Source organism: Pedobacter sp. KLB.chiD, assembly GCF_047040275.1.
Lineage (GTDB): Bacteria > Bacteroidota > Bacteroidia > Sphingobacteriales > Sphingobacteriaceae > Pedobacter.
The window spans coordinates 1,383,502-1,441,172 of the sequence record NZ_CP178207.1; the positions used below are offsets into that span (position 1 = coordinate 1,383,502).

Annotated in this window: 33 protein-coding genes (1 of these 33 running past the window's edge); 25 read left to right on the forward strand and 8 right to left on the reverse strand. The window is 39.0% G+C overall.

The window, feature by feature from the left end; translation table 11 throughout:
• The 13 genes from ACK1I8_RS05685 to ACK1I8_RS05745 form a co-directional block, all read left to right on the forward strand.
• Positions 1 to 5,674, forward strand: the 3' portion of a protein-coding gene (locus ACK1I8_RS05685) for a hypothetical protein (protein WP_412468371.1). 704 nt of this gene lie to the left of the window's left edge; 5,674 of the gene's 6,378 nt are visible here — the last part of the coding sequence; the start codon falls outside the window, past its left edge; its stop codon occupies positions 5,672 to 5,674.
• A gap of 48 nt (positions 5,675 to 5,722) precedes the next feature.
• Complete coding sequence (locus tag ACK1I8_RS05690; protein WP_412468372.1) at positions 5,723 to 10,720, forward strand: hypothetical protein; 4,998 nt, start codon at positions 5,723 to 5,725, stop codon at positions 10,718 to 10,720.
• Between the two features lie 19 nt (positions 10,721 to 10,739).
• Complete coding sequence (locus tag ACK1I8_RS05695) at positions 10,740 to 13,904, forward strand: hypothetical protein (RefSeq protein ID WP_412468373.1); 3,165 nt, start codon at positions 10,740 to 10,742, stop codon at positions 13,902 to 13,904.
• Between the two features lie 123 nt (positions 13,905 to 14,027).
• Positions 14,028 to 16,448, forward strand: a complete 2,421-nt coding sequence (locus ACK1I8_RS05700) for a hypothetical protein (RefSeq protein WP_412468374.1) — start codon at positions 14,028 to 14,030, stop codon at positions 16,446 to 16,448.
• Between the two features lie 36 nt (positions 16,449 to 16,484).
• The gene (locus tag ACK1I8_RS05705) at positions 16,485 to 16,766 is read left to right on the forward strand and encodes a SelT/SelW/SelH family protein (protein ID WP_412468375.1); all 282 of its coding nucleotides are present in this window, start codon (positions 16,485 to 16,487) and stop codon (positions 16,764 to 16,766) included.
• A 253-nt stretch (positions 16,767 to 17,019) separates the two neighbouring features.
• Positions 17,020 to 21,015: a two-component regulator propeller domain-containing protein gene (locus tag ACK1I8_RS05710; RefSeq protein ID WP_412468376.1), complete on the forward strand. Its 3,996-nt coding sequence runs from the start codon at positions 17,020 to 17,022 to the stop codon at positions 21,013 to 21,015.
• Between the two features lie 165 nt (positions 21,016 to 21,180).
• A complete protein-coding gene (locus ACK1I8_RS05715; RefSeq protein WP_412468377.1) occupies positions 21,181 to 22,482 on the forward strand; it encodes a BNR repeat-containing protein in 1,302 nt (433 codons plus the stop codon).
• Positions 22,483 to 22,492: 10 nt separating this feature from the next.
• The gene (locus tag ACK1I8_RS05720) at positions 22,493 to 24,661 is read left to right on the forward strand and encodes a family 43 glycosylhydrolase (protein ID WP_412468378.1); all 2,169 of its coding nucleotides are present in this window, start codon (positions 22,493 to 22,495) and stop codon (positions 24,659 to 24,661) included.
• Entirely contained in the window at positions 24,661 to 25,791 is a 1,131-nt protein-coding gene (locus tag ACK1I8_RS05725; protein ID WP_412468379.1) for a glycoside hydrolase family 88 protein, read from the forward strand. Before ACK1I8_RS05720 ends, ACK1I8_RS05725 begins: the two co-directional genes overlap by 1 nt.
• A 19-nt stretch (positions 25,792 to 25,810) precedes the next feature.
• Positions 25,811 to 27,058, forward strand: a complete 1,248-nt coding sequence (locus tag ACK1I8_RS05730; RefSeq protein WP_412468380.1) for a DUF2264 domain-containing protein — start codon at positions 25,811 to 25,813, stop codon at positions 27,056 to 27,058.
• A gap of 71 nt (positions 27,059 to 27,129) precedes the next feature.
• Positions 27,130 to 28,251, forward strand: coding sequence for a glycoside hydrolase family 43 protein (locus ACK1I8_RS05735; RefSeq protein ID WP_412468381.1), 1,122 nt, complete (start codon positions 27,130 to 27,132; stop codon positions 28,249 to 28,251).
• Between the two features lie 108 nt (positions 28,252 to 28,359).
• Entirely contained in the window at positions 28,360 to 30,195 is a 1,836-nt protein-coding gene (locus ACK1I8_RS05740) for a glycoside hydrolase family 35 protein (protein ID WP_412468382.1), read from the forward strand.
• Between the two features lie 198 nt (positions 30,196 to 30,393).
• Positions 30,394 to 31,248: a family 16 glycosylhydrolase gene (locus ACK1I8_RS05745; RefSeq protein WP_412468383.1), complete on the forward strand. Its 855-nt coding sequence runs from the start codon at positions 30,394 to 30,396 to the stop codon at positions 31,246 to 31,248.
• Positions 31,249 to 31,553: 305 nt separating this feature from the next.
• Here ACK1I8_RS05745 and ACK1I8_RS05750 read toward each other — a convergent pair whose 3' ends face one another.
• On the reverse strand, positions 31,554 to 32,084 hold the full coding sequence (locus ACK1I8_RS05750; protein ID WP_412468384.1) for an OmpA family protein: 531 nt from the start codon (positions 32,082 to 32,084) through the stop codon (positions 31,554 to 31,556).
• Positions 32,085 to 32,264: 180 nt separating this feature from the next.
• Between ACK1I8_RS05750 and ACK1I8_RS05755 the strand changes: the two genes are divergently transcribed.
• Entirely contained in the window at positions 32,265 to 33,035 is a 771-nt protein-coding gene (locus tag ACK1I8_RS05755) for an SDR family NAD(P)-dependent oxidoreductase (RefSeq protein WP_412468385.1), read from the forward strand.
• A gap of 1 nt (position 33,036) precedes the next feature.
• Here ACK1I8_RS05755 and ACK1I8_RS05760 read toward each other — a convergent pair whose 3' ends face one another.
• Together ACK1I8_RS05760 and ACK1I8_RS05765 are read right to left on the reverse strand one after the other, a co-directional pair.
• Positions 33,037 to 34,848 (reverse strand): glycoside hydrolase family 15 protein, encoded by a 1,812-nt coding sequence (locus tag ACK1I8_RS05760; RefSeq protein WP_412468386.1) that lies wholly within the window; start codon positions 34,846 to 34,848, stop codon positions 33,037 to 33,039.
• Between the two features lie 91 nt (positions 34,849 to 34,939).
• Positions 34,940 to 35,638, reverse strand: coding sequence for an NUDIX hydrolase (locus ACK1I8_RS05765; protein ID WP_412468387.1), 699 nt, complete (start codon positions 35,636 to 35,638; stop codon positions 34,940 to 34,942).
• Positions 35,639 to 35,799: 161 nt separating this feature from the next.
• Here ACK1I8_RS05765 and ACK1I8_RS05770 point away from each other — a divergent pair, with 161 nt between their 5' ends.
• The 3 genes from ACK1I8_RS05770 to ACK1I8_RS05780 are packed head-to-tail and all read left to right on the forward strand — an operon-like array spanning position 35,800 to position 39,731.
• A complete protein-coding gene (locus tag ACK1I8_RS05770; RefSeq protein ID WP_412468388.1) occupies positions 35,800 to 36,861 on the forward strand; it encodes a UDP-glucose--hexose-1-phosphate uridylyltransferase in 1,062 nt (353 codons plus the stop codon).
• Positions 36,862 to 36,871: 10 nt separating this feature from the next.
• On the forward strand, positions 36,872 to 38,023 hold the full coding sequence (locus ACK1I8_RS05775; RefSeq protein ID WP_412468389.1) for a galactokinase: 1,152 nt from the start codon (positions 36,872 to 36,874) through the stop codon (positions 38,021 to 38,023).
• A 31-nt stretch (positions 38,024 to 38,054) separates the two neighbouring features.
• A complete protein-coding gene (locus ACK1I8_RS05780) occupies positions 38,055 to 39,731 on the forward strand; it encodes a sodium/sugar symporter (RefSeq protein WP_412468390.1) in 1,677 nt (558 codons plus the stop codon).
• 297 nt (positions 39,732 to 40,028) lie between these two features.
• Here the strand turns inward: ACK1I8_RS05780 and ACK1I8_RS05785 are convergent, their stop codons facing one another.
• Positions 40,029 to 41,279, reverse strand: a complete 1,251-nt coding sequence (locus ACK1I8_RS05785; RefSeq protein WP_412468391.1) for a Na+/H+ antiporter — start codon at positions 41,277 to 41,279, stop codon at positions 40,029 to 40,031.
• A 219-nt stretch (positions 41,280 to 41,498) separates the two neighbouring features.
• On the reverse strand, positions 41,499 to 41,819 hold the full coding sequence (locus ACK1I8_RS05790) for an RNA recognition motif domain-containing protein (protein WP_412468392.1): 321 nt from the start codon (positions 41,817 to 41,819) through the stop codon (positions 41,499 to 41,501).
• 217 nt (positions 41,820 to 42,036) lie between these two features.
• On the opposite strand from ACK1I8_RS05790, the gene ACK1I8_RS05795 reads away from it, so the two are divergent.
• The 4 genes from ACK1I8_RS05795 to ACK1I8_RS05810 all read left to right on the forward strand — a co-directional run bounded on the left by ACK1I8_RS05795 (position 42,037) and on the right by ACK1I8_RS05810 (position 48,195).
• Positions 42,037 to 44,019, forward strand: coding sequence for a sialate O-acetylesterase (locus tag ACK1I8_RS05795; protein ID WP_412468393.1), 1,983 nt, complete (start codon positions 42,037 to 42,039; stop codon positions 44,017 to 44,019).
• A 170-nt stretch (positions 44,020 to 44,189) separates the two neighbouring features.
• On the forward strand, positions 44,190 to 46,700 hold the full coding sequence (locus ACK1I8_RS05800) for a beta-L-arabinofuranosidase domain-containing protein (protein ID WP_412468394.1): 2,511 nt from the start codon (positions 44,190 to 44,192) through the stop codon (positions 46,698 to 46,700).
• Between the two features lie 73 nt (positions 46,701 to 46,773).
• Entirely contained in the window at positions 46,774 to 47,637 is an 864-nt protein-coding gene (locus ACK1I8_RS05805) for an OmpA family protein (RefSeq protein WP_412468395.1), read from the forward strand.
• A gap of 330 nt (positions 47,638 to 47,967) precedes the next feature.
• Entirely contained in the window at positions 47,968 to 48,195 is a 228-nt protein-coding gene (locus ACK1I8_RS05810) for a hypothetical protein (RefSeq protein WP_412468396.1), read from the forward strand.
• Between the two features lie 4 nt (positions 48,196 to 48,199).
• Here the strand turns inward: ACK1I8_RS05810 and ACK1I8_RS05815 are convergent, their stop codons facing one another.
• Entirely contained in the window at positions 48,200 to 49,975 is a 1,776-nt protein-coding gene (locus ACK1I8_RS05815) for an ATP-binding protein (protein ID WP_412468397.1), read from the reverse strand.
• An 857-nt stretch (positions 49,976 to 50,832) separates the two neighbouring features.
• On the opposite strand from ACK1I8_RS05815, the gene ACK1I8_RS05820 reads away from it, so the two are divergent.
• From ACK1I8_RS05820 to ACK1I8_RS05835, 4 genes are all read left to right on the forward strand, one after another.
• On the forward strand, positions 50,833 to 51,399 hold the full coding sequence (locus tag ACK1I8_RS05820; RefSeq protein ID WP_412468398.1) for a UbiX family flavin prenyltransferase: 567 nt from the start codon (positions 50,833 to 50,835) through the stop codon (positions 51,397 to 51,399).
• A gap of 151 nt (positions 51,400 to 51,550) precedes the next feature.
• The gene (mtaB, locus tag ACK1I8_RS05825) at positions 51,551 to 52,873 is read left to right on the forward strand and encodes a tRNA (N(6)-L-threonylcarbamoyladenosine(37)-C(2))-methylthiotransferase MtaB (RefSeq protein ID WP_412468399.1); all 1,323 of its coding nucleotides are present in this window, start codon (positions 51,551 to 51,553) and stop codon (positions 52,871 to 52,873) included.
• Positions 52,874 to 53,119: 246 nt separating this feature from the next.
• On the forward strand, positions 53,120 to 54,271 hold the full coding sequence (locus ACK1I8_RS05830; protein WP_412468400.1) for a prolipoprotein diacylglyceryl transferase: 1,152 nt from the start codon (positions 53,120 to 53,122) through the stop codon (positions 54,269 to 54,271).
• A 57-nt stretch (positions 54,272 to 54,328) separates the two neighbouring features.
• Positions 54,329 to 55,117, forward strand: coding sequence for an inositol monophosphatase family protein (locus tag ACK1I8_RS05835; protein WP_412468401.1), 789 nt, complete (start codon positions 54,329 to 54,331; stop codon positions 55,115 to 55,117).
• A gap of 88 nt (positions 55,118 to 55,205) precedes the next feature.
• Here the strand turns inward: ACK1I8_RS05835 and ACK1I8_RS05840 are convergent, their stop codons facing one another.
• On the reverse strand, positions 55,206 to 55,757 hold the full coding sequence (locus ACK1I8_RS05840; protein WP_412468402.1) for a NifU family protein: 552 nt from the start codon (positions 55,755 to 55,757) through the stop codon (positions 55,206 to 55,208).
• An 87-nt stretch (positions 55,758 to 55,844) separates the two neighbouring features.
• The gene (gene purB / locus ACK1I8_RS05845; protein WP_412468403.1) at positions 55,845 to 57,191 is read right to left on the reverse strand and encodes an adenylosuccinate lyase; all 1,347 of its coding nucleotides are present in this window, start codon (positions 57,189 to 57,191) and stop codon (positions 55,845 to 55,847) included.
• Positions 57,192 to 57,671 lie beyond the last annotated feature (480 nt).

The following is a 57,671-nucleotide window of genomic DNA, read 5'->3' on the forward strand; positions in this document are numbered from 1 at the left end:
TATTAAACAGCTGATTACGCCAAAAATTAAAGCTACCTTAAAACTGTCGGCCGGGATAGAGTTTCCTGATACCATGTTAAAACCAGTCGATGCTAATGGTAACATCATTGGTGACGGTCGTAAATCGATGTTTACTTTCGGCGAGGCCACATTTTATGCCGATACCGAAGCTGGCATTGGAGCTGATGTAGAATTTGCAGGTAATCTGGTACCCGAATATGCCCAGATAGGCAATACAAACTTGTTTATCGGGATTAAAAAAGCCAAGCTCGACCTGAGTAGAAAAAGGAATATTGCCGAAGCAGATGCAGCAGGGTACGGTCCGGATTTTACCGGCTTATACATAGAGAGGGCGACCATCGGTTTAAGCCGTTTTGGCAAACAAAGCACCACAAAAACCAGCGTTGCTTTAATTGGTGAAGACATGCTGATCGGTACCGGTGGTGTTTCAGGTAAAATCTCGCTAGAATCTAACGGAGCCCTATACCAGGATTTTGGTTTGTTTGAAGCAGAACTGAACCTGTTTTCGCTCACTTTTAAAAAAGGTGCCATTGTAACGTCCGATATTGCAGGTAAACTTACTATCCCTGGTTTTAAAGACACTATCGGGCAGCAGGCCATCATTGATATCCGTTTACATATTCAGGATAATGGTGATTTTGAACTTACCGCCCAACCACAGCAGGGCTTATTACCGATTACCCTGCCAAATGTATTTGTTTTAAACATCAGAAGTTTTAACCTCGGCAAGGAAGCGCGTGGTTTTTATATTCAGATTGCCGGAACCCTGGATTTTATAGCCGATATACCGGGATTAGGGCAGGTACTGCCTGAAAATATTGAGATTCAGAAATTAAGGATCTGGGATAATGGCGATATTGAATTTGATGGCGGAAGCTTTGTAATACCTAAGGCCTTTAAACTTAAAGTCGGTCCGGTTAATCTGGAGGTGAGCCAGATTGCTTTTGGTGCCTATACCAGACAGTTAAACGGGATAGAAAGGAAATACCGGTTCTTTGGTTTTGATGGGATGATCAATACCGGTAATGCCGGGGTTAATGCCACTGGTAACGGCATAAAATATTACTTTACCGTTGATAATAACGATACCGATAAACCTTTTGATAGTTTTACGAGCATAGATGGCATCGGTATCGACCTGACTATTCCGGGCAATGTAAGCAAAGAAAAAGCTGCTTTTATATTAAACGGCTATCTGAGCATGAGCAACCCCGATCCTGCTATTGCTGGCTCCAATGCCGGATCTGAATATACAGGTTCAGTAAGTTTCGCTATGCCCAAACTCCGTTTAAACGGTTCGGCTGCTATGCGTTTGAAACCCAGTGTGCCATCCTTTATCGTCGACATTGGTATGGAATTGCCAGGCCCTATTCCGCTGGGTGCAACCGGCCTGGGTATATATGGTTTCAGGGGAATTATCGGCAGACATTATATGGCCTCTAAATCGGCCGCTACGCCACCTTTACCCGATACGGCCAGCTGGTGGGAATATTATAAAGCTAAAAGCAATATTACCCACAGGGAAGGGATAGAGTTGGATAAATTTGTGGATAAACCCGGTTATTCAGTTGGGGCAGGGGTTTCTATTGCAACTTCATTTGATAAAGGTTTTACCTTTTCTACCAAGCTTTTCCTGTACTTAGGTTTACCAAACCTTTTTCTGCTGCAAGGCCAGGCAGGGGTATTGCGTTCGCGTATTGGATTAACTAAAGATGTAGATCCACCGTTCAGTGCTTTAATTGCCATAGATGATCAATCCTTTGTATCCAGCTTAGGCGTCAATTACCGCTTACCGGAAGGCGGTGCTTTTGATGGTGCTATATTTAGCCTTGCCGGGAAACTTGAGCTGGCTTTCTTCTTTAACAATGCTTCGGGCTGGTACCTTAACGTAGGTAAAGATCAGCCTGAAACCGAAAGAATCAGGGCCAGGATACTCACGCTTTTCCAGGGATATGCCTACCTTATGATTTCCTCACGCGGTATTAAAGCGGGTGCAGGAGCCAGATTTGATTTTAAAGCCAATTTCGCTATTGTAGAATTTGGTTTTGGTGCTTTTGTTGATCTGGGCGGATCCGTCAGCTTCAAACCGATCCAGATTGGTGGTTACATCAGGATGGGAGGTTATGCCTATATCAGGATCTTGAGATTCAAGTTTAATATTGCAATTACGGTTACATTAGGCTTCGAGGCCCCAAATCCATTTACCATTTATGGTTCATTGGAGCTTGATTTAGGTTTACCATGGCCGGTAAGAAAGCTGGGGCGTATTAAAATAGCACTAAGCTGGAATTTTAATAATAATAAAGGACCACTGCTAGCACCAATACAAGTATTAAACCTGACAGATCCTTCTACGGGCTATATGCCTGCTGCGGCAACCAATATGCTCTCGGGCGAAACCTTCCCGATCAATTATGTAAATTATGAAATTACAGGTGCCTCGGTAAATATTCCCGCACCAGGTGCAGGTGGCTGGCAGTATAATTTCGATGACGAAAATGCGTTAACGCATGTTACCATACCATTAGATAGTTTTATTGATATCGATCTGTTAAAACCCGTAAAGCCAATGGCAGCACTTATTGGTGGGGCCGCTAATCAGTTGCCTGATGGTTATGTAGAAATGCTGCCACCGCAAAAAGGAATCAGCAGTCAGGTCCGTCACGAACTGCAGCTGCTGGCACTGGAAATTTATGCCTGGAATGAAAACGGAAGCTGGCAACCTTATCATATTTACGAAGCTGTTACTGTTATCCGTGCCGATAATACAGGCACAGGAGCGATTGATCTAAGTAAATTGAATAATGCGTACTGGCAATTTAACGAACCAAACCGGTACAACAAAATCAGGGTATTATCGCAGAATATGTTTAGCTATAGTAATGGCATGAGCAATTCGGCAGCAGATCTTGATGCTTTAAACTTTCAGCGGAAAGACCTTTTCTGTTACGAAAATGTATCTAGACAGAATATGGTGAACTGGATTGGTCAGCCATTGGATAAAGTATATCATCAGGACGAAACCTTTTACATAAAAAACGTTGCATTTAAGTTTACAGCTATTGAAGGACGCGTGCAGTACGACGCTGGCTTTAGCAATGCTGTATTACAGGTGGCGCAAAGTGGTGGTTCTTTAAGCCTGATCTTACCTGAACCGGTGACTACACTTTCGCTCGATTTTGGAGCTAATGACAATACCTTACGTGTGGATTATATACAGCATCAATATAGGATTGGTTATGCAAAAACGCTTCTACAATACGGTGCGTTTACGAAGGGCAGGGTGTTAGTGCCAAAAACGGTGAAGTACAATGTGCAGGTATTAACGCAATATCTTAATGATGCCGATAGCAATACCAGTTTAAATTATAATGATATAAGCTTACCCATTAACGAAGTGGTGATTCATTTTGAAAGTAAATACCCGTTGAATTTTGACAGCGATATCGTATTGGGTGGTTACTTCAATTTACCTTCGAGTTATATTTCGGCTACTGCTTTCCCAAATGGGCATGAGTTTGATGCAGATAAATCACTGGTTTACGCAACCCTTTACAATAAGGCATTTACTGCAGCAGAAGTATTAAATAAATCATATAATAATCCGGCCGGTGTTATAGGCCAATGGCCAATGGATAACCGTATACCTGTTTTAGGTAGTCAAAATGCCCTGGTTGCGGGTAATCCGGGTATGATAAATGGTTTTTATGGCAAAACAAGCAGTAACGAATGGCAGTTGCACCAAACGTATAATTATATTGCTAATGATGATGCGCTGCTGATTCCTTTTGAACCCGGATTAAAAGTAGAGGGTGGAAATTTTGCTTTCGAAGTTACCGCTGTTTTTAATCCTTTTGAAGCAGGTGTGAGTACACTTTTCTCCAGGGTTATGCAAGATCCTATAACGGGTAATAAGAAAGGTTACGCCTTGCACCTGTACCAGGATAGCCCTGGCAATCCCGATATTGTTTATGGTACCGGGCAAGCGGTTCCGTCATTCAAAATATGGTTTACGGCTTACCAGGACCTCAGTCACTCCGGAATAGTTGCTTTAGAAAAATATACCCTGAACTGTGATACCGGTAAACTTACCGAAAAACAGTATAAACAAATCCTGATCTCGGTAAACCGCAGTGCCGGAACGATTGACATTTTTATAGATAAAATGCTAAAGGCAAGTAGTGCCATCCCTTCAGAACTGGATTTTGTTGCTCCGGTAGTTAAAATAACCAACCTAAACCAGTTGAGTTATTTAACAGAAGTATTGCAACGCCGCCTGGAAGAAAATAACATTACCCGTACCGGTTTTATTGATGAAGCAGAACTATTGAGCAATAATTTAAATAAAACCATCCAGCCGGTTTGGCGGCCGGATACTACTTATGCCATTGTGGTTAAAACCCGCGATGTAGTAGAAGAAAACGAAGGTGCAGCTGTACAAAAGAACCATATTTATGGTTTTAAAACTGTTGGACCGATCGGTCACTTCCAAAAGAAAAATGCCATTTACAAAGCATTGGAAGGACAGGATAAAGCGGCTGCATTTAAACTGGCCGATTTAAAGTACTATATCGATTACGAGCGTTCTTTCCCTGATGCACAAAGCCGTTACGATTTAAGTAAACCCGTGTTTTGCCATGATCCGAAAGTAAGACTGTTGTTTATTAAAACTTACCTCAATGCCATGTTTTCTGATTGGGACGGCTATTTAGGCCTGCCGACGGTTAAAAGTGCTTTGCAAATGCAGCTATTGGATCCTTACGGCGCAATTTTAAGCCCTGAATTAATCTGGGAACAATTACCTGATGAGGAAATTACCAATAACAACTTCATGAAATTACCGCCCGATCAGCAGATCTTATATTTCATGAATAAAGCTGCGCTCGAAGACTCGTGTAACGTAAACCCGGTAAGCATCAAAAAGCGTAAAAAGCAGGGTGCATACCATTTTCCTGATCTTGAGCCCAACCGTTTGTACACCGCCTTATTTACTGCAATTTACCAGCCGCTTGGTGAGTCAGAGCAGAGGGCAGAAATTCATCGTTTCAACTTCAAAACATCCCGTTTCAGCACTTTTGCAGAACAGGCCGGAAGTTATGTGCTAGATCGTAGTGCCGGCTCCGAAAAATATGCAGTATATCCATTAAACGTAAGTTTTACACAGGCAGAAATTGATGGGAAAATCAAAAATCTAACGGACATTAACCCTGAGAATGATGCTGCTGAAGTTATGAGGTATGCCGCAAAATATGATCGTTTGGTATATGGTGGTTTGGGCATTCAAAATCTCGAACCTATTGATCATACCGTGATTCAATTGATTGTTAATATAGATCCTGTTAATGCAGCCAAACGATTATTAGGAATAATTGTACGCAATCCCGAGCCATTTAACAATCCTAAATTACCTCAGGCTTCGTTAAATGACACTATAGGCTTATCATTAACACCATCAGGACAGGCTACGCTTGCACCAGCATCATTTACCTATATCCATGCACAGGATACATCGGCAGTATTTATCAGCAATAGCGCACTAAATATACCGATCGGAGACCTACAACTACACTTTAAGTATAAAATCTTTAATGGTAACGATTATGAAACAGATTTTGACAGTTATAACGGGCCGGTTATTCCCTTCACACTGTAATAATCTGTAGTTAAAAATTGAACAATAATTAATAAAAATACTTTCGAAATGCTACCTGCGAACAACTTTAATGCTTATTCATCCGATTATACCCGTGTAGTAGATTGTCTTTCTGCTATACAGGCTTTAGAAGCAAACGGAAGCTTAAATAACCATGCAGAATTGCTGCGTTTACTGCGCCTGCTCGAAAAAGATGTTTTAAAAAAGCTATACCTCATCGCAATAAAGGTGTTAAAAATAGCCATTGACCCTAATGGTACGGTTTATATTGGGGGCGATTTTAGCAAAAAGAATTTTTCAGATAGAGATTTCAATGTTGGCACCTTACTGATCAATCAACCGGGCAATCTTGACTACTTTTATGGAGATTTTGATGGTGACGATTTCCTGTTTGATGATTTTTATGTAGGTTACCTCGATACCAGTGGTACGGGTTACAGTTCCATCTTTAAGAGCATTTCAAATATGCTCGAAGAAATCAATAACTACAGCGAAGATACTTTCAGTGAAGAAGACCGTTATGCTTTAAACGAAGCTTTAGAAGCATTACTGGAAGCGTTTAATGCGATAAAAAAATTATTGGCCCAATTGGGTTTGAATCCTTGTGGCCCGGATGATGATACTTACTTGAATAATACCGGTGGCATTTACCTCCAGGCAGCTGGCGCTGATGGAAGCAATGGTATTGCACAAGGCATTCATTTAAGGTGGAGCTTTACGGGTGAACTGGGGGATAACCATTTGCCAAAAGGAGATTATTATAACAGCAGGAGTGGTGAGTTGTCTGGTTTTAACCGTAAGGATGATGATGTCAGGGTATTCCGGACGAAATATATCAATGCGCCAACTATATCTATCGATTTAGAATTCAACCGTCCGGTAATCAACTTTAAAACCCGGCAATGGATTTACACCAGTAATAATACTGTTAACGGGAAAAAAATCACCAACCGTGTAAAACTCAAATTTAATAATGCCAATGCTTACAGGCAACTGGCCAGAACAATTGATCCTTTGTTGGATTATTACCGGTTTTTATCCTCCTACAATGAAACCATTACTTTAGAATTGGAAGATAAAACCAGCTACTCGGTAGGTTTCTATTTTATTAATACCACCAACGAAAAGGCAGTAATTAAGGCGAAAATACTTTCGCAGATGGTTCATGATGCAGATAACTCTACCGAAGTACGTAAAACAATGGTCCTGGATGCTCCTGGTGACAGCTGGGAATTTATAAAAGCAGATAATATTGCCAAAATATCGGTTAAAAAATCGGCAAATGCTGTCCTTAAGAATTTTCATTTCTCAACCTACCACGATTTTCTGATTACCCGTCAAGAAACAGACTGGGTGGAAGTAGGAAGCGGTTTTGGCATTTCTTTAGATGATACTGTTGTTTTCGATCGGTTAGAAAATGAAAGCTATCCTATAGATCAGCTTTGGCCACATTTTAACGATGGTACCACCGTAAAAATAGCCAATTATCGGGATAAATGGTTAATTCCCAGAAACAATAATCCTTCGGTTAAAGCTGCGCTAAGCACTTATCTTCAGTTAAGCGATACCGATCCAAGGGCGGAGGAAATAATCACCAACGTAAATCCTGATCAACCAAACGAGGGTTTTTCGATAAGCTACCTGGATATTATCAATCTGCAGGCACTTGATTACCATTTCGCCAGGATGTTGGGACTAGGACATATCGATACAGAGGTCGATAACGATGCTTTTATTTACCAGGTCCGTTATACGAATAAAAGTAGTTTAAATTCATCTGCTGATTCCATTTATGCCTATACAAGTTTACCCGTTACTAAAACTGATTACCTGCTGCCAGAAAAACCTGAAATGAGGCCTGTAGCTTACCAGTTTTTAGGTGATGATGAAAGCATGAATGATATGCTGGACAGTAATGGTTATGCAAAATTCGATTATGCAAGGGTAGTTAATATCGGCAGGATACCTTTTCCTGACGAACTGGTTGATCATGATTTCTTTTCGGACCTGGATGTTGTCGAAAACCTGAATATTTTCGAACATCCCAAGCCTGTTTTTTATGGATTGGAATACCGTGCGGAAAACCAGCCGGCTTATGTGAAACCCGAGATCACCAGTGGTAGTTTTCCTGATGACTATCAATATTATGCCTACGATAATGCCAATACTCAAGGTGTACTGGAACCTGAGCCCTTAAGGGATGATGTGCTGAGTTTATTTATCCATTTTGAAAAACAACCGGGTAAACATTTTTATGCCATTTATGGTATTAACTGGTTCTCCAGGGCTTCTGTATTAAGCGATGAGGTCAGTACTGATGTAACCGAATTTGAAGCAGTAAATACACTATTGCCACCAAGTGATGTGGCAGTGCAGTATATCCAGAAAGAAGATCCTTTACTGTTTACCACTACTGCAGAGCAAAATTGGCTGGCCGGACGTAAACAAACTTTTGGAGGTCTGGATACTGGTTTTACCCGTGTAACTTTTAACTGGCTTGATATATTGGATGCCACCAGACTGATGAATCAGTCGGCAGCACAACTGAATACCCTCATCAGGGCAGACCATGTTAAAGCTTATTTTAATCCCGAATTACCCCTAACGATAACAGGTCAGATAAAGGATATTATTCACGAACCTGATGAAAAGCTGATCAGGTTAATTATTGGTAGTTATAAACAGATTGACGGTACAGTGATCACACCTTCGGTTGCACCTGGCAATTTTTTTAAGTTCACCAATAGCTTATTAGCTACGCCTGATGGTAAATACCGTGTAGAAAGTATTGTGAACGGGAGTACAGGTACAGAGATTGTGGTGGCACCTATAAATGAGCGCAAAGTAGTTGATGATGAAAATGAACCTGATATTTATTCAACCCAAAAATTTACAGTTTTCCCGGAAATCGGAAGCAGGTTTACTGTTGCTGAAAACTTAAGTAATCCCGCAAACTGGGAGCCGATTACGGAGAATGTTCAGTTAAAAAGTTTTGCGGATGCAGATAACCCCCATATAGAACGTATTACTGATTCTGAAGGTAATGAAACGATTTATTGGGTTGGTGGCATCCATAACCAGGCAACTGTCATACCTTTGTTCGGAGCTGAATACCCTGATGGTTTATTGGGTTATTATAAGATCAAATTTGACAGCAATGGTTTTTTAAATGACCATCCTCAAATTAACATGCCTTTTGATGTCAACGATCCCAATAAAAATTCGCCAGATCAGTTAAGGCAGGCGCATGTAGAATGGTATAAAGGATTGATCAGGATACCTACTGCAAGCGGTGAGCCGGAACCCAAACTTTTGGAAGTAATCAGAATAGAGGAAACACATCCAATAGAACTGTATGTTTACGATCCCGGTTACGCAGACGATCCGATCCAGGTTTCAGGGCCTGCAGCTTTAACCGTTAAGGTAAACTTCCATCCGGGGTATCGGGTTTATTTTTTCCCGGAACCTACGCCTGATCATACCTTCAATGGCACTCATATACTTCCGGCAGGAAATGATAATGACAGGCGTACGATGCTGGGATTACAGACAATAGATAGCAGACCTGAAGGTAATAACAGTGCTTCAGAAGTTTCAGTGCCAGCTATACTGCTTGCGCGTAAAATTGAAGAGCCTGTACAGTTTGAAGCACCGGTTACATTTGGCCTAAAAGTACGCCCGGATGCCACCGGAAAAGCTTCATTTACTTTTGATGTTAAAATTGCACCGACTTTAAACGGTATAAAACGGGTTCCGTTTGGCTTTATGTTTTACCGCACCACCAATGAGGATGTATTGGAGGCATTATACCAACCCAGCACCGTGATCCGGATTTTGAAAGCACTGGCAGATCTTGATGAAGACTTATATTATAATCAAAGGTATTTAGAATTGGTTAATTTAACTTTTGATCCGGCTCTTACGGATTCATTTAAGGTATTTTCTGCAACACCAAATCCTTATGGTTTCCCAAGACCCGATAAGCCAGGCCTCGTGGAGCCAAATGATAGTTTAGAAATTAAGAAGTTGAAATATTTTGCTGCCATACAGGAAACTTTATTGCCTTTAACCGAACAGACCCCAATTTTGGAATTTATTAAACAAGGGCTGCAAACTGAAAATGCATTGCCGGTAATCCGCGATCTGGATGGTAATTTACTTGATGCTACTGATACGGCCTTTAATCCTTTCCCCATGATCAGGCAGTATAGTAAACCATCGCAGCCAAACACGACCTATATCCGCTTTACTGATTATTTTTTAAGCGGTGCTTCGCGAAAGTTATATTTCTTTGCCGGGGTAGAGGTAACCAATCAGTTAGAGCCAGGCTTATTAAGTCCTTTTGCCGGGCCCGTAACTATTTTGCAAACATTACCTTCGGCAGCCCCATTGCTGACCAGCTTCGCCATTAATCTCGATTCTTTTTCTACGGAAAGCGGTGCATCCGTAGTTTTCAATATTGCGCCAATCTCGCCTGAAGACCGGATTTCAAAAATCAGAATTTTCCGTTCAAAAGATATAGACAAGACCGTTACCCTTCAGGGGATGGAATATCATGTAGACCGTGATATCGTAGCTGAAGATAGTAAAGGTTATGAAATTACCGACGATTTTAGCGATTTAACAGCTGCACCACTCGGCGATACTATTTATTATCGCCTGGCCGGTATCCGAACCATTATCAATGAAAAAGAACAGCAAGAGGAGGTCTTGTCGTTAGGTACAGATGTAATACCCATTACCTTGCCTGATTATATTAATCCAGGTGCACCTGAATTGACCTATCATAAGGCGGGAAACAAGATAACCTGGAGTGCTACAGCAAATAAAGCCAATTACCATGTATATAAACAAAATAACCGCGGTAACTGGGAGAAAGTATATACGGTTGATGCGCGAAATTCATCAGCTCAAATGGAATATCTGCTCCCGGCCCCGTTATTAGCCGTTGATGAAGATGGCGATAAGCTTTATCATCGTTTTAAAGTGCAAGTACAAAACACTGCCGGGTTATTGAACCTTACTGATAAAGAATTAACTATTTAACCAATCAAGAAACATATTTATGCCACAGACACCGCCAATTACCGATGCTTATATAGATGAAATCATTAAAGCACCAGATGCTTACAATCCTACCCTCAATAAAACTCAGGGGGTAAAACTGAGGGAATTAATTAAATTGATAAGAGATAGGTCTGGGGAAAATGATTATTCCGGAATTTGGGAAAATAATATTTGGAGACCTTATCAATCGGTTGCAGAAGCCCTGGCTAACTTACCAGTAGAGATGCGGTTTTTGGGTATGACTATTTTTGTATTAGATAATGGCAACCTGAAGGAATTTTGGTTTAATAATGGTGTTACCAATGCTCATTTGGTAGAGAAATCGTTAGTTGATCCTGTTTCGGCTTATGATGTGCAGAAAACGTATCAGAAAGATGATCTGGTGTGGGTAGAAGAAAATGGAACCAGGGTATTGTACCAATCTAATATCAGTAATAATCTTAATAATCCCTTGAAACCGGAAGAAAGCGTTATGGTGAGCAGTGGTTTGTTAGATGCATCAGCACCTGCTTCCACCTATTGGCAACAAGGATGGTACTTTGATAGCGGAAATAATTGGACTCCCGATCATACAGCTGATTTTAGTTGGTATACCTTTGGGCCTTGGCAAACCAGAGTACTTCAGATTGATTCACCTCCACTACCTGCCGATTTTTCAGCTGGAGTGGGTAAAAACTCTACTAAGTATATTGCTTCCTATCAGACGGGTAACCCATCAGACTATCACTTTGTGGGTGATATGCCAGCTGATCAAGATGTTACACTTGATATAAAGGTGTTTGATGAAAACGGAATATTGTTGTTTCATTGTAAACCGCAAAAAATGTTTTATTACCTGGCTTTTAAAATTGTGGTTAAACTCGGAGATCAGATCTATGCAGTTTCTATTCCACCAACTTCAACTGATTTTACAGTTTACCCTTTGAAATGGAAAAAAATTGGCTACGATAAAATTGACACCGATTTGTTTTTAGATATTACATTAAAAAGCCAAACCAAAGCCGGTGATTTAACTATAACCGGAACTGGGCAATTTGAACATCAAACGAATTCGAAAAGACTACGTGTTTTATATGAAGTTGAGCCAAGGAGTATACGTGATACACAAAATGGTTATATAGAAGAGAGTACATTTCTGGTGCCCATGATCAACGAAGGGAAACTTAACGATTATAGGATATTGGGTTACTTTTATTCAGAAGGTTATTTTGATAACAGTTTGGATATCGTATTAACTTCTTATACTGGCCTGACCCGAAAATATGTTTTATTCAATAGTGAAGGTAGGGGCGAAGGTGCAGGAAGTGGTTTTTTGGGAACACCATCTACCTGGTTCAGGTTACTGCCCGATATTGATGGCGGGAATTATGGCGGAGCAGATATTCAGCTAGAAGCATTATGGCATTATCCCCATGGCTGGTATATAAGAGCTAAGGTAGTATCAGTAACTGATGCTGAAAATGGTGGCGGAGATGGTGGAGTATATGGCTTTGCGATGTATGTTAAAACCTATCAGGGAACTTTTATCAGAACATTTTCCAATGCTGATGATGATATTGTAATGACTCCGCCCGGAATTCCAAACAAAGGTAATGATCCCGAACCCACTACCTTATCTTTTGGTACGGCCAAGTTTGCACAAAGCCTGAAAGTATATAAAACACCGACTGATGAATTTGATGTGGTGAGGCTTAAGGATCTGAATGGTAACGGCGGCAGCCCAGCTAACGGAGCTTATATTCAGGCATCACCTGCTGAACCGCAAAATGCGAATATTAATATTACGGGTGACTTAAAGGTCGGTCAGAGTTTCACTGTAGGTCAGGCAACCTTTAAAGATGGACCTTCGGTACTATCTACCATCAGCGATGCTAATGGCTACACGGGTTTGTCTTTTGAAGCAAAGGATGGTCCGCAGGTACAGCTCCGCTATCAGCCTAATGCATTAGGTCATGGTTTGGTGATATATAATCCAGGGAACCCTAATAATACCGGCCTAGGTAATTCTGATTGGCGACGGATATTGGTAGAGGGCGATGCCATTAAAGTTAACCCTTCATCATCCCAGAATGCCAATATTGATATCAATGGCAGTATTGTTTCTGGTAATTTAAAAACAGGACAGATCTTATCTGAAGGGAGTAACGGGTCGGAATCTACCTTGTCGGGTAATGAGTGGAAATTGCCTGGCGGTGCTGAGGGATATATCAGGTTGGATGATTCTGATGTTGTTTTTGGAACAGGATCAGTTGAAGGGTTCCGATTTAATCAAAATAGTGGAAATATTACCAGACACTCAGACAACAAAAATGTAGTTTTCGGAGGAGATGATATTGATACTGATATGGTGACTGCAAGACGATTCAGAATTGTGAGTGATAGTGATCCATCAGATGAATCTTTTATTGCAAATCCACATTTGGGTGGTACGGTGAAAATAGGCAGAATTTCAACCTTTGGCTACTCTACACAGTCGGGAATTGCCGGTTTAAAGTTTTCTCCAGAAGACGGTGTTGAGGTTCAATTAAGAAGGCAACCTGGCCTTGGACATGGATTATTCATTTATGACCCGGAAAGTCCGTTAAATACTGATCCTAATGTTGAGGAGTTTCACCGAATTTTGGTCGATGGTGATGCCATTAAGGTAAATCCGCCTACCCCACAAAATGCTGATATATTGATTAATGGAATAGTTAGCGTACAGGATTCAGAAGGTAATACTGGTACTTTGACTTCTACCAATCTAAATGTTTCAGGCATCCGCACTAGCAATATTGATGCACAGTTGGAGATTTCCACCTCTTCGCTAAAAAACAGTTATACCGGAACATTGAATATCTATTCTGAATCTGGTGCAATAAACATCAGATCGGCAAACATTCTACGACTAGATGGTACTGGGATGAATATTAACAACTCGTTAAGGCCCTCTACAAGCATAAATTTCGAGTTTTTAATCAGAAACATAGAATCTAGCCCCGATAATTATTTTCATGATGTACAAACTTTACAAATGGCGGATCTGCCTTTCGTAAAGCTATCAGGTACATCTGATGTGGAAATTACTGATCCGACAAAAGGGATTATCCTAGCCTCTCCAAACGGCAACCGATGGAGAATTACCGTTTCTGATTCAGGGGCGTTAACCACTGTCGCAGTTTAATTAAAAAGATAAATACATAAGGTAAATGTTCTTCTTATCTTGTCTGATAAAATGATTTTTTATTCACGCCGGAGATCATGTCAATAATCTATGGCTGCTTTTTATCAAACTTAAATATCGTTCATGAAAAAATTCCTTAAAAACCTTGCTGGCAGTTTCGTTCCAGCCTTTGAAAAAGGGATATTCGAAATCCGTTTCAGCTTTAAACGTTTAACGGTAAGGATATTGGTTCACGATTTTGTTTCAGTGGCCTCTAGCATTGGTTTTGTTATTTTACCGGCATTTTTAATTGGGTTTATATTTCTGTTATTGCCACAAGGGAGAGATACACTTTTGCTTGTGGTAGAAAACCTATCTACTTTCAATTTTTGGCCGATCTTTTTTTTGTTATTGGGGATTGCTGCTTGGAGTATGGTGTCCGAGCTTAGTGTACGCTATGCGATTTATATCTCCGATAATTCAGGCAAAAACCTGAGTGATGATAGGGTGGCCTGGCGGAAAACTGTTCAGAAACTACTTGCTGCAGCTTTTTTGTTGTGGCCATCATTTATTGTTTTGGTCAGTATGTTTTGGTGCATGCTCAGCGCCACCTATATGGATAAGGTGCCACGATTTTTATGCTTTGGCACGTGCTTTATACTTATCTATTGGTTAATGTCCTTTTTGTCCAATCAGTACTTTCGCAAATCGGGTAAAGCAAGTGCCGGAGTTTATTTAAAAACAAAGTTGGGAGAACGCTCTTTGCCAGATCACGAGCAGCAATACCTGCGGAAACTATATGGCATTTATCAGGATTTTATTTATACGCTACCAAAAGCATCGAGCTTTCAGAAAGGTTATAAAGAAGATTTGCAGCGTTTTACAGATTATTTTACAAAATCTACTGAAGGTTTTGCGGAAGGGTTTCCTCAAAATCCAGACGTACTTATCGAAACACGCATTGTGCCTGCAGAATTTAACCTCATCGATAGAAAGAAATTATTTAAAGGAAGAGGTGAGCTCTATAAATGGACTTATCAGATTCCTGCATCATTTTATAACGGCTTACATCGTCAGATTAAATCATTTGCCGGTGTTTCATTTTTATTATTCCTGCTGATATCATTAATTCCGGGCTTGTGGCCGGTGTTTGCGTGGATAGGAGCCCCGGCTTTAATCTGTTTTGCTTTTGCATGTTACACAGGTATTTATACCGGACTTCTTTATTTAGATAAATCTCTGCTCAGAAAATGGAAAATTTCTGTCCGCTTCCTGTTGTTCATGGTTTTGGTAGCCTGCTCGTTTTATAATCAGGATCATCCTGTGCGGATGGCAGATCATAAAACTGATAAACGCGAATCCGTTGTTGATCATTTTAACAGGTGGTTCATTAGCTATAAAGCGGATATGGACAAGCAAAAAGGAGATCATCAGAAAAAATATCCTGTTGTTTTTATTTGTGCCGAAGGTGGTGCGCTACGCACCGGGGCCTATACCAGTTTATTCTTATCAAGTTTAAGTGCAAAATTGGAAAAGGAAAAAAATGTTGATTTTAAGAAATCAATATTTGCCATGTCGGGTGTATCAGGTGGTGCTGTTGGTTTAGGTTTGTACAATGCTTTAACTTTCGAAAACCAAGCTCAAATCCCCTCCAGCGTATCAGTAGAATTAGCTAAAAAATTTTTTCAGCATGATACACTATCGCCTATAATAGGGAAAATGCTTTTTGGCGATTTTCTGAACTTATTTTTACCCATACACGTTAACTTATTTGACCGTTCTATTGCCCTTGAAAAAGCCTGGGAGCAGTCCTATCAATCTCTGATTGATAAAAATCAAGAGAATATATTTTCCCGGAGTTTTGCATCCGGAAAAATAAAACCGAACCAACCATTGTTCGTCATTAACACTGCAGAGGTTGAAACAGGATTACAATGTTGGGTAAGCAACCTGATGCCTGATAGCCTGGCTTTTAAAAATCAACGTGATTTATTAGCAGAAAAGGTAAATGATCTGAATTACAGCACAGCAATAAATTTTAGTACCCGTTTTCCTTTGTTTTCTCCAGCAGCAAAAGTGGGTGGGTTAAATGGCAATCCACGTTTGCATTATCTTGATGGAGGTTATGTGGAGAATACAGGCAGTGCTTCCATGTTGGAGGTGCTGCAATTGCTAAAAAGTAAATCAGCCTACTTCAACCAGATTACCCCAATAGTAATCACCTTGCTTTTTAGCGAAGAAGATAAAACCGTTCCCAATATCAGATTTGGTAATGAGTTTGTAGAAATATTAAATGCATTAACCCATACAAGATCTGGAAATAGTAAGATTAGTAGGTTCCGCATCAAGCAATTTTTAAACGAAGGCAGCATAGGTTTTGCTATTGATGAACCCTTGACGGCCAAAGAAAAAAGCGTACCCATGAATTGGGTTTTATCAGCACAGAGTATGAACAATATCACACGCGATATAGAAGACAAGTTAAATAACACTTCAGAGACGGGTATCATGACCAAACTACTAAAAAACAATTTAAATTTTTTACAAAATAAAGTAGTTGAATAGTTGTTATTCTATTTTTGTACCCTTATAAAAAAAGAAATGGAAAAACCGCTTGTTGATATAACTTATTGCCCTAAATGTGGCTGGATGTTACGTTCAGCCTACATGGCACAGGAAATTTTAACCACCTTCGTCGATGAAGTTAAAGGCGTTACCTTAATTCCAAGTGAAACATCTGGCGTATTTACGGTTCATGTTGGCGCAAAACTGATTTTTGATCGAAAATCAATGCAACGTTTTCCTGAAATTAAAGAGCTAAAACAACTTATACGTGACGAAGTCAATCCCTCTAAAAACCTTGGTCATTCTGATGTGAAGTAATTTAGGGGATTTTTATTTCTGAAAATTGTCTTTTATTCCCTGATCATCAAAATAAAAATACCAGGTATGCCTAAAACATACTATTTTGATGTAGTATAAATGTTTCGCTTTTGGCTATTTAATTCTAAAGCATGGCTGGTTATGGAGTGTGAAGAAATACGTATATTCGTTCCATACCAAATAATACCACAGTACTGTTTTCTCTATGTTCCTTTTACCAAAAAAAAACGCCTGCTTCCTACTTATTTTATGGATGTGTGCAGGTATTTGTTTTGCACAGCCATCAACTCTTCCCATTACTTATCTGGGGGTAGAAAATGGTCTGTCTAACAATGTGGTAAATTCTTTGTATCTAGATCATTACGGTTTTATGTGGATGGGTACCTATGACGGATTAAACCGGTATGATGGCTATCATTTCAAAGTATTTAGAAATGGTTGGGGGGATAAACATTCACTGGTAAATAACCATATTACCGTACTTACCGGAGACGGGAAAAACCGGGTTTGGGTGGGTACCCAAAAGGGAGTTTCATATTATGATTATGCCGATTCTAAATTTCATCCCCTGATTTATCTGGATAAGGGAAAAAAAAATGAAGTAAGTTACGGAATTAATTCCATAGCCGTAAGTGAGGCTTCGGTAGTGTATGTCGCTACTGAAGAAAAAGGCCTTTTCATGCTCGAAAAGAATAATGGTACGGCAAAGCGGATCCCGTTTGGTAAAAATTACGATTTTACGGTAAAAGCCCTGTATACTGATAAAGATCAAACCCTTTGGCTTTTTATAAAAGATGTTGGTCTGTGCAGGTATGATCATGATAAAAATATACTCCGATTGATAACCAATGGCATACGCTCGGTAACTTGTATAACAAAAGGTACTGACCAGATGCTATGGCTTGGTACAGAACGTGGCCTCTTTCAGTTAGATAAAGCCAAAGGTAATCTTACCAGGTTTAACCGGCATTTAAGTGATGAAAACATTATGAGTTTATTGTTAGACGCAAAACAAAAACTCTGGATTTCGACTGATGGTGGAGGAATTACGATTTACGACACAAAAAATCATCAAACGGATTACCTTTCTGCAGGAAGAGAAAAAGGCTTACTGAGCAGTAATTCTGTTGCCCAGGTTTACGAAGATGGCGAATCCAGAAAGTGGATTGCAACCTTACGCGGTGGAGTTAATGTTATTGATCCTGAAAACGAACAATTTACAACGATAAAAAATGATCCGTTAAACAAAAATTCGTTAATTAATAACTTTGTGCTCTCCTTCAGTGAAGATGAGAACAAAAACATATGGATCGGCACTGATGGAGGTGGTTTAAGCGTTTGGAACCGAAAGCAAAATAAATTTATCAATTACACTAAAACCAGTGATCCGAATTCTTTAACCAGTAACTTTGTAACCAGTATTTTAAGCGATACAGACCACAATGTTTGGGTAGCCAGTTTTAGCGGAGGAATAGACCGTTTTGATAAAACAACTGGTAAATTTGTTCACTATAACTGTTATAATACTTTTACTGGCGTTGATGATATCAACATTTGGAAACTCTATCAAGATAAACAACAAAATATCTGGGCAGGCACTACAAAAGGTGGTGCGCTATATCGTTATCATAAAAATATTGATAAATTCGAACTTTTCGACCATAAATTAAAGGATATTCATACCTTGTTCCAGGATTCGAAAGGTAGGTTTTGGGCTGGAAATTATACTGATCTGATCGAAATCGATCCCAGTAATAAAAAACACCGTTATACAAAGATCAACTTTGCCATCAGGGCCATTCAAGAGGGATTGAATCATCAGCTATGGATTGGCACAGAAGGAGGAGGGTTGTTGCTTTTCGACCCCGAAACCAAAAAGATAAAGCGGTATATCCAGCGTGATGGATTGCCTGGTAATTCGGTACTTAATATCCTTCAGGATAATCAAGGCAATTTATGGTGTAGTACCTACAATGGCCTGTCCAAGTATGATGTTAAGCATAATAATTTTAAAAATTATTATGCTACTGATGGTTTACAGAGTAATCAGTTTAACTATAATGCCGCATTAAAACTCAACAATGGAGATTTATTATTTGGTGGGATTGGTGGTTTCAACCTCTTTTCTCCAGATAGCATAAAGAAAAAAAGAAGGGTACCTAAAATAGTGCTGACAGATTTTAGGATCAATAACATATCCCTTGATCAGGATTCTGCTTACAATGATATTTCCATTGTTAATTTAGCCAGTATAGAAATTCCGTTTAGTGCTGCTGTGATTTCTATAGACTATGCAGCCATAGAATTCTCTTTTCAGGACCAGATTTCGTATGCCTATTATCTGGAGGGTTGGGATAGAGACTGGAATTATGTAAACAAATTGAGTACAGCTTATTATTCCAGATTAAACGAGGGCGAATATAAACTACATATTAAAAGCACCGATACAGATGGGGCCTGGAGCAACAACGAAAAAATACTGATAATCAAAATTTTACCACCCTGGTACCGTACCTGGTGGGCCTATACGATTTACCTCATCATCGGATCTTTCCTGTTTTATCTTTTTCAAACCTATCGCAATCGGCAGAGAAGATTAAAACATGAAGTAGCGCTTACCAATTTTAAAATGGAGCGCGAAAAAGATTTGAATGAGAAAAAGCTGAATTTCTTTACCAATATCTCACATGAGCTAAGAACACCTTTAACCTTAATTGTTAACCCGATTAAAGATATCATCAACCAAAAAGAACCCGGGCAGGAAAGGAACGATTTAAATGTAGTGTACCGCAATTCGAGGCGTTTGTTGAGCCTGGTAGATCAGTTATTGCTCTTTAGAAAGACGGAAAGTGAAAATGATACTTTAAAAATTGTAAAGATCAACCTGTACAAGTTTACGAAAGAGATTTTCCTCTGCTTTAATTATCTGGCCAAGCAGAACCATATCGAATATAGCTTTGAATGCGAAGAAGAGGAACTGGATATTTATGGAGATAAAGACAAACTCGAAATTGTTTTTTTTAACCTCCTCTCTAATGCACTTAAATTTACCCCGAAGGGCGGTTTTGTGAAATTTAGTGTTAAAACAGTGGGCATGCGGGTACATATAGAAGTAAGCGATAGTGGTCCCGGCATACCGAAGCACGTAGGAGAAAAGTTGTTCGATAAATTTTATAAGGTCATGTCGAACGAATCGTTGAAAATGGGTTTTGGTATCGGTCTTTACTTAGCCAAAAACTTTGTAGAACTGCACAAAGGTAAAATTTCGTTCCGATCGAACCAGGGTTTGGGTACGATCTTTTTGATCGATATTCCGTTTGGGGAACCCAATCTGCAGCATAACGGTATTTTGCAAAACGAATTAACTTACGTAAACGAACTGATTGCACAAGAAGAAGAATCAGAAATTAATGACGGCGACAATGTAGGTAATCTGGAATTACTGATCTCCGATCTTCACTCTATTTTGGTTGTTGACGATAATCCAGAAATTATAGATTACATTAAGCAGATTTTTCAGGATAACTTCAAAGTGTATAAAGCTGAAAATGGTACCGAAGGCTTAAAAATTTGTAAAGAGTACTTGCCGGATATTGTAATATCTGATGTAAATATGGATGGCCTCAACGGCATAGAACTTTGTAAGGCGATAAAAGAAGACTCCGCCTTAAGCCATATTCCGGTAATTCTGCTCACCGGTGATCCTAGTCCTGAAATAAAACTTAAAGGAATTGAAGTTGGTGCCTACGACTTTATCGGTAAACCGTTCGATAAAGAACTTTTTACAGCTAAGATTAAAAGCATCATTAAAAACAGGACCAATCTTCAGTCTTATTTCTATAATGAAATAACATTAAAAAGTGATGCCCATAAAGTATCACAAGAAGATAAAGGCTTTCTTCAAAAGTGTATCATGATTATTGAAGAAAATTTAATGGAAGATAGCTTTAATGTAAAAACGCTGGCATCTGATCTTGGAATGAGTCATTCTAATCTCTATAAAAAGATCAAAGCTACTTCAGGGCAGTCGATAAATGGCTTTATCAGGTTTATCAGGTTAAGAAAGGCTGCCGAGTTGTTAATCAATACGAATTTAAATATTAATGAAGCTGCCTTTAGAGTTGGCATAAACGACAGCAAATATTTTAGAGAGCAGTTTCAAAAGCTGTTTAAATTAACGCCGTCTGAGTTTATTAAGAAGCATCGGAAAAGTTTTCATAAATATTATAATATCAATGGAACAACATAAAAGTTACGCTTTTTTATGCCCTAGAGGCTATTTAGCCTAAAACGCCCCCTGCAAAGTATGATTTAGCCCCCTGTGTAAAGCTTAAAAATTTCGGTACTTCGGCTTTATCAAATGTTAAGAAACCGAACATCGTAACCTGTAATGTATCAATACCCAATTAAAAGTATGTTTTTAATCTATGCACTTATCAGCATGGGTATGATGGGGGCTGCGCAAGAAACACAGTTGAGTACGATTGCCAGTAATGGCTGGGCGAATAATTCGGTAAATACGGTTATTTTTCGTAAAAATGCTTTAATCAGCTTTAAAGATAACCAATATGCTGCTTATTACGATCATGAACAGCATGTGGTCTTGGCCAAACGCAAAATCGGCTCCACTAAGTGGGCAGTAGTTACTACACCATATAAAGGCGATGCCACCGATGCTCATAAATCAATTAGTATTATGGTAGATGGTGATGGTTTCCTACACCTGGCCTGGGGGCAGCATAACAATAATTTAAATTACGCCAAATCCACTTCAGCAGGTTCGTTAACTGTGGGGAATAAGGAAGAAATGCTATCTGTGAAGGAAAATAAAGTCAGTTATCCTGAATTTTACAGGTTAGCCAATGGTAACCTGTTGTTTTTTTACCGTGATGGAGGTTCAGGAAACGGAAATTTAATGATTAATCAGTATAGTCTAAAGACCAGAAAATGGACACGTGTACAGGATGGGATGATTGATGGGGAAGGACAGCGAAATGCCTATTGGCAGGTTGCGGTAGATCAGGCTGGAACCATCCATTTATCATGGGTATGGCGCGAAAGCCCTGATGTAGCCAGTAATCATGATTTATGTTATGCTAAATCAACCGATGGCGGAATCACCTGGTTAAAATCTACCGGCGAAAAATATACGCTTCCCATTACGGCAAAAAATGCAGAGTATACCGTGAAAATTCCGCAAAAAAGTGAGCTGATTAACCAAACATCGATGTTTGCCGATGCAGAAGGTAAGGTATTTATTGCTGGTTACTGGCGCGGAGCGAACCAAACCGGCCCACAGTATCACCTTGTTTTTAAAACAGATACCAGCTGGAAAGTAAGCAACCTGAATTTTAGAAAAACAACGTTTAGCCTAAGTGGTACCGGTACCAAGCGGATTCCGATTTCGAGACCGCAGATTATCGTTTGGCCGAATGGGAAACATTATGCCGCGGGTTTGGTGTTTAGAGATGCTGAACGCCAAAATAAGGCGTCTATCGCTTTAAACGCTTATCTCGGATCAGAAAACTGGACCATTAAGGACCTTACCCAAACTGGCATGGGCGATTGGGAACCTACTTATGATACTGAACTTTGGAAAACTAACAAGATATTGAGCTTATTTCTGCAAAATGTTACCCAAATAGATGGCGAAGGAAAGGCAGATCGGTTGCCAACCCTGGTGCAGGTGTTAGATTGGAAACCTAAAAATAAATAACGATTAAGAAATGAAGTATTCAACAACAAAATATAGTATTCTTTTATTACTGATATTCTTCTCAGGCAAAATCATTGCACAATCTAAAAAGTCCTTTGAAAAAGGCGGATCAAAAGAAAATGTGGCTTATCTATTTACCTATTTCACCGGAAATTCGAAGACAGATGAAGCCATTCGTTTTGCTGTAAGTACTGATGGTTATCACTATAAGGCATTAAACAACAATAATCCCGTCATCTCTTCTGAAAAAATCAGCAGTACAGGTGGCGTTCGCGATCCACATATATTACGCGGTGAAGATGGGAAAACCTTTTATATGGTAGCAACTGATATGGTTTCGGCCAACGGCTGGGATTCTAACAGGGCAATGGTTTTGTTGAAATCAAACGACCTGATCCATTGGACATCTGCAGTTGTGAATATTCAAAAACGTTTTCCAGATAATGAAAACCTGAAACGTGTTTGGGCCCCGCAGACCATCTACGATAAAACGGCCAAAAAATACATGATCTACTGGTCGATGAAGCATGGCAATGACCCTGATAAAATTTATTTTGCTTATGCCAATGCTGATTTTACCGACCTGGAAACTGCTCCAAAGCAACTGTTTTTTAGTCCGACAAATGGCTCTTGTATCGACGGGGATATTATTTATGATAAAGGAAAATACAACCTGTTTTTTAAAACGGAAGGGAACGGCAATGGTATCAAAAAAGCAGTTTCTGATAAACTGACAGAAGGTTATGTGTTACAGGATAGATACCTGCAACAAACTAAAGAAGCGGTAGAAGGGGCAGGTGTTTTTAAGCTGAACAATAGTGATGAGTACATCCTGATGTACGATGTTTATATGAAAGGCCGTTATCAGTTTACCAAAAGTAAAGATTTGACCAATTTTACTGTAGTGGACCAGGATATAACAATGGATTTTCATCCCAGGCATGGAACTATCTTGCCGATTACTCAACAGGAGTTAAACCGGCTGCTTAAACAGTGGTATACTGTTGAGTCTGTTCTGCAAACCGCAAAAAATAAGGCCATAAAACAGAATAACGTCGTCCTCGATAGTGTAAACCAAAAACTTTATCTACCGGTAAATGATGGCACTGATTTAAAGGCATTTGATCCTCAGTTTGATACCTTTAACCAAATCAGTGTGATGCCAAAAGGCAAACTGGACTTTTCTAAAGGTCCTGTAAAAATGAAGGTAAGCATTCCTGGTCAGCTGGCCAAAACCTTCGGGGTAAGTGTTGCCATAGCCAATAATCCGGTACTCAAAGGTTATTATGCCGATCCGGAAATTTTATATTCCAATAAAACGTCTAAATATTATCTCTATCCAACCAGTGATGGCTTTAACAATTGGAGTGGGACTTATTTTAAATGTTTCTCTTCAACCGATCTGGTTAACTGGAAAGATGAAGGCAAAATTTTAGACCTCCAAACGGAGGTATCATGGGCAAAAAGGAATGCCTGGGCACCTACCATTATGGAGAAGAAAGTAAATGGTGTATACAAGTATTTCTATTATTTTTCGGCTGCACAGAAGATTGGCGTTGCGGTTTCTGATCATCCTACAGGCCCATTTAAGGATAGCGGAAAAGCTTTAATTGCGAGCAGGCCAAAGGGGATTAAAGGCGGACAGGAGATTGACCCGGATGTATTTAACGATCCTAAAACCAACAAAAGTTATTTGTATTGGGGAAATGGCTACATGGCAGTTGCACCATTAAATGATGATATGATTTCGATTGATACCAGTGCAATTAAAATTATAACACCCGATAATACTTTTAGAGAAGGTACAGAAGTGTTTTATCGAAATGGGAAATATTACTTTCTATGGTCGGAAGATGATACCCGAAGCGAAAACTACAGGGTAAGATATGGCTTTTCTGAATCACCGACAGGAAAAATGACCATTCCTGAAAACAATTTGATTTTAGCTAAGGATGTTGCCCAAAACATTTATGGTACTGGACACAATAGTGTAATCAAAATAAATGGCAAAGACGAATGGTATATGGTTTACCACCGCTTTACCCGTCCGAAAGGGATTTTAATGGGAGACGCTGCGGGTTTTAACCGGGAGGTTTGTATCGATAAAATGGAATTTAATACCGATGGAACCATTAAACCGGTGAAACCAACTATAGGCGGCATTAAACCAATACGTTAATGGATTTGAAGTTATACAGCGCATTACTTTTGCTTTTAGTCTTAATCAACGGCACCGTAAGCGCCCAAAACCAGCCGTCAAAGGAGGAAGTGCTGGAAATGATTAACCGCGCAAACACATATTGGCAACAAAACAATAAAGCCGAAGTGCGCGCCTTTTGGGATCACGCAGCTTACCATACAGGGAATATGGAGGCCTATAATGTTACGGGAAATGAGGCATACCGTAAATATTCAGAAAATTGGGCCGAGCATAATAAATGGATGGGCGCAAAATCGACAGATAAATCCAATTGGAAGTATAAATACGGCGAAACAGATGACCATGTATTGTTTGGCGATTGGCAGATCTGCTTTCAAACCTATATCGATTTATACCACTTAAAACCCGAAGAATATAAAATTGCCCGGGCAAAAGAGGTAATGGAATACGAAATGGCTACACCCAACAACGATTATTGGTGGTGGGCCGATGGTTTGTACATGGTAATGCCGGTGATGACCAAACTTCATAAAGTAACTGGTAATCAGAAATACCTGGATAAACTGTATGAATATTTTATGTATGCCAACAGCATTATGTATGATAAAAAGGAAAAGCTTTATTATCGCGATGCCAAATACGTGTATCCAAAACATAAAACGATCAATGGTAAAAAAGATTTTTGGGCAAGGGGCGATGGATGGGTGTTTGCAGGTTTGGCAAAGGTGCTAAAAGATCTGCCGCAAACAGATCCGCACCGGAATGAATATTTAACCAAATACCATAATATGGCCAGGGCAATTGTTAAAAGCCAGCAGGCAGAAGGTTATTGGACCAGGAGCATCCTGGATCCGCAACATGCACCAGGACCTGAAACCAGTGGCACAGCATTTTTTACTTATGGTTTATTATGGGGAATAAATAACGGTTATTTAAAAGAAAAAAACTATTTACCAGCTGTGCAGAAAGCATGGAAATATTTAACCAAAACGGCATTACAACCTAATGGTAAACTGGGTTATGTGCAGCCAATTGGAGAAAAGGCTATTCCGGGGCAGGTGGTTGATGTAAATTCTACTGCAAATTTTGGTGTAGGGGCATTTTTGCTGGCCGGAAGCGAAATGTACCGCTATTTATCAAACAAATAATAAATGTTTATAGGAGAAAATGAGGTTTAAAAATATTTTGATCGCAGCTTTGCTGATCATTTGGACCAGTGGGGCTGTTTTTGCACAAAAGAAAAGCAGAAGCACCAAAAGTACCGCTTTAACCGACAGGCAATTTTGGTTACAGCAAATGGATAAGATGGTGAGACCTGTTTTATATAATTTGGCTAATGATAGTTTGCGAATTGCCATGCCTAAGGTTACATCTGTCCATATCGATAATAAAGAACACCGCATTAAAGTACAATATGTTGAAGTTTTAGGCAGGGTTTTGAGTGGTATCGCACCATGGTTACAGTTAGAAGGAGGTTCTGTAGAAGAGGTGGCTTTAAGAAAAAAATACCGGGAGTGGGCCATTAAAGGACTGAAAAATGCATTGGATTCGAATGCGAGAGATTTTATGAACTTTGATATTGGTGGGCAACAACTGGTTGATGCTTCTTACATAGCCCTTGCTCTGGTCCGTGCGCCATGGCTATGGGAAAATCTGGATAAGAAAAATCAGAAACTGATGATGCAATCTATTGTAACTACGAGAAGATTTAAGCCTGTTTTTTCTAACTGGTTACTGTTTTCAGCAATGAATGAGGCATTTTTAGCCAGATTCGGTTATGATTGGGATCCGATGCGTGTTGATTACGCGCTGCAGCAAATGGAACAGTGGTACACCGGCGATGGTCTGTACACCGATGGGACAACTTTCGCCTTCGATTATTACAATAGTTACGTTATCCATCCCTATCTGGCCACTTTGGCCAACATCATTGGTACCAGAACGAACAGCTATAAAGATATGTTTGAAAAGATTAAGAAACGCAATGAGCGTTATGCTGTAATTCAGGAAAGATTAATCAATACCGACGGTACCTATCCGGCTACCGGTCGCTCCATTATTTACAGGGGAGCAGCATTTCACCACCTGGCAGACATGGCCTGGCGGAAAACATTGCCCAAACAGTTAAGTCCGGCGCAGGTACGTTGCGCTTTAACGGCTGTAATCAGAAAAACTTTAGAGAGCCCTTCAACCTATAAAAATGGCTGGTTAACCATAGGTTTATATGGCGATCAACCCAATCTTGGCGATTTTTATAATAATCAGGGTAGTCCATATATCGCGTCAAATATCTTTTTGCCATTAGGTTTGCCAGCATCAGATCCTTTTTGGGCTAACCCGGCTGAGAAATGGAGCGCACAAAAAATCTGGAGTGGAGAGAATTTCGAGAACGACCATAGCGTCAGTTTAAAATAAGTAACACTTTAACACACAAATAAAAAATAGGGAATAGCCCTCTTTGTAACATTAAAAATTAATTGATTAAAATGATGAACAAAAGAATCAGTTTCGTTTTAGGATTTATCGCCTTTAATCTGAGCTTAAGCAATTATGTTTCTGCTCAGCAAACCTACACTTCTTTTACCCCGGGTAAAATTTGGAAAGATGATAAGGGTGTTCATATCAATGCCCACGGAGGTGGAATTGTAGAGCATAAAGGCGTTTATTATTGGTTTGGAGAACATAAAGTCGAAGGGGAAATAGGAAACACGGCGCAAGTGGGCGTACATTGCTATTCATCAAAAGATTTATATAACTGGAAAGATGAAGGTATTGCATTACCGGTTTCTAACGATTTAACAAGCGATATTGCCAAAGGCTGTATTCTTGAAAGACCCAAAGTGGTGTACAATAAGAAAACTAAAAAGTTTGTGATGTGGTTTCACCTGGAACTTTTGGGCAAAGGTTATGCTGCGGCCAGGTCGGGAGTAGCCGTAGCCGATCGCCCAACCGGTCCATATACTTTTATCAGGAGTTACAGGCCAAACCCTGGCAAAATGCCTTTTTATGCAGCAGGCACTGACGTAAAAGATATGGTAAACTGCCAGCATCCAGCCAATGAAAGTGATGGCTTTTTCTGCAGGGATTTTCCCGGCGGGCAGATGGCCAGGGATATGACCGTTTTCGTAGACGATGATGGAAAGGCTTATCATGTATTTTCTTCTGAAGAGAATTTGACATTGCACCTGGCAGAACTAACACCCGATTATTTAGGACATACCGGAAAATTTATCAGAATTTATGTTGGCCATCAAACTGAAGCACCAGCTTTATTCAAGAAAAACGGAACCTATTATATGATCGGGTCAGGCTGCACAGGATGGGCACCAAATGCAGCAAGATGGTTTAAAGCAAGCAATATCTGGGGTCCGTGGACTTATATGGGAAACCCTTGTCAGGGCGAAGGTGCCAACATAACCTTTGGCGGACAGAGTACGCATGTATTGCCAGTGCCAGGGAAAAAAGGATCGTTTATTTTTATGGCGGATAAATGGGTACCTAAAAATGCAATTGACGGACGTTATTTGTGGTTGCCGATTAAATTTGAAGATGATAAAATCTCAATAAACTGGGCAGATGAATGGGACCTGAGCGTATTTAAAAAATAAGGGAAAAACAAATTTTCAATATAACCTTGATGATTGGATTGCGCAGAGGTACGCAAAACACTAATTTTTGCCAAAAATCCAGTCATCTCAAAACAAACTTAAGAAAAAATGAAACCAAGATTACTATGGCTGATGGCGTTATGTTTCTCCTTAACGGCTTTTGCCCAGGAAGCTAAACATACGTTTAAGCTAGGAGAAAAAGACTTTTTGTTGGATGGAAAACCTTTTCAGATTATTTCAGGCGAGATGCACTATCCACGTGTACCAAAAGAAGCCTGGCGGGCACGTATGAAAATGGCCAAAGCAATGGGCTTAAATACCATTGGTACCTACGTGTTCTGGAATTTGCATGAACCACAAAAGGGCAAGTTCGATTTCTCAGGCAACAACAACATTGCAGAGTTTGTAAAAATTGCCCAGCAAGAAGGACTATGGGTTATTTTAAGGCCAAGTCCTTACGTTTGTGCAGAGTGGGAGTTTGGTGGCTATCCTTATTGGTTGCAAACTGAAAAAGGCCTTGTGGTAAGAAGCACCGAACAGCAATATCTGGATGAGTATAAAAAATATATCATTGAAGTGGGCAAACAGTTGGCACCATTGCAGATTAACCATGGTGGTAATATCATTATGGTACAGGTGGAGAACGAGTACGGTTCTTATGCTGCCGATAAAAAATATTTAGATATCAATCGGAAAATGTTTATAGACGCAGGCTTTGACGGGTTGCTTTATACCTGCGATCCTGCAGCAGATGTAAAAGACGGGCATTTGGATGGATTACTTCCGGCACTCAACGGGATCGATAATCCAACAAAAATCAGGCAGTTGGTAAATGAAAATCATGATGGCAAAGGCCCATATTTTATTGCTGAATGGTATCCTGCATGGTTCGATTGGTGGGGAACCCCTCATCACACGGTTCCAGCTGAACAATATACCCAAAAATTAGATTCTGTTTTAGCATCAGGAATTTCAATTAATATGTACATGTTCCATGGCGGAACCACCCGCGATTTTATGAATGGAGCCAATTATAAGGATACTTCACCTTATGAGCCACAGATTAGTAGTTACGATTATGATGCACCTTTAAACGAAGCAGGAAACGTAACTGAAAAATTTAAGGCATTTAGAAGTGTAATTGAAAAACATCTTCCCGAAGGACAAAGCTTACCGCCAGTTCCTGCTGCAAAGCCAAGCATAGCCATAGCGCCCTTTAAATTGGCTACTAAAGTGACCTTGTTTAATGCCCTGCCTAAAGCGGTGAAAAATAGTACCCCATTAACTTTCGAAGACCTAAGTCAGGATTATGGTTACGTATTATACCGCACTACCATCAAAGGTGGTAGAAAAGGTGAGTTGCAACTTAAACAATTACGCGATTATGCCCTCGTTTTCATCAATCAGAAAAGAGTCGGGATTTTAGATCGCAGACTAAACCAGAATACCTTATCGTTAGATCTTCCGGCAGGAGAGGTGCAGCTCGATATTTTCGTGGAGAATATGGGACGCATCAATTTTGGAAAGTATCTGCTGGAAAATAAAAAGGGCATCACAGAGCAGGTTACTTTTGATGGTACCGAGATTAAAGACTGGTCAATGTATGGTTTTCCTTTCGCCAACGATAGGATCACTACCGCCCGTCAGTCAAAAGCAAATGGATATGGGCCAACCTTACAAAAAGGATCTTTCCAGATTTCAACCGTAGCCGACACTTATTTAGATATGTCCGATTGGGGCAAAGGAGTAGTTTGGGTTAATGGACACAACTTAGGTAAGTATTGGGCAATTGGTCCGCAACAGACACTTTATATCCCACAGGAATGGTTGAAAAAGGGGAAAAACGATATTTCTGTTCTGGAACTGATTAAACCTGATCAAAATATTTTAAAAGCAATTGATCAGCCGATTTTAAATACAATTAAGAAAGTAACCCTGGATTAAGCTGTTAAAAATACCTTCTCTATCCGTAGTGTTTCGAAGCGCATTACGGATAGAAGAATGTACAAGTCTTGCTGACAAGATCGTCTCAACCCTAAACTCCTTTAACGATCTTACCTATAATATCATACCTGGATATTATTGGCTACCTCACTAGTCCTCACCAAATCTAACTGTATTAATTAAATTAAGATAAGCCACATGGTAAATAAAGTCTCATTAGTTTTTATTTTATTGTTATCTATTTTATTTTCGTCCTGCGCATTAAAATCACAACTAAAATCCGATAACTATTCATCAGAAGGTTATAAATTGGTTTGGAGCGATGAATTTAATCAAGATGGGGCACCCAATCCAGCTAATTGGGATTATGAAAAAGGTTTTGTACGTAACGAGGAGCTTCAATGGTATCAACCAGAAAATGCCTTTTGTAAAGACGGCAAGTTGATTATCGAAGGCCGAAAAGAACAAAAGCCCAATCCTCTTTATGTAGAAGGGAGTAATGATTGGCGCAAAAAGCCCAAAAATATCACCTATACTTCAGCCTGTATCATCACCAAAGGTTTGCAAAGCTGGCAATATGGCCGTTTCGAAATGAGAGGGAAAATTGACATCTCAGACGGACTTTGGCCGGCGTTTTGGACATTGGGCTTAAAGGGCCATTGGCCTGCCAATGGAGAGATCGATATTATGGAGTATTACGAGGGAAAATTATTGGCCAATATCGCTAGTTTAGGTGCCGATAAAAAGCCAAAATGGTTTAGCAATACCAAAAGTATAACTGAACTGGGCGGTAAAAAATGGGCTGCATCATTTCATGTTTGGCGTATGGACTGGGATAGCGAAGCCATTAGTTTGTATGTTGATGGCCTGCTTATGAACCGGACCTTGTTAAAAGATCTTAAAAATGACGACGGCTCAGATTTCCATCCCTTTAAACAACAACATTACATTTTACTCAATCTGGCTATGGGTGGGATGAATGGCGGACCGCTAAATGATACCAAATTCCCCAACAGGATGGAAGTAGATTATGTTAGGGTGTATCAGAAATAATATACCTGTAACACCCTATTCTATTCAGAATATCATCACCCTGAACTTGTTTCAGGGTACTTCGTTAGAAATAATACCTCATGCCTTTCCGTAGTGTTCCGGAGGACTACGGATTAAAGAATAGCAATAAGTCTCCGACTCGCTTTGTTTGTCTGACTGATATAAACTTATTTACCCGGATACCGGTAGCGACGTAATGCTAACCTCTATGGGTAGTAACCGGAAAAAAGTTCGTAAACGGCAGCACGTTAAATGAAAAGGGCCATGGAAATTAAACCATAGCCCTTTTTGTAATATTTTAATAATTATTTCTGAACCTTTATTTCAGTTCTTCTGTTCAGTATCCTGCCTTCTTCGCTGTTATTGCTGCTAATAGGATTTTTCTCGCCATGACCAACAACGGTAAAATTATTTCCGTTTAAACCAGCGTTGATAAAGTATGATTTTACGGCATTTGCACGGTCAACAGAAAGCTGCATATTGTGTTCAGGAGTACCTTCAGCAGATGAATAGCCATTGAGAATAAATTTTGTATCCGGCGATTTTTTCATCTCTGTTACCGCTTTATCCAGGATAGGGAATGAGGATGTTTTAAGTACAAATGAGTTAAACTCAAATTGGATGTTATCTAAGTTAAAGTTAGGTTTTTCAACCGGAACCGGAGCCTCTTCTTTCTCTGGCGCAGGTGCTGGTTTTTTCTCTTCTACTGTTGGCGCCGGTTTTTCAACCGGAACCGGAGCGGGTTTTGCAACAAGTTTTTTTGTTTTACAAGAATACAGGGTTAACGTAAATAAAGCTAAGAGCGTTGTAAACAAAAGGTTTTTGGTCATGTTCATGTTTTAAGATTAAATTAGTGTTTATTGTGTGTTTAATGCCCAAACATACTAATAAATGATTACAGCTATAACGATGTTTTTTTTAAGAACTTACATTTGGTGTAGCAAACGTTTTAATTTACTTAAATTTTACGCAAACATATTGATCTATATTTCCTTTATCTATTATAACATTTTTATATGCATCGTTTCGAAAACAAAATCGCTTTAATTACCGGAAGTAGTCAGGGAATTGGCGCTGCATGCGCCTTAAGGTTGGCCAAAGAGGGCTGTGATATTATTTTAAATGGTCATAAGTTTGATGAAAGGGGCGAAAAACTTATTGCAGATATAAAGAATCTCGGCAGAAGAGTAACTTTTTTAGAGGCCGATTTAAGTAAAGCTGATGCGGCCACCAAACTGGTAACTGATGCTGTAGCAGTATTCGGCCAGTTAGATATTTTGATAAATAATGCGGGCGTAGAAAAGAAGGCCAGCTTTTGGGAAGTTACGGAAGAAGATTACGACCTCATTATGAACACAAACTTAAAAGGTGTTTTTTTTAGCATCCAATCGTTTGTGAATTACTGTAGAGCAAGCAAAGTAGCCGGAACGGTTATCAACATGAGTTCCGTACACGAAGAAATTGCATTTCCGAACTTTGCCGCCTACTGTGCCAGTAAAGGTGGTTTAATGATGTTAACCAGAAATCTCGCTTCAGAATTGGCACCCTTTAATATCAGGATTAATAACGTGGCACCAGGCGCGGTTTCAACACCGATCAATCAGGATTTATTGAACAATAAAGAACAACTGGAAAAAGTACTTCAAAATATTCCATTAAAACGGATGGGTAAAGTAGAAGATGTGGCTGCAGTGGTGGCGTTTCTGGCTTCTGATGATGCCGCTTACGTAACCGGATCAACCTATTATGTTGATGGAGGATTAACCTATCATTACGAAGAACAATAGGCTAACCGGTTTGGCGACTCAGTTGTTTGTTAAGCTCTACAGCCGCACTGATTAAAGCCAGGTGTGTAAAAGCCTGTGGAAAATTTCCCAGGTGCTGACCTTTTTGCCCCAGTTCCTCGCTAAAGAGTAAAAGATGGTTGGAATAACCGATCATCTTTTCAAAATTTTCAACCGCACGTTCCAGTTCTCCACTTTTAGCTAATGCTTCAATAAACCAGAACGAACACATGTTAAAAGTACCTTCTTCGCCTTCCAATCCGTCTATTTTAGTCATGCCGTTTTTATAACGGTAAACCAATACGTCCAGCAGTAATTCCTTATCAATTGCTTTCATGGTCGAAAGCCAACGGGGTTCAAGGGGTGAAATAAAGTGTGTTAGCGGCATCAGCAAGGCACTGGCATCTACATGTGTGGCACCTTTGTACTGAACCCATGCACCCAATTTTTCATTCCAGAAATTATGATAAATATCCTTATAAATTTCGCTGCGGATACTGTGCCACTCATGCTCTGGGTAAGGGAATGATCGGTTTTCCGCAATTTTAATTGCCCTATCCATCGCTACCCAGCACATTAAGCGTGTGTGCAGGAATTCCTTTTTCTCATTCCTGATCTCCCAGATGCCATGATCGGGTTTTTTCCATTGTTTGATTACACATTGAACCTGTTTTTCTATCAATGTCCAGAACTCGTATGTAATTGGCTTGTGCGATTTGTTATAAATGTAAATCGTATCAATCAATTCTCCATAAATATCAATCTGTAACTGGCTGGCTGCTTCATTGCCAATGCGCACGGGCTTCGACGAAAGGTAACCTTCAAACTGGTCAGCTTCTACTTCTTTTATTTTCGTATTACCATCAATCTGATACACCAGTTGTAAATCTATTTTCTGACAAAGATTAAATATCCAGTCCATAAATGCAGTAGCCTCATCAAAAAAGCCAAGCCTTAAAAATGCATACATGGTAAAAGCCGCATCCCTGATCCAGGTAAAACGGTAATCCCAGTTACGGTTTCCACCGATCGTTTCAGGCAAACCAAAGGTAGGCGCAGCCACTACCGAACCAAATTCTGCTGAAGTAAGCAACTTTAAGGTAATTGCCGATCTCCTGATAATTTCATCATAACGGCCTTTATAAGTGGTTTGGTTGATCCATTCCCGCCAGTAATCTACGGTTTTGCGGTAGCCATGTTCTTTATAATGAGCTAAATCAGCTGCAACTTCATCATTTTCAATAATTTCCATAATGATGTGAGCTGTTTCCGACTCCTTTAGCGTAAATTCAGCATAACCAGTACCTTTTTCAATATGTAACGGTACATCTGCTTTTAGTTTTAAGGTTAGTTTTTCTGTTTTGGAAAAAAATACCAGTTCATCATTTTCATGCTCAACCGTATGTTTACTCTTGGTATAGCCAAAAGCCGGGACACAGAAAACCTTGAAAGTAATGTTGCCCCTGATGGATTTGATCTGCCGCACAATAGCACTGGGGAAATCAGTTTCTTTCGATAAGGGCATGTAATCGCTAAGCTCTGCGATGCCATGTTCGGCGAAAAACCGGGTAAGGAGAACTGCTGTTCCAGGCAGGTAAAGTTGCTTGCTGGTGAAGTTTTCGAGCTGTGGTTCAACCGAGAAATAACCTCCTTTTTCCGAATCGAGCATTGAGGCAAAAACGGTGGGCGAATCAAATTTTGGTACGCACAAAAAATCTATCGAACCCTTTAGCGAAACCAGCGCTACAGTTTTCAGGTTGCCGATAACGCCATAGTTTTCTATTGGCTGGAAAGGTCGTTTTTTGTGCTTTGCCATATTAAAGGTATAATTTAATTAAGCAAAGGAATAATGCTTTGCTTTTGTTTTACCTTTAATAACACTAAGCGTTGTAAAAGCAGGGAATAAGCTACACTTTTAAGTTTGGAACCAGGTTTAAAAAGGCCTGTGCATTGGCCGCATACTTCTTTTTATCAAGTTTGAAATAAAATGCACCTTTTTTAGAGCCTGTTCTATCTTTTTCGGCCAGTTTAATCAATAATCCCGTGGAGGTAATCTTACGGCTGAAATTTCTGGTATCGATTTTAGTATCGTTTACCTCTTCAAAAAGGATATGCAACTGTGGAATCGTAAATTTTTTAGGCAGCATTTCGAACAAGATGGGGTGAAGGGCCGCTTTATACCTTAATTTTTTTCGGGCATCAGTAACCATTTGGTTATGATCGAAAATAAGTTTAGGCCTCTCGTTGATCAAAAACCATTCCGCCTCATAATCGTCATTCAATTGTGCCTCATATTTATGGATATCAATAAGGGCAAAATACCCAACAGAAAGCGTTCTTTCAATGGGATCGCGATTAGGTTCCCCGTAAATCTGCATCTGTTCCAGGTAAACCCCTTCTAAACCCGTCATTTTTTTGAGAACCCTGTTTGCTGCATCATCCGGACTTTCATCTGGGCCTACGAAACCGCCCATCAAACTCCATTTGTTTATTTCGGGTTCTAAACCCCGCCTCACCAATAGAATTTTGAGATGTTCGCCATCAAATCCGAACACAATGCAATCAACAGCAAAAAGATAATGCGGCTGCCTGGAATATTCAATCATTTTTTATCAAGGTTTTAATGGGCTTAATATGTTTAAATTTTCACGAAAATAAAAATTATTATTAATTGTCTTTTTGACAATTAATAATAATTTTATAATTTGGCCGATTAGATGGGAGGGCCATGTGCCTTTCTTTTTTCTAACAGTTGATCAAATATAAAATGAACCAAACATTCGAACTAGACAGTAATCCGCATACCCGGCTGAACATATTAACCGGCGAGTGGATTTTAGTATCTCCTCACCGTACAAAAAGACCTTGGCAGGGTAAAGTTGAAGACATTAGCCCGGATAACCGCCCCGAGTATGATCCAAAATGTTATTTATGCCCTGGAAATGGCAGAGCAGACGGTGATACCAATCCGGCGTATACAGAAAGCTTTGTTTTTAACAATGATTTTGCCGCGCTGTTGCAAGATACACCAGCCGGTGAAATGAATGAAAGTGACTTGTTGGTAGCGAACAACCAGCGTGGGTTATGCAGGGTAATCAGCTTTAGCCCTAAACATAATCTAACACTTCCCGAAATGAGTGTAGAGGCTATAACAGCTGTGGTTAATGTTTGGCAGAACGAATTTAACAGTCTGGCAGGGAACGATTGGATTAAATATATTCAGATTTTTGAAAATAAAGGCGAAATTATGGGCTGTAGTAATCCGCACCCACATGGTCAGATCTGGTCGCAGGGAGATGTTCCTTTAGAAATTGCCAAAGAAACAGAGCGTCAGAAAACTTACTATGCCATTCATAGAAGAAGTTTACTTGCCGATTATTTAAAGCTGGAGCAAAAGAAAAATGAGCGCATCATATTTGAAAATGAGCATTTTGCAGTATTGGTGCCTTTTTGGGCGGTTTGGCCCTATGAAACTATGATTATCAGCAAACGGCATGTAAACAGCATTAAACTTTTTACTGCTGCCGAAAAGAAAGCACTGGCCGAGGCCATTAAAATCCTTACTACCAAATACGATAATCTGTTCGAAACGTCTTTCCCTTATTCGGCAGGTATGCACCAGGCACCTGTAAACAATGGTGATTATCCAGAATGGCATTGGCATATGCATTTCTATCCACCGTTGTTGCGCTCGGCATCGGTTAAAAAATTTATGGTCGGTTATGAAATGCTTGCCAATCCGCAACGCGATATTACGCCTGAATTTGCGGCAACCCGATTGAAAGAAATGTCTACCGTACACTATAAAACCAGCAAGGCTGAAGACTAAATACTAGATAATGAATGCACAACATTTAAAAAATACATTTAAAAGACTTTTCAATGCCGAACCCATTTTGGTTCGTTCGCCGGGAAGAATTAACATTATTGGCGAACATACCGATTATAATGGTGGGTTTGTAATGCCTGCCGCTATTGATAAAGCTATTTATGTAGCCATATCAAAAAGAGAAGACGATGAAATTCATTTATTTTCAGAAAGTTATCAGCAGTTTGATATCTCATCCGTAAAAAACTTACAGCAATCAGAAAATAGCTGGGCAAACTACATTTTAGGTGTAGCCGATCAGCTAAAAGAAAGAGGTTATCAGTTAGGTGGTTTTAATTTTTATATTGATGGCGATGTGCCATTGGGTGCAGGCTTATCATCATCAGCGGCAGTAGAGTGTGCAACGGGTTTTGCACTAGATCAGCTTTTTTCGCTTGAGGTTCCGAAAACGGACATTGCTTTAATTGCACAAAAGGCAGAACAGACATTTGCCGGTGTTAATTGTGGAATTATGGATCAGTTTGCTTCTGTATTTGGCAAAAAAGATCAGGCCATTATGCTTGATTGCCGATCGATGAAACACATTTACATCCCGTTAAAATTAGATGGTTATAAACTTTTGCTTTTAAATACCAATGTAAAACATGCCCTTGCCGACTCTGCCTATAATAAAAGAAGGGCTCAATGTGAGCAAGGTGTAGCCTGGATAAAAGAGCATTACCCTAACGTAAATACATTACGCGACGTAAATCTTGAAATGTTGGAAGCGCATGTTAAACCAAAAGATGAAGAAGTGTTTACAAAATGCAGCTTTGTGGTTAAAGAAATCGGTCGTTTACTTACAGCGGCAGAACAACTTGAAAATGGCAACTTGAAGGGTTTGGGAAATCTAATGTTCGAAACACACGAGGGTTTAAGCAAAGATTATCAAGTAAGCTGTAAAGAATTGGATTTTTTAGTTGAAGCGGTTAAACCTTTAGATGGTGTACTTGGTGCCAGAATGATGGGGGGCGGCTTTGGCGGTTGTACCATCAATATTGTTAAAGAAGAAAAAATTGCGGACTTAATCGAAGAACTGTCTTCTAAATATTTGTTGCAATTTGGCCTTAAGCTAGATTCCTATACCGTTCAAACCGATAATGGAACCAGTTTATTTAATTAAAATCTAAAGGGATACCAACCAAAATAAATCAATGAAAAACAATTTATTAGACACGAAGGATTACATTGTCTTTGCAATTTACTTCGTTATCGTGGCTGCTTATGGCCTGTACATTTACAATAAGAAAAAGTCAGAATCTACTGGCTCCAAAGATTATTTTCTTGCTGAAGGTTCTTTAACCTGGTGGGCCATTGGTGCCTCATTAATTGCATCGAACATTTCTGCAGAGCAGTTTATCGGGATGAGTGGTTCAGGTTTTAAAATGGGATTGGCCATTGCCACCTATGAATGGATGGGTGCACTAACCTTAGTAGTTGTGGCCGTATTTTTCATTCCGGTTTATCTGAAAAATAAAATAGCCACCATGCCTCAGTTTTTGCATCAGCGTTATAATGGTACCGTTGCCATGATTATGGCTGTTTTCTGGTTATTGCTGTATGTGGTGGTTAACTTAACTTCTATTCTTTATTTAGGTGCATTGGCAGTAAGCAGCATTTCCGGTTTCGATTTGAGATTCTGTATGTATGCTATTGCATTTTTTGCCATCATCATCACCCTTGGCGGAATGAAAGTAATTGGCTATACAGATGTAATCCAGGTATTTTTCCTGATTTTGGGAGGCTTGGCTACCACTTACCTGGCTTTAAACCTGGTTTCCACGCACTACGGAACGAGCGGTGTACTTGAAGGTTATAGTTTAATGACGACTAAAGCATCAGAGCATTTCCATATGATCCTTAAACCTGATAATGAAAATTACATCGATTTACCGGGTTTGAGTGTATTAATTGGTGGTATGTGGATCGTAAACCTGAACTATTGGGGCTGCAACCAGTATATTACGCAACGTGCCTTAGGTGCCAATTTAGAAACTGCCCGTGGCGGTATCCTTTTTGCCGCTTTCTTAAAACTATTAATGCCTATTATCGTGGTATTGCCTGGTATTGCCGCTTATGTATTATATAAAGATGGTGCCTTCCAAACAGAAATGTTACAGGATGGATCCGTAAATCCCGATCGTGCCTACCCTGTTTTGTTAAATTTACTTCCTGCCGGGTTAAAAGGTCTTTCATTTGCCGCATTAACTGCTGCAGTTGTGGCCTCCTTAGCAGGTAAAGCAAATAGTATTGCTACGATTTTTACTTTAGATATTTATAAAAAGGTATTAAATGTTGACGCGTCGGAGAAAAACCTGGTAATGACTGGTAAAATTTCTATTGGCGTAGCCATGTTACTCGGAGTAATAATAGCACCATTTTTGGGTATTGATAAAAAAGGTGGCTTTCAATACATCCAGGAATATACCGGTTTTGTATCTCCGGGTATTTTTGCCATGTTTATTTTAGGTTTCTTTTGGAAAAGATCTACTTCAGGCGCAGCCCTTTTTGCTACTATTGGAGGTTTCGGCTTATCCATCCTACTTAAATTCTTACCTAAATGGACTGATCTTTCATGGTTGTCGGGTATGGGATTCTCTGTTAAGAATGCTGCTGGAATTTATGAAATTCCATTCCTCGATCGTATGGGCTTTGTATTTGTATTCTGCATTGTTGGAATGTACATCATCAGTATATTCAGTAATAAAGCTGAAGCCGAAGCCAAAGGATTGGAAATCGATGCAAAGATGTTTAAAACCACTACCAGTTTTGCAGTGGGCGCTTTAATCATAATTGGATTATTGGTTGCGCTTTACAGTGTGTATTGGTAAATCCTTTAGATCAAGGATTATTTACTTTGACTATCACCTGGGCGCAATGCCCGGGAGATAGTCAAAGTTCTTAACCACCATTATCCCATATTGATTAAAAATAAATCTGGTTGATTGATTTGTCATTTTTTTACGTGATGACTGCAAGATGGTCAGAGCTTTTAACCATCCTAAAAGACCCTGAACAAGTTTATGAATACCGTTTTTCTGGTAATCGTTATGCTGAATTTATTTCAACGTCTTTCCTTTAAAACAAGTTAAAATCAATGGTTGTTTATAATTTGTGCTGATAATCAGTTATTTATTCTCTTTTGCCAGTTTCTTGACCAGCCATGGTAAAGTGAGCCCTTGCCCGATTAAGGTAAACAGAACCACCACGACTGATATAAATATAATGGCATTCCGCTGCGGAAATGCGCTGCCATCTGATAAAGTAGCCGGCAGTCCAATTGCAATAGCCAATGATACAATGCCTCTCATACCCGACCAGCTGATGATCAGACTGTTCTTAAAATCAAGTAACGCATCTTCTGTGATACGGTGTTTTCCTTTTTGAAAAGCTTTTTGAAGATTAACCTTTTGTAGAAAAACCCGCGCCATCCGTAACAACAAGGCTACAACTGTAATGACCAGCGAATAACCAATGTAAGGTAAGATATCTGCACTGCTGATATTTTTATATACATAAGGGAGTTGCAGACCAATCAATATAAAAATTAGTCCATTTAATAAAAAGATAATAATGTCCCAGATATTTTTTGATTGATTTTTAAGCTGCTCCGGAAATACCTTGTTGCTAAACCTCGAAATGCCTAACCCTAGTATAACAACAGCAATAACCCCCGAGACATGTACCTGTTCGGCTATTAAATAAGTAACAAAAGGCATCAATAACATAAAGCTTATGGTTGCCAGGTGGTTGCTGTGGATCTTTTTAAGGATCAAAGCCAAAATTTTCGACATTACCATGCCTGTCAAGAATCCACCAGCCATCAAAAAAGCAAATTCAAGGGAAGCTTTCCAGAATACAAAGGCTGTTCCGGTTACCGCGGCAACCGCAAAACGATAGGCCACCAGTGCAGAAGCATCATTGACTAAACTTTCGCCCTCTAAAATAGTATTGGTTTTGTGCGATAAACCCAATCCCTTGGTAATACTCATCGCAGCAACAGCATCCGTTGCAGAAAGAATTGCGCCCAGTACAAAAGATACTGGCCAGCCCATTTCCGGAATCATGTAGTGTGCAACTATAGCAATGCCGATAGCCGTAATGAAAACAAGGCTTATGGCCAGGGTAAATATGGTATTGATATTGGTTTTAAATTCCCTGAACGAGATATTGAAGGCGGCATCATAAAGTAATGGCGGTAAAAATATCAAGAATATAATTTCGGGGTTGATATCAACTGGTGGCAAAGCAGGTATAAAACCTACTATAATTCCAGCGATAATCAACAAAATAGGATAGGGGATTTTAATCCGGTCTGCTAAAGCAGAAAGGCCAATCATCACGGCTAAAATAAATATTACGATGGCGTAATTTTCCATATCTGCAAATGTAGGGATTAATCAGTGTGGGAACACTTGCCTGCAAATATAGGTTTAGAACTGATTTAAAAATTTTCTGTTGGAAATAAATTATATAAAGTAAAAGGATAGCTCATCCCATTACCATAAAAGATAAACTTATTTGCCGAAATGGATAGGATAACCCTTTGGTGTTATCGAAAACTATTCTGACCCAGTAGCTCTTTTCTGGTGCCAAACCTAGCGTTGCAACCTGGGCCTTTTACTTTTAAAAGTTGGATTGGGATTGGGTTTTGGCTTTGCTGCTTTTGAACCACTTTCTTCTTCAGATATTTTCACCGTGATCACATTACCTTTAAAAGTTTCGCCATTTAAGGTAGATACGATGTTTTTGGCATCTGGAAGGCTGTAAATTTCCATAAATGCATAGCCTTTACATTTTCCCGTAGCCCTGTCGCGAACTACTTTAATTGTTTCAACCCTGCCATGAAGGCTAACCCATATTGCCAAATCCATTTCTTGGATATTGTCAGGAAGGCCACCTATGAAAATCTTAACCATTATTCTTTTATTTGAGAGAACATTGAGGGCTACTATAAAAGTAGCTTTGTTCCTTTAGGCTTGCAAAATAAGCAAAATGATATTCTTACCCAAACTAAATTTTACGAATTTTGTGCCATTTTATGATAAGTTTTTAGTGAAGAGGTTAAAAGATATTGATGTTCACTGGTATAAAACGTACATTAGTTTTTTCTAATCATCAAAAATATTTCAGGATATGAGTACCCTTAGGCTAAATACCATACTGCTTTTCGTATTATTACTTTTCATATCACCATTTACCCAGGCTAAAATTTTATTGCCTTCGGTATTTGGCAATAATATGGTGCTACAGCAGAAAACAAATGCAGCAATTTGGGGCAAAACAGAAGCAGGTAAAGCGGTAAAAGTGATGGTTTCCTGGAATAAAATTAATTATGGCGCTATTGCCGATGCCAATGGTAACTGGAAACTTAAAGTGGCAACGCCAGGTTTTGGGGGTCCTTATACCGTTACCATATCAGATGGAGAATCATTGGTACTTCATAATGTACTCATTGGTGATGTGTGGATCTGCTCAGGACAATCGAACATGGAAATGCCCCTGGCAGGGTGGGGCAAAATCCTCAATAGCGAAAAAGAAATTGCAATGGCTAATTATCCCAATATCCGCTTATTGCAAACTAACCATATTGCCAGTAACGTTCCGCTTAACGATACGAAAGTGACTAACGGGGGCTGGCAGGAATGTAGCCCCAATTATATTGCTGAATTTTCTTCTACCGCATACTTCTTTGCCCGAGAAGTGTATGAAAAGACCAAAATCCCCATCGGTTTGATCCATACCTCCTGGGGAGGAACAATTGCTGAAGCCTGGACGAGTGCCGAATCGCTAAAAAAGATGGCCGATTTCGCTGCAGCTGTTGATCAGATACAGAAAAGTGCTAAGAATCCAGCATCAATTTCTTACGAAGAAAAATTGTTGAATTGGGTTAAGATCACTACTGATAAAGACTCAGGTAATCAGAATGGAACTTTTAAATGGGCATTACCCGAGAGTGATAACTGGAAAAGCATGACGCTGCCGACCTTATGGGAAGATGCAGCACTTAAAGATTTTGATGGCGTAGTTTGGTTGACAAAAAAGGTTTTGATTCCTGAAAACTGGAAGATAAATGGAACAAAACTTAATTTGGGTACTGTTGACGATAACGACATTACTTTTATCAATGGTGTAAAAATTGGCGAAACGATGGGTTATAATGTATCAAGAACATATGTCATACCCGCTAATTTACTTAAGGTAGGTGAAAATATAATTACCGTCAGGGTTTTTGATAGTGGCGGTGGCGGTGGAATATACGGTAATGCCAACGATTTAAATTTAGCAAATGGAACCAGCAAAATTTCGTTAGCAGGAGAATGGAAATACAAAATAGGTTTAGACTTTAAAAACGTCGAGCCTAAACCCTACGAAGAAAATGGCCCCAACCGGCCAACAGTGTTGTACAACGCCATGATCCATCCTTACCTGCAATTCTCCATCAAAGGCGCTATCTGGTACCAGGGAGAATCTAATGCCGACAGAGCTTACCAATACCGTATATTATTTCCAACCCTGATTAAAGATTGGCGCCAGAAATGGGGGCAGGGCGATTTTCCTTTCTATTTTGTACAATTGGCTAATTTTATGCAGATTGATAATACGCCTTCAGCATCAGCATGGGCAGAATTAAGAGAGGCACAGCAAAAAACACTTGCTTTACCAAATACAGGCATGGCCACAATTATTGATATTGGCGATGCAAAAGATATCCACCCTAAAAATAAACAGGAAGTAGGCAGAAGATTGGCATTGGTTGCTTTAGCTAAAACATATGGCCAAAACATAAATTATTCTGGTCCAATTTATCAATCAAATAAAATTGAAGGAAAACAGATTGTATTAACTTTTGGCAATAGCCAAAATGGATTAAAAACCGCAGATGGTGCAGCGCCTACGGGTTTTGCCATTGCTGGGGCAGATCAGAAATTTTATTGGGCCAAAGCCCTTATCAAAGGGAATCAGATTATCGTGAGTAGCGATATGGTGGCAAATCCCGTTGCCGTTCGTTATGCATGGGGAAACAATCCGGTATGCAATCTGATGAGTAATGATGGCTTACCAGCTTCTCCATTTAGGACAGATACCTGGCAGGGCATTACCTTTGGCAAGAAATAGATTTTAAAAAACATTTTATCCAAATCCCAACAATTTATCCGCTATAATTTATTGGATCATTTTTATTTGATTGAAAGCAGTTAATTGGTTTCTGATATTTTACTAAATCGTTTTATTGGTTGAATATATTTGTTATTTTTACTTTAATAAGCATCTAACCAATATACTTTATGAAGAAAATAACAATTCCACTATGTTTACTGCTGTCCGGTTTATCCATTAAATATGCAGGGGCCCAAAGTTTAACTGAGTTTAATAAAACCCCTTTAAAACAGCACGTTTATGTACAGTTGCCCATTGGCAGTATTAAAGCCCGGGGTTGGTTGTTAAAGCAACTTGAACAGCAAAGAGACGGAGCAACAGGCATGGCCGAAGCACTATACCCGGAAAAAGATAATCTGGGTAAAAATACTGATTGGCTAGGCGGAGATGGCAGCAGTTGGGAGCGTGTACCTTATTATGTTAAAGGTTTGGTCGCTTTGGCCTATACTTTAGATGATACGATGCTAAAAGCGAAAGCGCAAAAGTATATTGATTGGACATTGAATAACCAACAAGCTAACGGATTATTTGGTCCGCCTAAAATGAAAGACTGGTGGCCGCGTATGCCAATGATGTATGCTTTGCAAAGTTATTATGAGGCCACAAATGATAAAAGGGTTATTCCATTCCTCTCAAAATACTTAAAATACGAGCTTGAACACCTTGATGCTGAACCTTTAAGTGAGTGGGCTAAAGCGAGAGCAGGTGATAACATGGAAATTGCCATTTGGCTTTACAATAAAACCGGAGAAAAGTATCTGTTAACGCTTGTAGAAAAGTTAAAAGAACAAGCCTACCCATGGATTGATATTTATACCAACAACGGATTTTACTTTTTTGGTGACGATTTTCAGCCAAAACATATGGTTAATGTGGCTCAGGCTTTAAAATTTCCGATAATTTACGCGCAACTTCAAGATCTTCCTGTCAACATTCAGGCGTTTTCTAAAGGCATCGGTCATATTATGCACGACCATGGTCAACCGGAAGGTTTAGGTTCCGGAACTGAATTTCTGGCGGGTACCAGTAGCATAGAAGGCGTGGAGACCTGTACGGTAGTAGAATGGATGCAGAGTTTAGAAACGGCTGCCAGGGTTATCCATGATGCGAAAATCGGCGATCAGTTAGAAAAAGTGGCTTTTAATGCATTGCCTGCTCAGTTTAGCCGGGATTTTAAAAACCATTCTTACTATACATTGCCCAATCAGGTGCAGAGTATCTACGGCGAACATGGCTTTAATCAGGATTATGCCACTGGTATCATTTCCAGTCCATATTCGGGCTTTGGCTGTTGCCGTTATAACATGCACATGGGCTGGCCCTATTATGTGAAAAATAGTGTTGTGGCCACACCAGAAAAAGGTTTGGCTGTAATTAGCTATGGCCCCATGGAAATAGAAACTACAGTTGCCGGAAACCAAAAGGTAAAAATCACTGAAGAAACCAACTATCCCTTCGAAGAACAGATCAGATTAAAAATTGGCCTTGCTGATCCTACATCTTTTCCACTGATTTTAAGGATCCCAGCCTGGAGTGTGAAACCTAAAATTAAGCTAAACGGAGTTATTTTAAAGGGCGTAAAGGCTGGAGAGATGTTCACTATAGCCCGAAAATGGCAAAATCAGGATCAATTGGAGTTGGATTTTCCGATGGGAATTACTACGGAAAAGCAGGTAAACAATTCTGTAAGTGTAGAACGTGGTCCTATCGTTTATGCGCTCGAAATTAAGGCCATAAATAAGGTGACGAAAACGCACGCTGTAACAGGTTTTACTGATGATGAAATCTATCCACAATCGGCATGGAATTATGGTTTAATGATCGATAAAGGTGATTTAAGCAATGCCAGTTTACTTCGGTCGAGCATGCCGGAGAACCCTTTCATCGCAGCAGATGCACCGCTGAAAATCAGGGTTCAGGCTAAAAAGATTCCATCATGGGGTTTAGATTACAACAAGGTTGCTGCTTTTGATGTACCATACGGTCCAATTGCATCAGCAGAAAAGCCTGAAGAAATTATATTGGTACCATACGGATCTGAAAGTATTCGTTTAAGCTGTTTCCCCCTAATCGGTAAACCGAAAATGATAAATAAAACTTTGGTAGAAAATTTTGATCATGGAATGGCCAGCAATTGGGTGTTTTATGGCGGTGGCTGGTTTTGGAAAGATGGTCAGATGAATGTTTCTTCAAATCCGGGTTCTGGTGGTTATGGTATAAATGGATCTAAATATGTAGCCAATGGTACAGACTTTAAGGATTTTATTTACCAGGCGGATGTTAAAATCAACACCAAAGGTGATGCTGGTTTAATGTTCAGGGTGGCTAAACCTGCCATAGGGCCTGATGCCTACCAGGGCTATTATGTAGGCTTAGATCAACTTCATGGAACCATAGTGTTTGGAAAAGCTAACGGACAAAAATGGACGGTAATAAGTTCAGAAAAATTTTCTGTTGAAATGAATAAGATATATACCTTAAAGATAGCAGCTAAGGGTAATAAGTTTGACGTATTTATAAACGGATCAGCCAATCCCGTGCTGTCGGCATCAGATAATGAATATCATTCAGGGAGTATAGGTTTAAGAACTTATAAAGCACTCGCAAGCTTCGATTCGGTAAAAGTTAACACCTTTTAACATCAGTATCTGGCTATCTAAAACTTTACGGCAAGGAATTTGCTAATGCTGTAATAACAAATAAAGTAATATTATGAAATTATACAGATCAATTCCCATAATGCTCTTTGCCCTTACACTTGCTGCGGGATGTGTAAGCAATAAAAAATATGCCGAACTTCAGGATACTTATGCCAAGCTAAGAGAAAGAAATCAGGAGCTCAGTAATAAATACCAGGATAGTCAACGCGAGCTTACCGGAAGTAACAGCAGGGTTAAAAGTTTAGAAGAGCAGATTGCTTCAGAAAAAGCCAATGTTGTGGCATTACAGGATGCATTAAATAAATGTTTAAATTCTAGCAGCCAGGGTAACGTAAATATTTCAAAGCTGGTTGACGAGATTAATAGTTCGAACAAATACATCAAACAACTGATTAACGCCAAAAATAAAAGTGACTCGCTGAATATGGTGTTAACTAATAATTTAACACGGTCATTAAGCAGGGAAGAATTGGGAGATGTTGATGTGCAGGTGTTAAAAGGTGTGGTATACATTTCTTTAGCTGATAACATGTTGTATAAATCGGGCAGCTACGAAGTATCAGATAAAGCTGGTGAAACGTTAAGCAAGATTGCCAAGATTATCAAAGATTACGATACTTATGATGTACTGATAGAAGGTAATACCGACAATGTACCGATTTCTCAGCCAAATATACGCAATAACTGGGATTTAAGTGCCTTACGTGCATCGTCTGTGGTACAGGTATTGCAAAACAAATATGCGGTAGATCCTAAACGGTTAACCGCTGGCGGACGTGGGGAGTTTAACCCAATTGCAGATAACGCAACCGCCGGTGGAAAAGCAAAAAACAGACGTACACAGATTATTATAACCCCTAAATTAGATCAATTTATGGATCTGATTGGCAAGGCGCCTGAGCAATCCCAAAAATAAAAATAAGGAATAAAGTAATGCTTATTGTAAAGGGTTGAAAGATTAATTTCAACCCTTTTTTATGCAAAAACTTTCTTTTCTTTTAAAATAATTTCCAGATTTGAAAGTCAGCATTTACACTTAAGCGGTTAGTCTTGAAACAATTGAATACATCAAATTTATTTTATATCGTATCACATCATAATCTCTTATTCCGGTTTATTAATTCGTTTTAGTAGGTAAGCTGTATAAACCAATATCGTTAAAAAATACACAAAATATATTTTATGTATTTTTAATAATACTTAAATTAGCTATAATTGCGCATTATTTGTTAAAAAAATATCTGTAATGGGCGAGTTAAGAAAGGGATATGTTACACAGATTGACTTTGAATACGGACAAGGGATCATTACTGATGAAAACGACCAGGATATTCATTTTCGATTAGATGATGTATCTGATCAAATTAGTTTAAATTCGAAAATAGTTTTTGAAATTGAACTGCAAGCGTGCGGTTTGGTGGCAGTTAATGTTAACTTAGCTGTGGAAGAAATGAAGGTTAATACACTCACTTAAACAGTCAGAATGTTGTGGAATTATTGTTCATTTCAAAAGGTAGGCTGAAATAAAATGTGGAACCTTCTCCTAATTTACTTTCCACCCATATTTTTCCTTTATGCCTTTCAATTATTTCGGCGCAGATATACAGGCCTACTCCAAATCCTGCAATAGTTTTGGTATCAGGACTCTCTACCCGGTAAAAACGGTCAAAAAGTCGGGTTATATCATTTTCTCTAATGCCTATACCTTCATCTTCTACACTTACAACCAGATAATTTTCCTGTATCTCGCATTTTATCGCAATTAGCGATTCCTTTTTAGAGTATTTTGCAGCATTGCCAATCAGGTTATGAATTACATTACCGATTTTATCCATGTCGGCATTTACAAATAATTTTTCCGGACCAATTACCTGAATAAAATGACTTGGTGAAACCATTTTGGTTTCTTCTGTAATGGTTTTAATCAGTTCAATAAGGTTAAAGTTTGTTTTGTTCAACAATATTTTACCAGATTCTAGTAAGGAAACGTTCAGAAAACCATCAATCATTAACGACATTTTTTTTAATTGAACATTTATCTTTTCAAGTATCTGGACAGGAAAAACGTTATCTATTTCTTTAAATTTATGTTGTAAAAGCTGTACATAGGCGCTTAATGATGTCAGAGGGGTTTTAAGCTCATGACTTACGATACTGATAAAATCATTTTTTCTTATTTCATCCTGTTTGTGCTCTGTGATATCCAGAATGGCTCCAGCTATGTAAATCGCTTTTCCTTCTCTGTTATAATAGGCCTTTCCCGCAGTTCTTATCCATTTACGCTTTGCATGGATACCTTTCAGGTTAATCTGGTATTCGATGTTAAAAGCATCCCGGTTGTGTAGTGCACGTATAATACCTCTGGTAAGCTTTGCCATATCTTCAGGGCGGACCATAGATTTGGCTTCCTCCATATTTAACCTGTTATGCTCAAGTTCATAAATGTATTGTGCTCTTTCTGATAAAAGTATTTGCTTGTGCGACAGGTCGATATTCCACGAACCCATTTCAGAGGCATCCATGGCTATTTTTAAAATGTCTTTCGCTTTGAGAAGCTCCTTTTTGAAGTTAACCTGCTCGGTAATGTCCTTAATAATCACCAGAATTCTGGTTACTTCGTTTTTATCATTTTTCAAAGGTTCGTACAGAGCGATAAAATAACCATCTGAAACGGGGGTGGAGAGTTTAAGTTCATTAATGGTTACTGGCTGTTTATTTTTGAAAATATCTTTTATAAGCGACTGCTGCATTTCGAGTTCCGGCTTTGCCTCTTCCAAGGGTATTCCGATAACTTCTTTTCTGCTTTTGCCCCAAAGTTTTAATATGTTATCGTTCGCATATTCTGTAATCAATTCTACACCTTTTAAAACGCACATACCCAAAGGCGCTTGCTCAAAAAAGCCCCTAAACCGTGTCTCACTTTCTGAAAGCTCAAATAAAATATGCGAAAGCTGCTGTTCATCATTTGGAACTTCCTTTAATGAACAAATAAGATATTCAACCGGGCGATCGCTTTGTAATACCGGAGAGAATTCCAGTTCCCACTTTACGTTTGGAGAGTTTGAATAAATAGGATGAATAATCAGTGCCTGCTTAGTTTTGAGTTCACTTACTTTTTGAACTGTTTTAGCCAGCGTAATTTTTTCATCATCAGATAAAAGGTTGGGAATAATATCAATATCATAGAATTTTGATTTTCCACCCACACGCGCTATTAAAGCCTGGTAAGCGTCGTTATATTCAACTACAACCAATATTGGCTTTATTTTAAAAATGACTACTGGGCTAGTAGAATGTTTTAATAATGCCTTTAAAAATGGAGAAGCTGAATCTATCATAAAATCTGAGATGACACTTTCTCAAATATAACCCATAAACAATTAATTCCAACTGATTTACGATGAATTTATAATATTTATCATACAATATGGTCGGAGTTATATGATAAATGAGTTCCTTTTGATGAAGTTATCATTAATACGTACGGCAAACCATCAACAAAACATTTTAGCATAAATGCATGTTTAAATAACAAGATTGGCTTTTGGATTGCTTAAGAATATGATTTTGTAGAAAAGTGTAAGCATATCTGCGATCTGAACAAACTAATATAAAAATATAGACAGGCTTTAGAAGATGTTGTTGCGATTGTAATCCTTCATGTTAAAAAGATTATACTTGAATGATGGCATAGGTAAACATACCTGCCTTGTTATAAATTGAGGTAAAGCGAACATCAAAAAATGTAAGTTTGAAGGCAATTAAATGTAAATGAAATCCATAAAGTTAACTTTATTTGATTAAATTGACTAATTTATCATACGAAATAGATCTAGTTTTAACTCAAAATAATGCCTTTTTAAATTCTTATAAAGTTTTTTAATATTTATTTGAAAAATTATTGATCTGATAATCAGTGTTATGCGTTTAAATTTTGGCTTAATTGTTTGATTTGAGCGATTTAATGTTTCTCGTTTACATTTTTTTAAAAAATTACATATATTTGTTCTTACCCTTTCGAGGGTATGTTTTTCATAGGTAGATGTAGGGTCAGAACATTGTTCTGGCCCTTTTTTGCTTTAAAAGATTTAGATAAACTATTTTTGTGGTTATGAAAAAAAAGAAAGTGGTTGTTGCGGTTACCGGTGCCAGCGGTTCTATATATGCAAAGGTTTTGTTTGATCAGTTATTAAAATTAAAAGACCAGATTGGAGCCGTTGGTATAGTGATGAGCGATAATGCGAAAGCAGTTTGGCAATTTGAGCTGGGAAATCAGGATTATAACCATTTCAAAGAATTTACTTTTTATAACAAAAGCGATTTTAATGCACCATTTGCATCAGGATCTGCCAAATACGATACCATGATTATCATCCCTTGCTCAATGGGCACGTTGGGTAGGGTAGCGCAGGGAATATCTAATGATTTAATTTCCAGAGCAGCAGATGTGGTGTTAAAAGAACGCAGAAAATTGATAGCCGTAGTAAGAGATACCCCATTTAGCCTGATTCATATTAACAATATGAAAACGGTTACTGAAGCCGGAGGGATCATTTGTCCAGCCAACCCATCGTTTTACAGTTTACCGCAAACCATAGAAGAAGTGGCCGGAACGGTAGTGAGTAGGGTACTGGACCTGGCAGGTTTCGAACAGGAAAGTTATCGATGGAATGAATGAAGTATGGGATTTTCGGTTAGGAACTATGTTAAATTTTCCCGACCCTAAACACCCAATTCCAAGCCAACCTATTGTTAACTTACTGTAATTTGTGAGGGCTGGAGGTCTTAAGTGGTTAACTCCAAACAAATTTCATATCTTTGCAGCTTCAATGAAAAAGGTCGCATTTTATACATTAGGTTGTAAACTCAATTTCTCCGAAACCTCAACCATCGGTCGATTATTTACCGATGCCGGCTATGTCGTGGTAGAATTTCAGGACCAGGCTGATGTTTACGTAATCAACACCTGTTCGGTTACCGAGCATGCCGATAAAAAATGTCGTAAAGTTGTTAAAGAAGCCTTAAAGTATTCTCCAAATGCTTTTGTAACCATTGTAGGTTGTTATGCCCAGTTAAAACCACAGGAAATTGCCGAAATAGAAGGTGTTGATATGGTTTTAGGTGCGGCAGAAAAATTCAGGATTGTCGAATATATTACCGATTTAACAAAACAGCCAAAAGCACTCGTTCATCAGCAAAATATAGAAAAAGTTAACCACAACTTTATTGCATCATATTCTATTGGTGATAGAACACGTACTTTTTTGAAAGTACAGGATGGTTGCGATTATCCTTGTACGTACTGTACCATTCCTTTAGCACGTGGTGCAAGCCGTAGCGATACCATTGAAAATGTAGTGAACCGTGCAAAAATGATTGCGGAAAGCGGTGTTAAAGAAATTGTATTAACAGGAGTAAATCTCGGCGATTTTGGAATCAGAAACGGGCAGCGCGAAGACAAGTTTTTCGATCTGGTTAAAGCCCTGGATGAAGTAGAGGGGATTGAAAGAATCCGGATATCTTCTATCGAACCTAATTTGTTAAGCAACGAAATTATAGAATTTGTGGCCACTTCAAAAAGGTTTGTTCCGCATTTTCATATTCCCTTACAATCAGGCTCTGATAAAATTTTAGGGTTGATGCGCCGACGTTACCGGAGTAATTTGTATGTAGAGCGTGTTGCTAAGATTAAAGAGATCATGCCAAACTGTTGTATTGGCGTAGATGTAATTGTTGGCTTCCCAGGCGAAACGAAGGAGGATTTCCTGGATACCTACCAATTTTTAAACCAGCTGGACGTTTCATATTTACATGTATTTACTTACTCTGAACGCGAATTAACGGCTGCAGCCGAAATGAAAGGCGTTGTAGCAGGAAGTGAACGGAATGAGAGAAGTAAAATGCTTCATATCCTGTCTGATAAAAAGCGGAGAGCTTTCTACGAATCGCAAATTGGTACTGAAGGAGAAGTACTTTTTGAAGCGGATCAGAAATCTGGTTATATGCACGGCTTTACCAAAAACTATGTAAAAGTACGTGCCAAATACGATCCGGTTATGGTAAATGAATTGAAAGCCGTTAAGCTTTTGGAAATTACATCCGATGGAGAAGTTGAAGTGGCAGAGTTGGAAACCTCTTACGCACACCACTAGTTTAGTCTGGAGTTTTTAGCCGGAATTCTTTAGTCAAATATCCTTTACTGTTGTTCTGAACGCTGAGAATAATCTTTTAAGTGTTATATGTAAATTGGAAGATGGGAAAGATATGGAATGGTTCATGATTTTCAGTCTTTCAGCTTTGGTCTTTTCTTCTGGTCTTCGTACATCTGACTTTCTAACGTCAGTCTTTATGCTTTGGTCTTTAGTCTTTCTTTCCTATCTTCGCAACAAAATATTTCTATGTTTCCTACCGTTTCACATTTTTTAGAATACCTGTTCGGCATTAATTTACCGCTCCCCTTTAATACATTTGGTGTTTTTGTAGCGCTCGCATTTGTTGCCGGTTACTGGGCTTTTACCAAAGAGCTTAAACGTAAAGAAGCGTTAGGGATACTTCATCCCATTAAAAAAACGATTATAGTTGGGAAGCCTGCCACTACATCAGAATTGATCATGAATGGCCTCTTTGGCTTTGTTATCGGTTACAAACTGGTTTACGCATTATTAAACTACAAACTTTTTGTAAATGATGCACAGTCGGTTTTAATGTCGACCCAGGGAAATATAATAGGTGGTTTGTTTTTTGCTGGTTTATTTGCGTATTGGGATTATACTGAAAAGAACAAACATAAACTAGATAAACCAAAAGAAATACAGGTAACCGTTCATCCGTACCAGATCATGAGTAATCTGATTGTATGGGCAGCTATATGGGGATTTTTGGGCGCGAAGTTTTTTGATAATCTGGAATATTGGGATGATTTTGTTCAACACCCTATAGAACGCTTATTATCTTTCAGTGGTTTAACCTTTTATGGCGGCTTAATCTGTGGCGGCGCAGCGGTGTTGATCATTGCCAGGAGAAATGGCATTAAACCTTTACATATGCTGGATGTAGGTGGACCCGGTATGATGCTGGCTTATGCTGTTGGTCGTATCGGCTGCCATATGGCAGGTGATGGAGACTGGGGTATTGTGAACCCTAACCCGAAACCGTTCTCCTGGTTGCCAGATTGGTTGTGGTCTTACAAATACCCAAACAACGTGGTAGGCGAGGGGATCCCTATTCCGGGTTGTACGGGTAAGTTCTGTAACGAATTGGCTCAGGGTGTATACCCTACACCACTTTATGAAGTGATTATCTGTTTAATCCTTTTCGCCTTTTTGTGGAGCATCAGAGATAAAATAAAAGCACCTGGTTTAATGTTCGGTATTTACATGATCTTAAACGGAGTGGAACGTTTCTGTATTGAGTTGATCCGGGTAAACTCTAAATACCATGTTTTTGGTTTATCGTTTACGCAGGCAGAAATGATCTCTACTTTTTTAGTTGTTGGAGGCATGGCCCTAAGTGTTTATGCTTTACGTAACAAGAATAAACTGGCCCAATAAGAACCTGATAAATTCAATTAAATACAACAACAGCCTTATTCTGTTGTTTAAATAGTTATGAATTACGAATTACTATGCAATAAAGTGATCTCGATTGTTAAGCTTACCGGAAATTTTATCCGTAAGGAAGCGATGCAGTTTGATGTTCAGAAAATAGAATATAAAGGTTTGAATGACATGGTCTCCTATGTTGATAAAACAGCAGAGCAGAAACTTGTTCAAAATCTGGAAAAATTGATGCCCGAGGCGGGGTTCATTACTGAAGAAAAAACAATTAACCGCGCCGGAAAAACCTACACCTGGATCATCGATCCTTTAGATGGTACAACCAATTTTATCCATGGCATTCCAACCTATGGCATTAGCGTGGCACTTTATGAAGATCGACTACCTGTAATAGGCGTGGTCTATGAATTAAATAGGGGAGAAATGTTTTATTCGTATAAAGGCGGACCTGCTCTAATGAATAAAAAAGAAATTAAAGTTTCCAATAATCCTGATTTAAAATCAAGTCTGCTGGCCACAGGTTTCCCGTATTATCAATTTGATGAACAAGCGAAATACTTAAAATTGCTGGCCGAAATGATGCAGAAAAGCCACGGCGTACGAAGAATAGGCGCGGCGGCAATAGATTTGGTATACACAGCCTGTGGACGTTTTGATGCTTTTTTTGAATATAATCTGCAACAATGGGATTTTGCGGCTGGTTGTTTCATTGTTCAGCAGGCTGGCGGGGAGGTGTATGATTTTGCCGGAGGTAACGATTACTTTGAAAAAAGGGAAATATTGGCTACCAACGGAAAACTAACTACCGAAATGTTGGAAGCGATTAAAAAGTATTTTTAAGGCTATTCGTCATACCGATCCTGTAAAAAAAAGGTCGCGATTCTCATCGCGACCTTTTCACTATATATACTATGAAAAATGCTCGTTTTTAAAGTGCTTCGGAAACTACTTCCGTAACTTCCGGCACCATTCTCTGCAATAAATTCTGGATGCCTGATTTAAGCGTGATGGTGGAAGACGGACAACCACTGCAAGAGCCACGTAATTCTACAGTAACTACACCTTCATCAAAAGACTTATAAGTAATAGCACCACCATCCTGTTCAACGGCAGGACGTACATAATCGTGTAAAATCTGCTGGATTTTAATTTCAGTTTCCGTACCTTCAAAGGTAGGCGCTTCCTCAGCAGCAGCTTCTTTGATTTTTAATTCAGATTCTACCGCACCTTTAACAAATTCCTTTAAAATGGCTTCAATGTCTGCCCATTCTGCATCATCTGTTTTGGTAATGGTCACAAAATTACTGGCGAAAAAAACACCGGCAACAAAGTTGAATTTAAATAATTCTTTAGCAAAAGGCGAATGTTCAGCACTCTCTTTAGTCGCAAAATCCTCACTGCCATTTATTAACAGCTTGTTTACCATGAATTTCATGGTAGCTGGATTTGGAGTCTGTTCTGTATATACGTTAATCGTCATGTCTTAATCAATTTGAATAAACAAAATTAACAATTACTCGTTAATAAAACCTTTGCTGGCTGTCTGCTTAACGTCAATTTAATTTAGCTAAAAAACGCCGGTGTAATTAAAAGGTGAAATGGTTCTCAGTTGTGTTTTTATTTCTTCCGAAACAGCTAAACCTTCAATAAATTCTGCTATGCTTGCTGCATTGATTTTAGTATTTGTTCTGGTTAATTCTTTTAACGCTTCGTAAGGATTAGGATAGTTTTCTCTTCTTAAAACGGTTTGAATGGCCTCCGCAACAACTGCCCAGTTTTCATCCAGATCTGCATGTAAAGCAGTTTCATTTAATAAAATCTTGTTTAATCCACGTAAAGTGGCATTAATGGCAATTAATGTATGTCCAAAAGGAACGCCAACATTCCTTAAAACGGTAGAATCCGTTAAATCTCTCTGCAAACGCGAAATGGGTAATTTAGCAGCAAAGAATTCAAAAAGTGCATTTGCAATTCCGGCGTTTCCTTCCGCATTTTCAAAATCGATTGGGTTTACCTTATGAGGCATTGCTGATGACCCGATCTCTCCGGCTTTGATTTTCTGTTTGAAATAGTTTTTGGAAATATAAGTCCAGATATCCCGGTCCAAATCAATAATAATATTGTTGATGCGTTTTAATGTATCACATTGCGCCGCAAACTGATCGTAATGCTCAATCTGTGTAGTGTGTTGTGCCCGTGATAAACCTAAGGTGTCATTGACAAAGTGATTCGAAAAATCAACCCAGTTTACTTCCGGATAGGCAATGTGGTGTGCATTGAAGTTTCCGGTTGCTCCACCGAATTTTGCACTGTTAGGGATTTTTTGTAAATTTTCTAACTGAATAGCCAAACGCTCCGCAAAAACTAAAAACTCTTTACCCAGTTTGGTAGGGGATGCCGGTTGTCCGTGGGTATGTGCCAGCATCGGAATATCTTTCCATTCCGTTGCCAGTGCATTTATTTTTTCTATTAATGCATTAATAGCCGGATAATAACTTTCGTTTAAGGCCAGTTTAATAGAATAAGGGATGGCAGTATTGTTGATATCCTGAGAGGTTAATCCAAAATGGATGAACTCTTTATAGTTTTGAAGCGATAATGAATCGAATTTACTTTTGATAAAATATTCGACCGCTTTAACATCATGATTGGTTACTTTTTCGGTTTCTTTAATTTCTAAAGCATCAGCCTCTGAGAAATTTTGGTGGATTTTTCGTAATTCAGCATAAAGATTTCGATCAAAATTTGCTAAGCCCGGCAGGTTGATTTCGCAAAGTGCGATAAAATATTCGATTTCTACAAAAACCCGGTATTTAATTAAGGCTTCTTCGGAAAAATAAGCGGCTAAATCTTCTGTAGTTTTTCTGTAACGGCCATCAACAGGTGAAATAGCTTGTAGCGATGTTAAATTCATTATGCGGATTATATTTTTGCCGCAAATTTACTACAATTGATGGATTTTAAGGCCTAGATGCCTAAATAAAAAAGCCTTGGCTTACCTAAAGCCTTTTCAAAAGCTTTGATTGAACTATTTTTTATGGCAGTGGTATCCGTTTTAACCAGCGTATCAATTAACGGTTGTATCTTTTGAAGTAATATCCTTAACTGCAGTATCAACAATTGTTAGAATCCAACTTTAGCTGAATCGGTTCAGCGATCCTTTTTCACCGATTTATACGCTGCAACTGATAAACTTTAAGGCTAATGCTAAAAAGTCCGTTTTGGATGCGTTTTTCATTCTGTTTGATTTAAAAAGTAATCAATTAACTCTTAAACCAAAAAAAGATTAAAAAATAACCTGGTTTTGTTTGACTAGTCCTAAAATAAGTCAACTAGTGTGTCAACTTATTTCAGGACGGGACAGTTAAATAAAAAAGGTCGGGATTTTAAATCG

Coding starts and splice junctions, on each gene's coding strand:
- ACK1I8_RS05765 (WP_412468387.1), bottom strand. CDS start 35,638: ATGATTGAATATTCCAGGCAGCCGCATTATCTTTTTGCTGTTGATTGC.
- ACK1I8_RS05720 (WP_412468378.1), top strand. CDS start 22,493: ATGAAGTATTCAACAACAAAATATAGTATTCTTTTATTACTGATATTC.
- ACK1I8_RS05755 (WP_412468385.1), top strand. CDS start 32,265: ATGCATCGTTTCGAAAACAAAATCGCTTTAATTACCGGAAGTAGTCAG.
- ACK1I8_RS05830 (WP_412468400.1), top strand. CDS start 53,120: ATGTTTCCTACCGTTTCACATTTTTTAGAATACCTGTTCGGCATTAAT.
- ACK1I8_RS05750 (WP_412468384.1), bottom strand. CDS start 32,084: ATGAACATGACCAAAAACCTTTTGTTTACAACGCTCTTAGCTTTATTT.
- ACK1I8_RS05790 (WP_412468392.1), bottom strand. CDS start 41,819: ATGGTTAAGATTTTCATAGGTGGCCTTCCTGACAATATCCAAGAAATG.
- ACK1I8_RS05800 (WP_412468394.1), top strand. CDS start 44,190: ATGAAGAAAATAACAATTCCACTATGTTTACTGCTGTCCGGTTTATCC.
- ACK1I8_RS05780 (WP_412468390.1), top strand. CDS start 38,055: ATGAAAAACAATTTATTAGACACGAAGGATTACATTGTCTTTGCAATT.
- ACK1I8_RS05740 (WP_412468382.1), top strand. CDS start 28,360: ATGAAACCAAGATTACTATGGCTGATGGCGTTATGTTTCTCCTTAACG.
- ACK1I8_RS05705 (WP_412468375.1), top strand. CDS start 16,485: ATGGAAAAACCGCTTGTTGATATAACTTATTGCCCTAAATGTGGCTGG.
- ACK1I8_RS05690 (WP_412468372.1), top strand. CDS start 5,723: ATGCTACCTGCGAACAACTTTAATGCTTATTCATCCGATTATACCCGT.
- ACK1I8_RS05835 (WP_412468401.1), top strand. CDS start 54,329: ATGAATTACGAATTACTATGCAATAAAGTGATCTCGATTGTTAAGCTT.
- purB (WP_412468403.1), bottom strand. CDS start 57,191: ATGAATTTAACATCGCTACAAGCTATTTCACCTGTTGATGGCCGTTAC.
- ACK1I8_RS05700 (WP_412468374.1), top strand. CDS start 14,028: ATGAAAAAATTCCTTAAAAACCTTGCTGGCAGTTTCGTTCCAGCCTTT.
- ACK1I8_RS05735 (WP_412468381.1), top strand. CDS start 27,130: ATGATGAACAAAAGAATCAGTTTCGTTTTAGGATTTATCGCCTTTAAT.
- ACK1I8_RS05775 (WP_412468389.1), top strand. CDS start 36,872: ATGAATGCACAACATTTAAAAAATACATTTAAAAGACTTTTCAATGCC.
- ACK1I8_RS05715 (WP_412468377.1), top strand. CDS start 21,181: ATGTTTTTAATCTATGCACTTATCAGCATGGGTATGATGGGGGCTGCG.
- ACK1I8_RS05760 (WP_412468386.1), bottom strand. CDS start 34,848: ATGGCAAAGCACAAAAAACGACCTTTCCAGCCAATAGAAAACTATGGC.
- ACK1I8_RS05820 (WP_412468398.1), top strand. CDS start 50,833: ATGAAAAAAAAGAAAGTGGTTGTTGCGGTTACCGGTGCCAGCGGTTCT.
- ACK1I8_RS05840 (WP_412468402.1), bottom strand. CDS start 55,757: ATGACGATTAACGTATATACAGAACAGACTCCAAATCCAGCTACCATG.
- ACK1I8_RS05695 (WP_412468373.1), top strand. CDS start 10,740: ATGCCACAGACACCGCCAATTACCGATGCTTATATAGATGAAATCATT.
- ACK1I8_RS05785 (WP_412468391.1), bottom strand. CDS start 41,279: ATGGAAAATTACGCCATCGTAATATTTATTTTAGCCGTGATGATTGGC.
- mtaB (WP_412468399.1), top strand. CDS start 51,551: ATGAAAAAGGTCGCATTTTATACATTAGGTTGTAAACTCAATTTCTCC.
- ACK1I8_RS05810 (WP_412468396.1), top strand. CDS start 47,968: ATGGGCGAGTTAAGAAAGGGATATGTTACACAGATTGACTTTGAATAC.
- ACK1I8_RS05770 (WP_412468388.1), top strand. CDS start 35,800: ATGAACCAAACATTCGAACTAGACAGTAATCCGCATACCCGGCTGAAC.
- ACK1I8_RS05710 (WP_412468376.1), top strand. CDS start 17,020: ATGTGTGCAGGTATTTGTTTTGCACAGCCATCAACTCTTCCCATTACT.
- ACK1I8_RS05725 (WP_412468379.1), top strand. CDS start 24,661: ATGGATTTGAAGTTATACAGCGCATTACTTTTGCTTTTAGTCTTAATC.
- ACK1I8_RS05745 (WP_412468383.1), top strand. CDS start 30,394: ATGGTAAATAAAGTCTCATTAGTTTTTATTTTATTGTTATCTATTTTA.
- ACK1I8_RS05730 (WP_412468380.1), top strand. CDS start 25,811: ATGAGGTTTAAAAATATTTTGATCGCAGCTTTGCTGATCATTTGGACC.
- ACK1I8_RS05795 (WP_412468393.1), top strand. CDS start 42,037: ATGAGTACCCTTAGGCTAAATACCATACTGCTTTTCGTATTATTACTT.
- ACK1I8_RS05805 (WP_412468395.1), top strand. CDS start 46,774: ATGAAATTATACAGATCAATTCCCATAATGCTCTTTGCCCTTACACTT.